At 47.3% G+C, this 57,671-nt stretch carries 47 protein-coding genes, 1 tRNA gene and 2 pseudogenes (2 of these 50 running past the window's edge); 24 read left to right on the top strand and 26 right to left on the bottom strand.

Annotated features, from left to right (window positions below; translation table 11 throughout):
* Positions 1-239: the start of an ABC transporter ATP-binding protein gene (locus EL262_RS06920; protein WP_025838306.1), read on the bottom strand. It extends 469 nt beyond the left edge of the window; only the first 239 of its 708 coding nucleotides appear in the window; the start codon lies at positions 237-239; its stop codon lies beyond the left edge, outside the window.
* Between the two features lie 17 nt (positions 240-256).
* Entirely contained in the window at positions 257-1,186 is a 930-nt protein-coding gene (locus EL262_RS06915; RefSeq protein WP_036853668.1) for an ABC transporter substrate-binding protein, read from the bottom strand.
* Positions 1,187-1,279: 93 nt separating this feature from the next.
* Between EL262_RS06915 and EL262_RS06910 the strand changes: the two genes are divergently transcribed.
* Positions 1,280-2,116, top strand: a complete 837-nt coding sequence (locus EL262_RS06910; RefSeq protein ID WP_025838309.1) for an IS5 family transposase — start codon at positions 1,280-1,282, stop codon at positions 2,114-2,116.
* Positions 2,117-2,306: 190 nt separating this feature from the next.
* On the opposite strand, the gene EL262_RS06905 is transcribed toward EL262_RS06910, so the two are convergent.
* Complete coding sequence (locus tag EL262_RS06905; RefSeq protein WP_052101970.1) at positions 2,307-3,017, bottom strand: CPBP family glutamic-type intramembrane protease; 711 nt, start codon at positions 3,015-3,017, stop codon at positions 2,307-2,309.
* Between the two features lie 103 nt (positions 3,018-3,120).
* Between EL262_RS06905 and EL262_RS06900 the strand changes: the two genes are divergently transcribed.
* From EL262_RS06900 to megL, 7 genes are all read left to right on the top strand, one after another.
* Positions 3,121-3,945, top strand: a complete 825-nt coding sequence (locus EL262_RS06900; RefSeq protein ID WP_025838314.1) for an IS5 family transposase — start codon at positions 3,121-3,123, stop codon at positions 3,943-3,945.
* A gap of 338 nt (positions 3,946-4,283) precedes the next feature.
* Positions 4,284-4,365: transfer RNA gene (locus EL262_RS06895), tRNA-Leu, on the top strand.
* 560 nt (positions 4,366-4,925) lie between these two features.
* Positions 4,926-8,330 carry an isoleucine--tRNA ligase gene (gene ileS, locus EL262_RS06890; RefSeq protein WP_078735659.1) on the top strand — a complete coding sequence of 1,135 codons (3,405 nt, stop codon included), beginning with the start codon at positions 4,926-4,928 and terminating at the stop codon, positions 8,328-8,330.
* Between the two features lie 50 nt (positions 8,331-8,380).
* Positions 8,381-8,761, top strand: a complete 381-nt coding sequence (locus EL262_RS06885) for a TraR/DksA family transcriptional regulator (RefSeq protein ID WP_025838316.1) — start codon at positions 8,381-8,383, stop codon at positions 8,759-8,761.
* Between the two features lie 27 nt (positions 8,762-8,788).
* On the top strand, positions 8,789-9,448 hold the full coding sequence (locus EL262_RS06880) for a lipoprotein signal peptidase (RefSeq protein ID WP_078735660.1): 660 nt from the start codon (positions 8,789-8,791) through the stop codon (positions 9,446-9,448).
* Positions 9,411-10,325 (top strand): DUF4296 domain-containing protein, encoded by a 915-nt coding sequence (locus EL262_RS06875; protein WP_126464391.1) that lies wholly within the window; start codon positions 9,411-9,413, stop codon positions 10,323-10,325. The genes EL262_RS06880 and EL262_RS06875 overlap by 38 nt, the downstream gene beginning before the upstream one ends.
* A gap of 72 nt (positions 10,326-10,397) precedes the next feature.
* Positions 10,398-11,591, top strand: a complete 1,194-nt coding sequence (gene megL, locus EL262_RS06870; protein WP_078735662.1) for a methionine gamma-lyase — start codon at positions 10,398-10,400, stop codon at positions 11,589-11,591.
* 164 nt (positions 11,592-11,755) lie between these two features.
* Here the strand turns inward: megL and EL262_RS06865 are convergent, their stop codons facing one another.
* The 11 genes from EL262_RS06865 to EL262_RS06815 all read right to left on the bottom strand — a co-directional run bounded on the left by EL262_RS06865 (position 11,756) and on the right by EL262_RS06815 (position 22,334).
* On the bottom strand, positions 11,756-13,135 hold the full coding sequence (locus EL262_RS06865) for a hypothetical protein (protein ID WP_126464390.1): 1,380 nt from the start codon (positions 13,133-13,135) through the stop codon (positions 11,756-11,758).
* 21 nt (positions 13,136-13,156) lie between these two features.
* Entirely contained in the window at positions 13,157-14,602 is a 1,446-nt protein-coding gene (locus EL262_RS06860) for a leucine-rich repeat protein (protein WP_078735664.1), read from the bottom strand.
* Between the two features lie 268 nt (positions 14,603-14,870).
* Positions 14,871-15,968, bottom strand: coding sequence for a hypothetical protein (locus EL262_RS06855; RefSeq protein WP_164715438.1), 1,098 nt, complete (start codon positions 15,966-15,968; stop codon positions 14,871-14,873).
* Entirely contained in the window at positions 15,892-16,242 is a 351-nt protein-coding gene (locus EL262_RS10115) for a hypothetical protein (RefSeq protein WP_078735666.1), read from the bottom strand. Before EL262_RS10115 ends, EL262_RS06855 begins: the two co-directional genes overlap by 77 nt.
* Before the next feature lie 58 nt (positions 16,243-16,300).
* Positions 16,301-17,776 carry a phytoene desaturase family protein gene (locus tag EL262_RS06845; protein ID WP_025838325.1) on the bottom strand — a complete coding sequence of 492 codons (1,476 nt, stop codon included), beginning with the start codon at positions 17,774-17,776 and terminating at the stop codon, positions 16,301-16,303.
* A complete protein-coding gene (locus EL262_RS06840; protein ID WP_126464388.1) occupies positions 17,773-18,516 on the bottom strand; it encodes a tetratricopeptide repeat protein in 744 nt (247 codons plus the stop codon). Before EL262_RS06840 ends, EL262_RS06845 begins: the two co-directional genes overlap by 4 nt.
* Before the next feature lie 16 nt (positions 18,517-18,532).
* On the bottom strand, positions 18,533-19,642 hold the full coding sequence (locus EL262_RS06835) for a glycosyltransferase family 2 protein (protein WP_078735669.1): 1,110 nt from the start codon (positions 19,640-19,642) through the stop codon (positions 18,533-18,535).
* Complete coding sequence (locus EL262_RS06830; protein WP_025838332.1) at positions 19,639-20,256, bottom strand: lysophospholipid acyltransferase family protein; 618 nt, start codon at positions 20,254-20,256, stop codon at positions 19,639-19,641. The genes EL262_RS06835 and EL262_RS06830 overlap by 4 nt, the downstream gene beginning before the upstream one ends.
* Before the next feature lie 3 nt (positions 20,257-20,259).
* Complete coding sequence (locus tag EL262_RS06825; RefSeq protein WP_025838334.1) at positions 20,260-20,898, bottom strand: carotenoid biosynthesis protein; 639 nt, start codon at positions 20,896-20,898, stop codon at positions 20,260-20,262.
* Positions 20,899-20,910: 12 nt separating this feature from the next.
* Positions 20,911-21,477, bottom strand: coding sequence for an isopentenyl-diphosphate Delta-isomerase (gene idi, locus EL262_RS06820; protein ID WP_025838336.1), 567 nt, complete (start codon positions 21,475-21,477; stop codon positions 20,911-20,913).
* A complete protein-coding gene (locus EL262_RS06815; protein WP_234983421.1) occupies positions 21,474-22,334 on the bottom strand; it encodes a phytoene/squalene synthase family protein in 861 nt (286 codons plus the stop codon). Before EL262_RS06815 ends, idi begins: the two co-directional genes overlap by 4 nt.
* A gap of 807 nt (positions 22,335-23,141) precedes the next feature.
* Here EL262_RS06815 and EL262_RS06810 point away from each other — a divergent pair.
* From EL262_RS06810 to EL262_RS06795, 4 genes are read left to right on the top strand one after another with little or no spacing between them, the layout of a single operon-like run.
* Positions 23,142-25,502, top strand: a complete 2,361-nt coding sequence (locus tag EL262_RS06810) for a TonB-dependent receptor (RefSeq protein ID WP_078735670.1) — start codon at positions 23,142-23,144, stop codon at positions 25,500-25,502.
* Positions 25,503-25,517: 15 nt separating this feature from the next.
* The gene (locus EL262_RS06805; protein WP_025838338.1) at positions 25,518-26,849 is read left to right on the top strand and encodes a hypothetical protein; all 1,332 of its coding nucleotides are present in this window, start codon (positions 25,518-25,520) and stop codon (positions 26,847-26,849) included.
* 6 nt (positions 26,850-26,855) lie between these two features.
* On the top strand, positions 26,856-28,256 hold the full coding sequence (locus EL262_RS06800; protein WP_025838340.1) for a hypothetical protein: 1,401 nt from the start codon (positions 26,856-26,858) through the stop codon (positions 28,254-28,256).
* Positions 28,257-28,305: 49 nt separating this feature from the next.
* Positions 28,306-29,376, top strand: coding sequence for a DUF4876 domain-containing protein (locus EL262_RS06795; RefSeq protein WP_025838341.1), 1,071 nt, complete (start codon positions 28,306-28,308; stop codon positions 29,374-29,376).
* 66 nt (positions 29,377-29,442) lie between these two features.
* Here the strand turns inward: EL262_RS06795 and EL262_RS06790 are convergent, their stop codons facing one another.
* The 3 genes from EL262_RS06790 to EL262_RS06780 form a co-directional block, all read right to left on the bottom strand.
* Complete coding sequence (locus EL262_RS06790) at positions 29,443-29,649, bottom strand: hypothetical protein (protein WP_025838342.1); 207 nt, start codon at positions 29,647-29,649, stop codon at positions 29,443-29,445.
* Positions 29,642-30,709, bottom strand: a complete 1,068-nt coding sequence (locus EL262_RS06785) for a hypothetical protein (protein WP_025838344.1) — start codon at positions 30,707-30,709, stop codon at positions 29,642-29,644. The genes EL262_RS06790 and EL262_RS06785 overlap by 8 nt, the downstream gene beginning before the upstream one ends.
* A gap of 635 nt (positions 30,710-31,344) precedes the next feature.
* Positions 31,345-32,400, bottom strand: coding sequence for a hypothetical protein (locus tag EL262_RS06780; protein ID WP_078735671.1), 1,056 nt, complete (start codon positions 32,398-32,400; stop codon positions 31,345-31,347).
* 638 nt (positions 32,401-33,038) lie between these two features.
* On the opposite strand from EL262_RS06780, the gene EL262_RS06775 reads away from it, so the two are divergent.
* The 3 genes and pseudogenes from EL262_RS06775 (at position 33,039) to EL262_RS06765 (ending at position 39,077) form a co-directional block, all read left to right on the top strand.
* Positions 33,039-34,085 carry a PDDEXK nuclease domain-containing protein gene (locus tag EL262_RS06775; RefSeq protein ID WP_078735672.1) on the top strand — a complete coding sequence of 349 codons (1,047 nt, stop codon included), beginning with the start codon at positions 33,039-33,041 and terminating at the stop codon, positions 34,083-34,085.
* A gap of 2 nt (positions 34,086-34,087) precedes the next feature.
* Positions 34,088-35,092 carry a restriction endonuclease subunit M gene (locus EL262_RS06770; protein ID WP_078735673.1) on the top strand — a complete coding sequence of 335 codons (1,005 nt, stop codon included), beginning with the start codon at positions 34,088-34,090 and terminating at the stop codon, positions 35,090-35,092.
* A gap of 2 nt (positions 35,093-35,094) precedes the next feature.
* Positions 35,095-39,077, top strand: a pseudogene (locus EL262_RS06765) (Eco57I restriction-modification methylase domain-containing protein).
* Between the two features lie 82 nt (positions 39,078-39,159).
* On the opposite strand, the gene EL262_RS06760 reads toward EL262_RS06765, so the two are convergent.
* Positions 39,160-40,263, bottom strand: coding sequence for an Eco57I restriction-modification methylase domain-containing protein (locus EL262_RS06760; protein ID WP_078735675.1), 1,104 nt, complete (start codon positions 40,261-40,263; stop codon positions 39,160-39,162).
* Here EL262_RS06760 and EL262_RS06755 point away from each other — a divergent pair.
* Positions 40,251-41,054: a tyrosine-type recombinase/integrase gene (locus tag EL262_RS06755; RefSeq protein WP_025837270.1), complete on the top strand. Its 804-nt coding sequence runs from the start codon at positions 40,251-40,253 to the stop codon at positions 41,052-41,054. The two genes, EL262_RS06760 and EL262_RS06755, sit on opposite strands and share 13 nt — an antisense overlap.
* Here EL262_RS06755 and EL262_RS06750 read toward each other — a convergent pair.
* Together EL262_RS06750 and EL262_RS10165 are read right to left on the bottom strand one after the other, a co-directional pair.
* Positions 41,044-41,475, bottom strand: a complete 432-nt coding sequence (locus EL262_RS06750; protein WP_025837272.1) for a plasmid mobilization protein — start codon at positions 41,473-41,475, stop codon at positions 41,044-41,046. The genes EL262_RS06755 and EL262_RS06750 overlap by 11 nt on opposite strands.
* 200 nt (positions 41,476-41,675) lie before the next feature.
* Positions 41,676-41,777 (bottom strand): annotated as a pseudogene (locus EL262_RS10165) (DUF3408 domain-containing protein); the annotation flags it as partial.
* A 677-nt stretch (positions 41,778-42,454) separates the two neighbouring features.
* Here EL262_RS10165 and EL262_RS06740 point away from each other — a divergent pair.
* A complete protein-coding gene (locus EL262_RS06740) occupies positions 42,455-43,219 on the top strand; it encodes a ThiF family adenylyltransferase (protein ID WP_025837274.1) in 765 nt (254 codons plus the stop codon).
* Here EL262_RS06740 and EL262_RS06735 read toward each other — a convergent pair.
* Positions 43,211-44,053, bottom strand: coding sequence for a response regulator transcription factor (locus EL262_RS06735; protein ID WP_244919651.1), 843 nt, complete (start codon positions 44,051-44,053; stop codon positions 43,211-43,213). The two genes, EL262_RS06740 and EL262_RS06735, sit on opposite strands and share 9 nt — an antisense overlap.
* 97 nt (positions 44,054-44,150) lie before the next feature.
* On the opposite strand from EL262_RS06735, the gene EL262_RS06730 reads away from it, so the two are divergent.
* From EL262_RS06730 to EL262_RS06710, 5 genes are all read left to right on the top strand, one after another.
* Complete coding sequence (locus EL262_RS06730) at positions 44,151-44,921, top strand: N-acyl amino acid synthase FeeM domain-containing protein (protein ID WP_078735677.1); 771 nt, start codon at positions 44,151-44,153, stop codon at positions 44,919-44,921.
* Between the two features lie 197 nt (positions 44,922-45,118).
* Positions 45,119-45,364 carry a hypothetical protein gene (locus EL262_RS06725; protein WP_025837280.1) on the top strand — a complete coding sequence of 82 codons (246 nt, stop codon included), beginning with the start codon at positions 45,119-45,121 and terminating at the stop codon, positions 45,362-45,364.
* 126 nt (positions 45,365-45,490) lie between these two features.
* Positions 45,491-46,702 carry a zinc metalloprotease gene (locus tag EL262_RS06720; protein WP_025837283.1) on the top strand — a complete coding sequence of 404 codons (1,212 nt, stop codon included), beginning with the start codon at positions 45,491-45,493 and terminating at the stop codon, positions 46,700-46,702.
* Positions 46,665-47,723 carry a lysophospholipid acyltransferase family protein gene (locus EL262_RS06715; protein WP_025837285.1) on the top strand — a complete coding sequence of 353 codons (1,059 nt, stop codon included), beginning with the start codon at positions 46,665-46,667 and terminating at the stop codon, positions 47,721-47,723. Before EL262_RS06720 ends, EL262_RS06715 begins: the two co-directional genes overlap by 38 nt.
* On the top strand, positions 47,720-50,020 hold the full coding sequence (locus EL262_RS06710; RefSeq protein ID WP_025837287.1) for an outer membrane beta-barrel protein: 2,301 nt from the start codon (positions 47,720-47,722) through the stop codon (positions 50,018-50,020). The genes EL262_RS06715 and EL262_RS06710 overlap by 4 nt, the downstream gene beginning before the upstream one ends.
* 5 nt (positions 50,021-50,025) lie before the next feature.
* Here the strand turns inward: EL262_RS06710 and EL262_RS06705 are convergent, their stop codons facing one another.
* From EL262_RS06705 to EL262_RS06685, 5 genes are all read right to left on the bottom strand, one after another.
* Complete coding sequence (locus EL262_RS06705) at positions 50,026-50,445, bottom strand: plasmid mobilization protein (protein ID WP_025837290.1); 420 nt, start codon at positions 50,443-50,445, stop codon at positions 50,026-50,028.
* Between the two features lie 333 nt (positions 50,446-50,778).
* The gene (locus tag EL262_RS06700) at positions 50,779-51,087 is read right to left on the bottom strand and encodes a helix-turn-helix domain-containing protein (protein ID WP_025837292.1); all 309 of its coding nucleotides are present in this window, start codon (positions 51,085-51,087) and stop codon (positions 50,779-50,781) included.
* Between the two features lie 7 nt (positions 51,088-51,094).
* Positions 51,095-51,364 carry a helix-turn-helix domain-containing protein gene (locus tag EL262_RS06695; RefSeq protein ID WP_025837294.1) on the bottom strand — a complete coding sequence of 90 codons (270 nt, stop codon included), beginning with the start codon at positions 51,362-51,364 and terminating at the stop codon, positions 51,095-51,097.
* 585 nt (positions 51,365-51,949) lie between these two features.
* Positions 51,950-53,239 carry a site-specific integrase gene (locus EL262_RS06690; protein ID WP_025837296.1) on the bottom strand — a complete coding sequence of 430 codons (1,290 nt, stop codon included), beginning with the start codon at positions 53,237-53,239 and terminating at the stop codon, positions 51,950-51,952.
* A 10-nt stretch (positions 53,240-53,249) separates the two neighbouring features.
* A complete protein-coding gene (locus EL262_RS06685) occupies positions 53,250-54,503 on the bottom strand; it encodes a site-specific integrase (protein WP_025837298.1) in 1,254 nt (417 codons plus the stop codon).
* A gap of 441 nt (positions 54,504-54,944) precedes the next feature.
* Between EL262_RS06685 and EL262_RS06680 the strand changes: the two genes are divergently transcribed.
* Positions 54,945-57,095, top strand: a complete 2,151-nt coding sequence (locus tag EL262_RS06680; protein ID WP_036853409.1) for an Ig-like domain-containing domain — start codon at positions 54,945-54,947, stop codon at positions 57,093-57,095.
* Positions 57,096-57,119: 24 nt separating this feature from the next.
* Positions 57,120-57,671: the 5' portion of a phosphatase PAP2 family protein gene (locus EL262_RS06675; RefSeq protein WP_078735678.1), read on the top strand. The gene runs 744 nt beyond the window's last position; only the first 552 of its 1,296 coding nucleotides appear in the window; it begins with the start codon at positions 57,120-57,122; its stop codon lies beyond the right edge, outside the window.

Genomic DNA, 57,671 nt, shown 5'->3' with positions numbered 1-57,671 from the left:
CCTATCGACAGACGGTGAGGATCGGGGATCTGTCCACCGATATGCACACCGCCCTCATAGTCGGTGATGATGCCGGCAAGGACATAGAGGAGGGTCGACTTGCCACAACCCGAAGGACCCGTGATGCCGCACACGATCCCCTGAGGTATCTCGCACGAAATGTCCGAGATGGCGTGTGTCGTCCTCCCTGCGCGCCGGTAGGAGACCGAAAGGTGATCTATGCAGACATCCTTGCTCATCAGTCCGAAAACCTATGTCAGGGAAGTAGTGACGACTCTATGAGGCCTTCGCCGTTGTAACTGTCGGGGACAAGTCCTTTGGCCTTGAGCCAAGCTATGGTCGCTTCCATATCTTTCGGCTCAGGGAGTTGAGCATGAGTGTATTCGGGTAAGACGACTCTCTCGGCTACCTCTTGGGGGAAGCCGGCATCCTCGACAAGGACATGCATCCACGTACTGCGAGGGTGGGTGCGCATATAGTCCACAGCAAGGTTGTAGCCGTGGAGAAGGGTGCGGATGGCTTCGGCCTTGGTCTCTATCGCCTCGGCAGTGAACATCGTCCCCGTGACGGAGAAGCCCATCGACTTTGTCGATATGAGTGCCGTTGCGCCCTTGCTCTTGGATATGAGGGCAAACGGATCGGGGAAGACCGAACCGTCGATCTCGCCTGCGAGGAGCATCTCCATGCGTAGAGGGATCTTGTTGATCTCTATCTTGGTGATGTCGTTCTCCGAGAGGCCTGCCTCGGCAAGGATGCGGTCGGTGGCGTACTCGATGACGGTATTGCGAGAGATGGCTATGCGTTTGCCTTTGAGCCCTTCGAGGGAGTCAAAACCCTTGGCCATGAGCTCAAACACCCCATCGTGCTTCATGACCAAAGCAAGCGGAATGCCACCGGCATGCTGGAGAGCCGCTCCTGTGAAGTCGATCACTGTACCATCGATCTCCCCGGTACGGAAGGCTGCGTCTCTGTCGTTGGCGGAGAAGAACTTGATCATCTCCACATCCAGACCCAGAGAGTCATTGATCCCCATGTGTTCGGCAATGGCAAAAGGGACATAGTCTACGGACGACATCGCACCCAGTCTGAGGCTGAGTGCCTCTTTGTTGCCCCGGGTGCTCTTTCCTCCACAACCCACGAGTGAGAGGAGGATTACGGCTAATGCAATGTTTCTTAGTGCTTTCATACGGAACATATATCTTACTGAGTCTATCTTGACTTTTTGAAAACAAACAAGGAATTATGATTTTTGTGGTGTGAAACATAAAAACCAAAGACCTTGTTTGTAGTACTGGACAAAGATACGATAGTAGGAGAAATTATCCCACATTTACCTAAAAGAAAAAGAGGGTTTAAACCAAAATCGCCTATTAGTGAGATAATTAACTGTATTTTATACAAATTGAAAACAGGTATTCAATGGGCACTTTTACCAATGGAACAATTATTTTCAGAGGTAGTTCCGAGCTATAAAACCGTGTTTGGACATTACCGGAAATGGTGTGAAGAAGGTGCTTGGCAGACTTGTTGGGTAGAAATTTTGAAGAAAAACAAATCGAAAATAGATTGTTCAAGTTGCGACTTTGACGGTAGCCAAACACCCGCAAAAAAAGGCGGCGAAGAAGTCGGTTATCAAGCTCGTAAAAAAGCAAAAACAACTAATAGTTTGTTCTTGTCCGACAGGCAAGGTTTGATGTTAGCAATGTCTCAGCCTATATCCGGAGAACATCACGACTTGTATAACATAAAGACTCATTTTCAAGAAATTACATCTATTTTGAAAAAGGCTGAAATCTCCACAGAGGGTTTATTTGTGAATTTTGATGCAGGTTTTGACAGTGAAAATCTTCGGAAAATAACCGCCTCAGAAGGTATCATAGCCAATATTTGTGAAAACAAAAGAAACCAAAAATCACCCTCTGAAGCGGAACATTATTTCGATAAAAAACTCTACAGAGAGCGTTACACCATTGAAAGAAGCAACGCTTGGATGGATAGTTTTCGTTCGGTTTTAAATCGTTTTGATACTACCGTAAGTAGTTGGATAGGTTTTAATTACCTTGCCTTTATCGTCTTAGGACTCAGAAAATTTAAACAAAAGAGAAAATCGAGATGAGTTCGTTGAATATATTTCTCTTACTCCAAGTAAAGAAAGAAATTATTACGTGTATATTACTCTTCCAAAAGGACTAAAAACATCTTATGGTAAAGATATAATATTCAATAAGGAAATGACAGGTAGAGCAGACATCATAACAGAAGATATGAGGTTAATAGAACGGTTTTTCTATCAAATACGAAAACTATTAGGTTATCAGCTTTAAGCTCAAAATCAGCGCTATTGCATTATTGATACTATGAGTTAAAATGCTATATATAATTCCAAAATTCATCCGTATATATCCGAAAAAAAAACCTCCTATGATTTGCGGTAAGACAATTAAAGGGATTAAAAGTAAACCTTTTCCTTCCAATGAATAATTTAGAAAGTGTACAAGTCCAAAGCTAAATGCACTCAAATAGAAAATGTATTTAAAATTTTTTTCGTAAAAATTCAGTATGTTTTTATAATATTTTTGGATTACCAAGAAAGCCACCAACCCTACCCCGATAGGAATCATAATTCGGATGAATAACATATCATTGAAATTCATATTTCTTATCCCTAAAATTATATTCAAAATATAAAAAGATAATACGATAATGGGAATAAATATCCAGCGATTAAAAATTAAAATTCCTCTGAAAGCAATTTCTTCAAGTATAGGACCCCAAAAAGCTCCTATAAGAAGTATGTACAAAAAAGAATGGTTTTCAAAAAATGAGTGAGCAGCTTCATTTTTGGGTAAGGAAACGAAAATCCTTACTCCTAAATTCAAAACTACTTTCATTGCTATAAAAAATAATAACGAAAATAATAACAGCCCTATACAATAGCTTATCTTTTTAATAATACCCCAATTTTTTTTCTCTCCGTAATAAACAGGATTAGAAATATATCTGAAAAACTCAATCATTATATAAATTTGTTATACGCAAAAATATAAAGTCTATCTTAACTTTTTGAAAACAAACAAGGAACTATGATTTTTGTGGTGTGAAATATAAAAACCTAAGACCTTGTTTGTAGTACTGGGCAAAGATACGATAATAGAAGAAATTATCCTACATTTACCTAAAAGAAAAAGAGGATTTAGACCAAAATCGCCTATTAATGAGATAATTAACTGTATTTTATACAAATTGAAAACAGGTGTTCAATGGGCACTTTTACCAATGGAACAATTGTTTTCAGAGGTAGTTCCGAGCTATAAAACCGTGTTTGGGCATTACCGGAAATGGTGTAAAGAAGGTGCTTGGCAGACTTGTTGGGTGAAAAACAAATCGAAAATAGATTGTTCAAGTTGCGATTTTGACGGTAGCCAAACACCCGCAAAAAAAGGCGGCGAAGAAGTCGGTTATCAAGCTCGTAAAAAAGCAAAAACAACCAACAGTTTGTACCTGTCCGACAGGCAAGGTTTGATGTTAGCAATGTCTCAGCCTATATCCGGAGAACATCACGACTTATATAATATAAAGACTCATTTTCAAGAAATTACATCCGTTTTGAAAAAAGCTGAAATCTCCACAAAAGGTTTATTTGTGAATTTTGATGCAGGTTTTGACAGTGAAAATCTTCGGAAAATAACCGCCTCAGAAGGTATCATAGCCAATATTTGTGAAAACAAAAGAAACCAAAAATCCCCCTCTGAAACGGAACATTATTTCGATAAAAAACTCTACAGAGAGCGTTACACCATTGAAAGAAGCAACGCTTGGATGGATAGTTTTCGTTCGGTTTTAAATCGTTTTGATACTACCGTAAGTAGTTGGATAGGTTTTAATTACCTTGCCTTTATCGTCTTAGGACTCAGAAAATTTAAACAAAAGAGAAAGTCGAGATGAGTTCAATGAGACAAATTTACGAAAAAAGACACCACCCACCCAATAAACCTCGACAGACCATTGCCGAGGCATTGTTTTTCGGGCCGGCAAGTCTCGAAAAACAGTCCTTGGATGCTCGAAAACGAGTCTAACGACTTTCGTCATCGAACTTAACGACCTTCGTCATCAAGTTTAACGACTTTTTTTCGGAGCTCATATCAGCGGTCTTTGAGAATGCCATTACCGAGGTGGAAGATAAATGTCATGATAAAAAACTTAATCAAAACATCGTGTATTAAAAAAATATATCTATCTTTGCAAGCGAATAAGGGTGGTGACACCTGCTTATTCGACATCAAGCGGCTGTGGCGTAATTGGTAGCCGCGCCAGACTTAGGATCTGGTGGAGTGATCCGTGGGGGTTCGAGTCCCTTCAGCCGCACAGCGTAGAGGTCTTGGAGCAGATGCTTCGAGACCTCTTTTTTTCTGTTATACTGACTTCTCTATTTTCAGATTCTCGGATTTGCTCTCCTCTAATCATTTGAGAGAGTCTCTCTTGGGGGTGTCTTTTTTTTTCTCAACCGAGTTGAAGAGCGACAATCGACCATGATATTCTTTGTGTCTGAAGCACTGTTGCTCTGAGTTTTCATCCCTCTCCTATATGTAAGGATGCACTTTTTCGAGGATAATACTATCTCATGTCTCGCAGTAATCAGTCATCCCTTTGGGGTGTTGACTTGTTTGGGTAAAGCGAGGCGTGGGGTCGTTCGGGCACGATGTGTGTGGTGTCATCGGAAACCTTGCTTTCGTGCTCTCGAAATGTTGCCAAAAAGGAGCTGTGACGGATGGGTGCAGTGTCCTCTGTCTATCAAACTCGTAAAGAGTGCTTACACACATTTAAAATATTGGGGGAAAAGTTGTATTTTTGCGGAAAGCCTGAAATGGGTAGATTTTTGTCGTATTTCGGGCGGAGCGCAGTAATTATAAACCACTCATACTAAGATGGCAGACAAATACAAAGAGTACAACCACTTGAATCTCTCGGAGGTCAACAAGGAGATGTTGAAAATCTGGGACGAGGAACAAGTCTTCGGGCAGTCGCTAAAGATACGTGAAGATGCACCTAAGTTCATATTTTATGAAGGACCTCCTTCGGCAAACGGTATGCCGGGTATTCATCACGTGATTGCTCGGACACTCAAGGATATATTCTGCCGTTACAAGACGATGAAGGGCTTCATGGTCGACCGTAAAGCAGGGTGGGATACCCACGGTCTGCCGGTAGAGCTGGGTGTGGAGAAGAAGCTCGGCATCACCAAGGCCGACATCGGCACGAAGATCACCGTGGCGGAGTACAACGCTGCGTGCAAGGAGGAGGTGATGAAGTACACCAACGAGTGGCAGAGCTTGACCAACAAGATGGGCTACTGGGTCGATATGGATCACCCCTACATCACTTATGACAACAGATACATCGAGACCCTTTGGTACTTGCTCAAGCAGTTGTACAAGAAGGGGCTTCTATACAAGGGGTACACGATACAGCCATATTCGCCTGCTGCGGGTACGGGGCTTAGTTCGCACGAGCTGAATCAGCCGGGCTGTTATCGAGACGTCAAGGATACGACTTGTACGGCACAGTTCGAGGTCGTCAGCCCGAAGGAAGAGATGAAAGGACATGGCGATGTCTTCTTCCTCGCTTGGACGACAACACCTTGGACATTGCCTTCGAATACTGCGCTCTGCGTAGGCCCGAACATCTCTTATGTGGCCATACGTACCTTCAACCCCTACACCAATCTCCCCATGACAGCCGTCATGGCTAAGGATCTCATGCCTTCGTACTTCCCTGCTGCGGGTGCGGAACTTCCACTGTCGGATTACAAGGCCGGTGACAAGGTCATCCCATACGAGATCATTGCCGAATACAAGGGTACCGATCTTGTAGGTATGGAGTACAAGCAGCTCATCCCTTGGGTCAATCCGGGCGAGGGGGCGTTCAGAGTGATCTCGGGCGACTTCGTCACCACAGAGGATGGTACGGGTATCGTACACATCGCTCCTACCTTCGGTGCGGATGACGACAAGGTGGCTAAGGCCAATGGTGTGCCTCCTCTCATGATGAAGGACAAGGAGGGCAAGGATCGTCCGATGGTAGACCTTTCGGGCAAGTATTACAGGATCGAAGATCTTGATGAGGCATGGGCAAAGAAGTTTGTCAACATCCCTCTCTACGACATATATGCGGGTCGATACGTCAAGAATGCGTATGATGACACCCTTACAGAGGCTGATGCAAGCCTCGATGTGGACATCAGCGTGATGCTCAAACAGCAAAATCAGGTCTTCCGCATCGAGAAGCAGGTACACAACTATCCTCATTGCTGGCGTACGGACAAGCCTATCTTGTACTATCCGTTGGACAGCTGGTTCATCCGTTCGACCGCTGTGCGTGAGCGCATGATGGAGCTCAACGAAACCATCTGTTGGAAGCCCCAGTCAACAGGTACAGGACGCTTCGGCAAGTGGCTCGAAAACCTCCAGGACTGGAACCTCTCCCGATCTCGCTACTGGGGGACGCCTCTCCCTATCTGGCGTACCGAGGATGGTAGTGAGGAGATATGTATCGGTTCGGTCAAGGAGCTCTACGAGGAGATCGAGAAGTCTGTCGCTGCGGGCGTGATGACTGTCAACCCGATCAAAAACTTTGTGGTGGGTGAGTACACCGATGCCAACTATGACCGTATAGACTTGCACCGCCCTTATGTGGATGAGATCGTCCTTGTGAGTCCGTCGGGTAAGCCTATGAACCGTGAGACGGACCTCATCGATGTGTGGTTCGACTCGGGTGCGATGCCTTATGCTCAGGTACATTATCCGTTTGAACATGGCGCAGAGATAGAGACCGGAAAGATATTCCCTGCGGACTTCATCGCAGAGGGTGTCGACCAGACCCGTGGATGGTTCTTCACGCTCCATGCGTTGGGTACTATGCTCTTCGACAGCGTGGCGTTCCGCACGGTGATCTCCAATGGCCTCGTCCTCGACAAGAATGGCAACAAGATGTCCAAGCGTCTCGGCAACGGTGTCGATCCGTTCGAGACGATAGAGAAGAATGGTTCGGATCCTCTTCGCTGGTACATGATCACAAATGCTTCGCCTTGGGACAACCTCAAGTTTGACCCGGAGGGCGTGGAGGAGGTCTCTCGTAAGTTCTTCGGCACATTGTACAACACATACTCCTTCTTCGCTCTTTATGCGAACATCGACGGCTTCGATCACTCCGTGCCTATGCTGGCCAACGAAGATCGTCCCGAGCTCGACAGATGGATCCTCTCCATGCTCAACAGTCTCATCAGAGAGGTCGACAAGGATCTCGACGACTATGAGCCTACACGTGCTGCGAGAGCGATCTCGGACTTCGTCAACGATCACTTGAGCAACTGGTACGTGAGACTCAGCCGTAAGAGATTCTGGGGCGGAGGCATGAGCGAAGATAAGTTGTCGGCTTATCAGACCCTTCATACCTGTCTCACAGTGGTGTCTCGACTGATCGCTCCATTTGCGCCGTTCTATGCCGATCGTCTGTACAGAGATCTTGGTCGCATCGACGAGAAGCACGACAAGTCGGTGCACCTTGCGGACTTCCCGGTCTGTGACGAGAGCATCATCAACAAAAAACTCGAAGAGGAGATGCGCTATGCACAGACCATCTCTTCGATGGTGCTTGCCCTCAGACGTAAGGTGAACATCAAGGTGCGTCAGCCTCTGACAAAGATCCTCGTCCTTACTTCGGATGCTCAGCAGATGAAGGCGATAGACAATGTCAAGGATATCATCATCAATGAGGTGAACATCAAGCAGCTCACTTTTGCAGACAATGCTTCGGGCATCGTCGTCAAGCGTGTGAAGCCCAACTTCAAAGCTCTCGGCCCTAAGTTTGGCAAGGCGATGAAGAGTGCTGCGGCTTATCTCACAGAGCTTGCACAGGAGGACATCCTTGCTTTCGAACGCAATGGTGTCATCACTTATGAAGGTCAGGAGATCTCTGTCGCCGATGTAGAGATCATCTCTGAAGATATCCCGGGCTGGCTCGTGCAGAATGAGGGCTCACTCACCGTGGCACTTGATGTCACCATCACTGACGAACTTCGCAACGAGGGTATCGCTCGTGAGTTGGTCAACAGAATACAGAACATCCGTAAGGCAAAGAAATTCAATGTCTCGGATAAGGTAAATGTCCGGATACTCTCGCATCCTGAGGTCGATGATGCGGTGACAGAGTTCAAGGACTATATATCCAATCAGGTGCAAGCCGTCAGCATCGCCATCGTCTCCGATATTGACAATGCGGAGGTGCTGGATATGGACGGTTTGGATGTGAAGGTGACGGTGGAGAAGGCTTGATATCCACCGCACCCCTTCGACCAAGTAGCAACAACAAAAACTACTATATTATCATGGAAAAAAACAGGTACACAGATGAGGAACTTGAAGAGTTCAGAGAGATCATCCTCAAGAAACTAAATAAGGCCAAGACGGACTACGACTTGCTCAGAGCCTCGATAGACAACTCTGACAGCAACGATGTGTCTGACACTTCGCCCACGTTCAAGACTCTTAACGAGAGTGCCAATCTCCTCTCCAAGCAAGAGTCCAGCCTCTTGGCTGAGCGTCAGCAGAAGTTTATCAAGAACCTCCAGGCTGCTCTCGTTCGTATAGAGAACAAGACTTATGGCATCTGCCGTGAGACAGGTAAGCTCATACCGAAGGAGCGTCTGCGTGCTGTACCTCATGCCACACTAAGTATTGAAGCAAAAGAGGGAGGGGCGAAGTAATCCCCCTCCTGCACTGACAAACATTATATGGATCAAACATCTACTATCCGCCGACGGGGAATGCTCGCAGGCGTCTTCATCGTCCTCTTACTTCTGATCGACCAGTGGCTCAAATATGTGGTGAAGACGAACATGATGCTGGGCGAGAGCATCCGGGTGACAGACTGGTTCTACATATACTTCATCGAAAATCCGGGCATGGCGTTCGGTTGGGAAGTCTTCAATAAGGCTTTCCTCTCCATCTTTCGCATCATTGCTTCGGGCTTTATCCTCTGGATGATCGCCAAGATCAGCAAGGGCGACTACGGTGTAGGCTTTCTGCTCTGTATCTCGGCCATCTTCGCCGGAGCGATAGGCAATATCATCGACTCGATCTTTTACGGCGTCATCTTCGACCACAGTATGGGGCAGGTGGCGACCCTCTTCCCCGAGTCGGGAGGCTATGCCGGCTGGTTGCACGGTAAGGTAGTGGATATGTTTTACTTCCCTCTCATCGAGGGGCGTTTCCCCGAATGGTTGCCTATATGGGGTGGGGATGAATTTATTTTCTTCCGCCCTGTATTCAACTTTGCGGATGCCTGCATCTCCGTAGGGGTCTTCGTGCTCATCCTTTTCTATACAAAATCCTTCGGGCGACTGCTCAACAGCATTGAGAAGAAGCCCTCTTCCGATCCTCAAGATGCGTAAACACCTCGTCTTCATACTTCTTGCGCTCACGATATTCATAGGAGGGTGTAATCTCAGACCTTCCAATGTCTTGTCACGCAACAAGATGATAGATGTCACGACGGATGTGCTCTTGGTGCAGGCTTATGTCCAGGATCGTTACCTCCCCGACAGTACCGTGAAGTTGCTCTACGAGGGTGTCTTTGCGCAGCACGATATCACGAGAGCCGACTACGACTCTTCCCTCGTGTGGTATGGGATGAACACCGAGAAGTTCGCCTCCGTGTATGAGGAGATCCAACGCCGAGCCATCAAGCAGCGCGATCTCTTGGACTCTCTTTACAACGACTCGATACAAGAGGTGCGCATCCGTTATATCCAAGCCGAAGACCTTTGGGATCACAGCCAACACCGTATCCTCATCCCTCGTGATGAGAACTATTTTGTGTACAAGAGGTTCGTCACAGCCTCCGACACCATTGCCGGTAAGGATACCATCAAGTGGAGCATGGACTTCCTGCCTCAGTTGTACAAAGGCGAGGAACTCATCCTCTCCATGTACATCCACGAGGATGGTAAGAAGCACGCCTACTACCGCAACGCAGACACGATCCGACAACCACTGCGTTCGCACGAACTATCATTTGTCCTGCCCGACAGCCTTCCCTCCACATACAAGATGCACTTCCGCCTCTCCTACTTCAGAGGAGACAGCATCAGACGTGTATTCCCTCTTCTTTTGGATAGGATAAGGCTCTATCGCAGCCAATATGTCGTACCGACCGAAACACCCTCTGATACCATCCCCACACCGTCCACGGACTCTCTCGACCTCTCCGATCCCGTAGATGCAGATCTCGAAGTGAGGCAAGAGTATCCCGACTCCATCACCGAGTAGAGAGAGTTGGGGGCAAGATCAAGGGGCTGACTATAAAATCAATTCACTATTTCAAAAACACAGCAAACTACAATGACAGCCAACAACAAAAAGCACGGACCGGACACCCTTGCCATCCATGGTGCTTCGCACGACAAGAATCCATTCGGAGCACTCGCTTCGCCCATCTATCAGACCTCCACATTCGCATTCGACACTGCCGAACAAGGAGGTGCACGCTTTGCCCTCGAAGAGGCCGGTTACATCTACTCACGCCTCGGCAATCCTACCTGTACCAAAGTCGAAGAGAAGGTCGCCCTCCTCGAAGGAGCCGAAGCTGCCATCTCTTGTGCGTCCGGTATCGGAGCCATCACTTCTGCCGTCTGGGTACTCGTCGAGCAAGGCGACCACATCATTGCACACAAGACCCTCTATGGCTGTACGTTTGCCTACTTTACGCACGGTCTGTCACGTTATGGAGTGACCGTGGACTTTGTCGACATGACCAAGCCCGAAGAGGTCGCAAAGGCCATGCGTCCGAATACGAAGATCGTTTACTTCGAAAGCCCCTCGAACCCCAACATGGAGATGATCGACATCGAAGCCGTCGCTGAGATCGCTCACCGCCAGGAAGGTGTCACCGTCATGATGGACAACACCTACTGCACACCATACCTCTGCCGTCCGCTCGAACACGGAGCCGATGTCGTCGTCCACTCTGCGACGAAGTACCTCAACGGTCATGGGGACGTCATCGCAGGCTTTGTTGTCGGTTCGGCCGAGTACATCACCCAAGTACGTCTCATCGGAGTCAAGGATCTCACCGGTGCATCTCTGAGCCCATTCGATGCCTATCTCATCGAACGAGGGCTCAAGACCCTCGCCATCCGCATGGAGAAGCACTGTGCCAACGCCATGGAGGTTGCAAAGTTCCTCGAAAGCCACCCACGTGTCAAGTCCATCAGTTATCCCGGTCTCGACTCTTTCCCATACAGAGACTTGGCAAAGAAGTACATGAAGCTTCCCGGAGGTATGATTTGTTTTGAACTCGACGGAGGTTTCGAAGCCGGTAAGAAGTTTATCAACGACTGTAAGCTCTGTACCATCGCTGTCAGTCTCGGTGATGCAGAGTCGCTCATCCAGCATCCTGCGAGCATGACTCACTCTCCATATACTCCCGAAGAGAGAGCCATGGCAGGCATTTCCGACGGCATGATCCGCCTCTCTGTCGGGCTCGAATGTCCCGAAGACATCATCGAAGACCTACGCCAAGCCTTGGAGGCATAACGAAAACTCATCCTGAGACAATACATAAGCAGAGGGAGTGTCAAAATCGAAATTTTGACACTCCCTCGCTTTTTTACCTATATGGATGTCCGGTAATACTGAATCTGTCCTTGCCTCACTCATTTTTTTTCTAAAGGAGATGAGGATTTGTGGAAGATAGGGGCTTACAGATCTATCTCCACGCGGCTTGAGTAGATGCGTTTGGGGTCTCCATAGAGGGCGATGCTTTCGGCTATTGCTCCACGTGTCGCTCGCACCCTTCGGTCGTGGACCGTCTTGCCGTTGAGGCGGACGACGACCGGTTTGTCTCGCTCTATGCGGTCGATGAATAGGGCTATCTTACCCGATATGTTGCCCTTCAACATCTGAGTCTTGATGTCGTAGGTGTTGCCCTCCTTGTGTACCTCAAACATCATTTTGTCCGTCCGATCCGAAGTCTTCAAGCCTCTGAAGTCGATGAAATACACCCCATCTGAGAAGCGTCCGTGGATGTCATCGTAGTCGGGAGCGATGTTGGCATAGAGGTAAGAGATCCGATCGGGGTTCGCCTTGCGCCTTTGCTCCATCATCCAAGGAAAGCCCTCGAAGTAGTTGATGCTGTGCCCACGCCCTTTCTGTATCCTTACGAGATGCGGATATTCGTTCGGGTAAGCGGCATGGAGCTCTTTCATCCTGTCATCCCAGTGATAAGCATACGTATTTCGGGCGTATCCGAAGTCATTCTCTCCGACCTCCATCCGGAAGGGTAGGTGGCGTAGATTGACCTCTGCCCCATTGAGCTCTTCGGCAGCTGCGAGCACGCCTATGCTGCTGAAGTAGTCGGGCATGAACATCCCCATGCGGAGGATGCCGTAGCCCCCCTCGGAGATGCCGATGACATGGATGCGTTCCGGGTCGATGTTGCCACTCAGCATACCCAGCTTGATCACCTTCTTGAATATATGTACTTGTGGGGCAAAGTACCAACGCCCCTTACGGTCATCCGACATCCGGGGGACGACGAAGTACGACGGGTCTTCGGGGTATCGGGTGCGACAGAATGCTTGATGGATGCGCCACTCATCTTCGTTGATGGTCGAAGTCCAAGGGCCGGGCTCGTTCGGATAGCGTCCACCGCCATGGAGGTGAATGATCAGCGGATAGCCTGTCGCAGGCTTCTTCGCTCTGGGGACACAGAGCACTTTCATCTGTTCGTCCTGAGGGAGAGAGAGCTGTATGAGTCGCTCAGACCCTTCAAATCCTATTTCGCCCAAAGCCTTCTCATTTGCTTTGTGCCAAAGGCTCCAAAAGACCTCTTTGACCTCTTCGGACTCATGCTCCTCGATGACCTCTCTGTGCATCTGAGCAGGAGCGAAGTCCGGCTTCTCTGCGTCACTCTGAGCCACAAAGTAGCTCAATACCTTGTCTTGACTCAAAAACTGATCTTTGCTGATCGGAGGCTCTTCGACCGGTACTATCGGACTGCTGCCCTCATCTCCACAAGCAGAGATGAGAGCAGCGGTCAGGATAGTCCCCAAGAGCCGTATAGGGCTGTGGGATGGCATTGTGATGTATCTATGATTTTATCAGTATTCGACGAAGTATTTTGAGTGCTCGGGCTTGAATCCAGTCCATGCCTTGATGTACTCCGATACAGATCCCTTTGGGACATGGATCTTGAGCTTGTCCCAGTTCACGCGATCGAATGGGGAGGCTTCGTAGGTGGGAGGTACGGCATGGCCAAATTTGAGTTCGGTCAACGCCGAGCAAGATGCAAAAGCATCCTCTCCCAGCGTACGCACCTTCCCCTTGAGGAAGATCTTCTTCATCTTGAGACAAGTGTTGAAGCAAGAGGTAGGGATGAGGATGACCTTCTCGGGGATTTCGATCTCTTCGAGGGCTACACAAGCGTGAAAAGTACTCTCTTCCATGCTTTCAAGCGTAGCAGGCAGAGTCACTTTTTTGAGTTTCTGAGCAAATGCGAAAGCACCGCTACCGAGACGCTTGACGGAGCCTGGAGCGAGGACTACCTCCTCGATGTTGCTATAGCCAAGCCATCCCTTGCCGATGAAGTCCAGCTTCTTTGGCATGAGCACCTTCTTGATTGTTTTATTGTCCTTGAGGAAGTTGTCATTGTAGTCGACATCGAGGACAGCATCGGTGAGATTGAGCTCGACGAGCTTAGGCATCTTGGCTTTCATGAAGTCGAAGTCCCCCTGCTTGAGGGTCGTCCCCTTGACGGTGAGGTACTTGATCTCTGCTGCTTCTTCGGGCTTGAGGGTCTCCGAGAGAGGTGTCGTCTTGTCGTAAGTCATCTCACCCAGCTTTTTTGCTGTGTTGGCATCGCCTTTGAGGGGGATGAAGGCATAGCGGAAGCGTACATCACCGAGTCTGCGTCCGGAGTCTTTGGTGCCTGCGATGTCGATGAACTGGAGCTTGACATACTCATTGCCATTTGCGAGGCGGACGATGTAGACGAAGTTCCTTGAAGTCATTATCGGAGGCATCTGATTCATCTTGATGTCGAGCCACTTCGTGGCGATGAAGAGGGGGTTGAAGCTTGTGGTGTACGATGGTGGGGGCATCACTGTACCTTTCTTGTCGGTCTGAAGGAGCATGACATTCTCGATCTCTTTGTCTTTGAGCCAGTTGGCAGCATCTGCCACATACTCTTCGGCACTCTTGACACCGTCGAAGTCTGTCGTCTCCACGAGGTAGACTTCACCCTTGCCTGCGCCACTCTCGCCACCATTGGTACGGCCGTTGCCACCGAGGAACGCAATATCCCATGCAGAAGACGTCTTGGCAGCCTCATTCTTGAGGTCCAACTGTTTGTTTTCCTTGAACGAGAAGTAGGAGAAGTATGTGCTGAACTTGTCGGCATTCTCCTTGAGTACTTGCTGGATCTGTACTTCTATGACACCTCCTTTTGGGGATTTGTTTTCAGGAGTCTTGCTTGAGTCTCCACAAGAAGAGACGATCACACCCATGAGCATGATGGCCAAGAGTGATTTCTTCATGTTCGATTTCATTGTTTGTTCTATGGTTTTAGTGATTATGTAAAACTGTACCGCAAAAGTACGGTCTTTCACTTTCTACTGAAATACCGCAAGCTTGGTATTTCTGACCACCCATATACCTACCTTGTAGCATAAAATACGTCACTCTTCGTCTCATCCTGATGGCTTGTGCATGGACTGCTCAGCCCTGAGTATGTCGAAACCCCACATCGGCGATCCGAAAGTTTTCGGATTGCCGATGTGGGGTTCGGTATGTACTGGTCTCGATCCGTATCTATGTTCAGAAACGGTTGTCCCGGTCGAAGAGCATCAACCTGACCAAGCCATCCTCGGAGAAGTACACGGTCATCTCGATGTGCACATCGTCACTGAGAGCTACCACAAGTCTCTCGTCATAGAAGTCGTCCTTGGGATAGAGCGTGACTCTCTCTTCGGCAAACCATCGCCTGAGGTAGGTCGCTACCCTCTCTTTGTCCCATTCGGGGACACCGATACAGATCCCTCCGAAGCCGAAGCCCTTGCGGTCTGTCAAGAACCTGTGAAGGGTAGGTGGGAGTGCCATGTCTGTCTTGTAAACTGCCCAGGTGACCGAGAAGTTGTCGTATTTGTAGGACAAGAACTGTGTGATCCCATGCTCAAGGTAAGTGTAATCGTACTCGCCGGAGAGGATCTTGCTCTCAAAGGCAGGTGCTCCCCACTTCTTGATACAAGTCTCAGGGTCTGACAAGTCTCCGAATTCCGCCATCAGACCCTCCGGAAAAGACCCTCCATGTGCCTCCACGAGAGCCTCAAAGGCCGATGCCTTTTCGCTTCTCTCTTCAACTGTCCGGTAAAGGAGATCCCCCTCCTTGCCGTGTAGTACCGGCTTGTCGAAGAAGTGCATTGCGGCATAGTCGATGAGGAATGCTTCCTCGTGAGGGATGAGGGTGACCTCGGTCAAAGTGGAGATCCGCTCATCATAATAGATATAGACGTCATAGGAGAGGCCCTCCTTATGCGTGATCTTGAGATCGTACAGAGACATCGTTTCCCCATTGCCTACTCCGAAGAGGGCATAATCATCCTCTTTGAGGGGGTAGATACCCTCCCACTTCTTTTTGTATTCCTGCTCCGCCACTTGATACTCCTCATCGGTCATGTCCGACGGACCATACACCGTCATTGCCTCCCCGAAAAACTCCAAAAAGCGAGGGCTCATCACCTTATCATAGTCGATCTTATCGATCACCACCTCGTGGTCGTCGTTGACGATGAGTCGTTCGATCCACTTGGCACCGGCCTCGATCTGTTCGGGCGTGATCTCATTCGTCTGTTGTTTCTTTCCCTCGCAAGACAGCAACATCAACAGTGTCACCGTCATCGTAATAAGTCTCTTCATCATACAATACTGTTAATGAGGTGATAAGTGATGTGATGACACGAGACCCACCCCAAAAAAAGCCCCCCATATCATCATTGTCGTTTTGCTCCTCAAATTTACACAAATTAGGAAATCTACCGCCCCTCCTGATACAATATCCGATGTCGTGGAGGGATCGTCCTATCTTTCGGAGTCTTTCGGCATAGGTGCCGAAGTGGGTGTCGAAGCCACAGGATGATGATTTCGGAAAAGTCCCGGGATCCTCCAAATCGAGTCTAACGACTTTCGTCATCGATCTTAACGACTTTCGTCATCGAGTCTAACGACTTTTTTTGATCGGTCGGAGACTTTTATTTAGAGCAGTCCTCGATGCGACGGCACGCCAGCTCGGCACTGATGACAGCCATGGGCAGGCCTGCACCGGGGATGGTCGATGCGCCCACGTAGAAGAGGTTGGCGAACTCCTCGTCGAAGTTGGCGGGACGGAAGCCTCCGATCTGTGTCATCTTGTGGGAGAGCCCCAGCCCGCTGCCTTGGTAGAGGTTGAACTCTCGCTCCCACTCTCGGGGGGTGTACACCGTGCGAGAGAGGATCATCGGGAGGATGTCCGTACCGATACGGTCGGAGAAGTCTCGGAGGATACTGTCCACGATCTCGTCTCTGTCGCTCCAGTCCTCCTTGTATCGGAGGTTGGGTACGGGACAGACGAAGAAGAGGCTCTCGCAGCCCTCAGGGGCGCAGGTGTCGTTGTGCTTGGAGATCACGTTGACGTAGTAGTACGGCTTCTGAAGGGTATCGGGATCCTTGAGGATGTTGTGGGCATACTCTTCGTAGTTGCCACCGAGGTAGTAGTTGTGCTGGTCGAGGGTGGGGAGCTTGCCCTTGATGCCGATGTAGAAGGTAAGGTAGCCCATCGTCCATTCTTTCTGAGCCAACTTCTTCTCACTGTATGCCTTCCTGCCGAGCACCCTTCCCCTGAATAGGGCGGCATCGGCATTGCACAAGAAAATGTCGGACTCATGGCGATGCCCCTCCTTGTCGATCACCGCTACAAGTCGATCGCCCTCAAAGGCATAGTCTGTGATCTCCGTACCGTACTCGAAGGTCGCACCGCTCTTCTTCAGCTCCGATACCAGTCCCCGGACGATCTCGTACATACCTCCCTTGACATTGTAGTATCCATCGTGGCAGAACTCAGTGTACGACAGCAGACTGTATATCGCCATCGTGTCGAATGGGGTGCGCCCGAGGAAGAACGCGACAAGTGAGATGATCTGTCGTGCCTCTTTGGAGGAGAAGTGCTCGTTGACGTGCTTCCAGAAGGTCTTGAGGAGGACGGGGATGTGGCGGGGATTGACTTGCATCAGGGTGGTGATGTAGTCGAAGAGGTTGTCGAAGTTGTTGCGGATGACGATGTCGAACGTGTCCTCAAAGAGGGCTCGCGACTTCTCCAGATAACGGGTCATCTTAGCTTCGAAATCGGGCTCTATCCCCTCAAACTGTGCCGACAGACGTTTTATGTCCTTGTAGAGGTGGTAGGTCTTCTCCTCCCCTCTGAAGTTGACGGAGTACAGCGGATCCAGCTCGACAAACTCAAAGGGCAGTGCCACACCACATCTGTCCATAAAGTCCTTGAAGACATAAGACATACTGAAGAAGCTGGGGCCGGTGTCGAAGGTGAAGCCGTCCTTTTGGATCTGATTGAGACGTCCGCCGGGCTTGGCGTTTTTCTCTATGAAGGAGACTTCGTAGCCTTTCTTGGAGAGGAGCAAGCCTGCGGAGAGTCCGCCTAAACCGGTCCCTATGATCGTTACTTTCTTTTTCATTTGAGGTTGTGTTTTTGTTTGAATTTGGGATATAGCTCGTCCCTGACCCACTTGAAGTCGGGGGCAGAGGTAAGTATCTTTTTGTAGTACTCGTCGGCACGTTTGATGTCGTCTATGCTCTCGAAGGTGGTGGCGATCTGTATCTGAAGAGAGAGGAGGTTCCAGTCCTTAGCCCTGCCCTCGGCCTTGAGAGTCGAGAGGAGCAGTCGTTCGGCGGCGAGGTAGTGGCGAAGGGCTTCTTGCTTGGAGCCCCCGAAGAGGGGTGGGCGGAAGAAGTCGATGTTGCCGAGCTGTATGTGACCGAGAGGGTTGTCGGGGTCAAGTTCGACAGACTTCCGTGCTGCGGCGATGCTCTTCTGTCCGAGGAAGGGGGCTTTGAGTTTGTTCAGCCCGACTTGAAAACCCCAATGTGCCGACATATATGCATAGAGGAGTGCAGGCTCGATCTGCTGTTGGGCAAGACGGTTCATCCGCTCCTCCATCCGCTTCATGTAGGCTTTGGCGAGAGCGTTCTTTCCGGCGCCGAGGCACCAGCCGATATAGCCGTATTCAAAGTTGAGGAGGTCGAGCTCTTGGGTCGAGGTCTTGTCTTTGGTGTCGTGCATCTTGTCGATGATACGTCTCCAAAGTCCCATGTCGCCCGATACATAAGCCTTGTAGATGCTGTCCTGATCCGACGCACGGAGGGATAGGGGCAGTGCCACGAGGTACATCAGGAGGAGGGAGAATAGACTTTTCATACGATGGCAGGGGATTTTAGAGGGTGCGACCTTTCCACTCGAAGGAGCGTTTGCGCTTGTTGAGCCAAGAGCGGAGGATGAAAGCACCGAGCATGAGCTGTTGAGGAATGATGAGCAGGACATTGAGCAGTGGGGACTGTCGAGCGGTCAGCGACACGAACAACCGTGACAGCACCACGGCTGCGACATAGCCCCATAGATAGACGGAGGGCAACGCATGCGCCACGGCTACGACACCGAAGGTCGTCAGCAACCAATACAACCCGGCGGAGAGGTAGGAGTTACCGCTCCCGAAGAAGTAGGTGACGTTCTTTGCAAAGCCGTTGATGGCACTTCTGAGGTCATTGTACATACGACAATAGATGCCTGCTTCGCCCGTGAGACAGGACACTTTGCGCTTTTGTCTTTTGAAGTATCGGGAGATCTCGATGTCTTCGGCCTTGCTATGGCGGTACGCTTCGTGTGGTCTGAGGGTGTCGTAGGTCGCACGGTGGAAGAGCATACATTGCCCATTGGCTGCCGAAAGGGAACTAAACCCCGACAGCCTCACGAGGGGTAAGGGTAGCAAGGTCAGCAGGATGATGTGCATATTCGGCACGGTCATCTGCTCTGCGAGAGTCTTCATCTCCTGAGTAGGGAAGAGGGAGAGGAGATCGACCTTCTTTCGCTTCATGTAAGAGAGTGCCCGATCGACAAATGCAGGCTGTACACGCACATCGGCATCGAGAAAGAGTAGGTAGTCGCCCTTGGCTTCTTGTGCCAGATGGTGGCATCCGTGGCTCTTGCCGACCCAGCCCTCGGGCAAGGAGGACGAGCGTATCAAGCGCAGACGAGGGTCTTCGAGAGCGTGCTTGAGCACGATCTCTGCTGTGTCGTCCTCCGACTGGTCATCGAAGACAATGATCTCTCCGATACTCTTATCGGGCATCTGCTTCAAGTCTGAGAGGATGTTGCCGATGTTTGTCGCTTCATTTCGGGCAGGTATGAGTATCGACACGCTCCCTTCGTCGGCATCTGTGACAAGGGGATGCTTGGGCAAGGACTCCCGAAAGAGGAAGTTTGCCAGCGACACCAAGAGCCTCAGCACCGCAAAGCCCACGACAACGTATGCGATATATTCGATCATCCCTCTATGTTTGTTTGTGTCCTAAGGCAGTCGGCATAGAAGTCGTTGTAGCCTCTCTCCAATCCTGCACGGCTCAGTGTCCCCCCAAAGTCTCGTATATACATCGTCACGGAGGGCTTTTTGTCTGCGAGATAATCGATCATGTTGGCGGAGAGGACGATGTGCAACTTGCTCTGACGCCCATCGACGAGACGCTCGATGCCTTTCTCAAAGACAAACTCCTTCCTGTACAAAGACTGCAAACGCCCTTGTGGATAGATGAGCACCATATTGCGCTCGTCGTCGAGCAGCTGCGATGTGTATGCCAATGTCTTGAGTACCTCCCGACTGCCTTTGTTTACCGAGAAGCCCCCGGTGCGGTTGAAGAAGCGATAGCGAAGGAGCTGGTCTTCTCTCATCATAAAATGAAACTTCCGCTTGAAGACCTTGTTCCTCAGGTGCATAGCCCAGAACCCATCCCACCACCCCACGTGGTTTGCGATGAGGAGTATCGGCAGTCCTCTGTCCTCGAAGTCTCCGACGATGCGTACCTTGCCGAAGTGTCGCCTCAGCAGGTATTCGGTATAATGTCTGAAGAAAGGGTAGACGATCGGGTGATGCTTGGCCTTGAGCATGGGTCAGGACATTAGGATGACGGCGAAGAATAGGACTTGGATGACAAAGAGGAAGCCTGCCATACGGTTGCGTATGGGGATCTTCATCAGGTGTCTGATGGTATGGAAGAGTAGTGCCAATATACCCCATACGACATAGTTCTGCATCGGGATCACATCCCCCTCCCACGACCACATATCCATACGGGGAGCGACCTGCTCCATCACGATGTCATAACCGATCATGAGTGCCGAAGGCAGGGCTACGGCATAGAGAGGCTTCCGGGGCAACGCATCGACCATCGCACCACTCATGTAGACAAGCAGTATCCAGTTGAGACCGATGAGCAGTGGTGTCTCGGCGAACTTCGTCCCGAGCTCGTTTCCGTACTCATAACCGCCAAAGACATACCCTGTGGCGACACCCCAAACCTCGACTCCGTAGCTCGCCAAAGCCACAATGAGGGCAAAGAGCAGGAGCTTCGGACGCTCGGTGCTGCGGTCATAGATCGCCAAGAAGAGCATCGAGAAGAGGAGTACCAGGGGCGTCAGTCCTGCATACATAGCTCTCATCTCGGGTCGTCCGAGTTGAAATGCTCCGACGATATAGAAGAGGGCGATCACCCCCATGACGATACGGTCTGTCGTACTGTATTTCTGCATCTGTTGTGGGTTTTAATGTTTTTCGGAAGACGAGGCTCTCACTTTGTCCAAGTGTGGCAAGGTCTTTTCAAATATGATCCTGAACCACGGCGTGTATCGTTCGGGCTGAGAAGTGATCTCTGCGACCAAAGCCTCGTGTCGGAGGTGCTTCCACGCCATCACTTCTTCGGCATTCGGCATCGGCTCTGCATCCGTGAGGTAAGCAAACACCCTGTCGTACTCGTGCTCCGTAAGTCCGTTGTCGAGCTCGACCTTGTAGGTGAAGTCGAAGAGATGCACCAGTCTCTCACGATCTATCTTCATCCCCATCTCCTCCATCATCCGTCGTTCGGCAGCCGACTCGTAGCTCTCACCGAGATAAGGGTGGGTGCAGCACGCATTTGTCCACAGACCACCGGCATGGTACTTCTCTTGGGCACGTTGGTGCAGGAGCCATTCGCCTTTGGTGTTGAAGATAAGGATAGATACTGCTCTGTGCATCAGCCCCTTCTGGTGTGCTTCCATCTTCTCCATCGTGCCGAGGTCGGTGTCTGCCGAGTCCACCAGCACCACTTGATCTTTAGTATCGTACAGGCTCATAGGATGTGCATTTTGTTTTTGACCAGTGCCGAGAGTAGGAGCATGGCTTTCTGAAAGTCAGGGACACGGATCCTCGTCTTGAGGAGCTTGTCTGCCGAAGTCCTCTTGATCTTTGCCAACAGCTCTCTATAATACTTGTATGCCGTATGTACGGCAAGGCGAGCCCCCTTGGGCAACTTCTGTATCCCTCTGTATGCCTCATCAAAGTCGGCTTCGATCTCCCGGACCAGCTCCCCCTTCATCGTCTCATCGAAAGTCTCTGCCGAGAGGTGGGGGAAGTAGTTGCGTCCCAAGACGAAACAATCCTCCTTGAGGTCTCTGAGGAAGTTGACCTTTTGGAATGCCGATCCCAACCTCATAGCCGGGCCTTCGAGTTCGGCAAAGAGGTGCTCATCCCCCTTGCAAAAGACCTTCAGACACATCAGCCCCACCACATCTGCGGAGCCATAGATGTACTTCGCCGTCTCCTCCGCCGTCAGATACTCCTTCTTCTCCAGGTCTGCCCTCATGCTCGACAAGAAGGCCTGTATGTACTCATCGGGGATGCCGTACTGCTTCACCGTCAGCTGAAATGAGTGCAAGATCGGATTGGGGCTGATGCCGTACTCGTAGGCGAGATAGTATGAGCGTTCGAAGAGATCCAACAGTTCGGCCTGCTTATGCTCGTGGAACGAGTCCACGATCTCATCGGCGATCCGTACGAAGCCATAGATGCTGTGGATGGCGGGGCGTATATCCTCCGAAAAGAGGTTCGATGCCGAATAAAACGAAGTGCTGTACCTCTTTGTCAGCGCACGGCTCATATCGAACGAGCACGAACGGTACTTCACATAGTTGGAGACGTTGTCAGTATTCATAATATTGTTTTAGTTTCTTTTAGGCACAAAGAGATAGGTCGTCACAGCCACCAACACATCCCGACTCGAAGTCGCTCTCACCGTCCCGTCTCGAACCCTCCCTTTGAGATGATGAGGTGCTCACAAAATGTATCGCCCCACTATGTTTTCTATCCGCTTTCATGACTGACCATCCATGACCGACCCGATCTCTCTCATACGAAGCCCAAGGTATATTCCCAACCCTTTGAGACATCCGCATCATCTCGTGGGCGTCATGAATACTCATTTCAATGAAGATAAGAAAAATCTGCTTAATCCGTACAAACAACCTCCGCCGGCTCTTGAAAAACAACAAACACTCCTCGAGCCTTGAGGATATGCCCTCTCCGAAGCGGTTTCATCGCCTCGTAGGATCCTCCAAATCGAGTCTAACGACTTTCGTCATCGATCTTAACGACTTTCGTCATCGAGTCTAACGACTTTTTTTGACCGGTCGGATTGCCTGAGTGAGAAGGGGGGCCGACTCGGGGTGGGGCGTTTGAGCGGGATTCAATCTCTGGTCTCGCACCACTACTCGGGTTGGCTCTGTGCAGACAAAAAAAATTACCCATATTTGGGTATTTTCTTCTTTATTTGAAAGAAGAAATATTTCTTTTAACTAAATTTGTGCCCGGAAAAATAGAAAACGAAAGCGATGTCCCCCTTTCTCACTGAGGAGGGAGGGCGTCTGCTTTCGGTTAAACTCAATGACGAAACTTCATCAATCCACATAAAATCTCAGGTAAGAGTTTTTTGAATACTATTAATTACTGATAAAACCGACCAATGAATCGACAAGGATTTATTTCACAAGCGTTGCTGACGCTGTTTGTGCTCTTGCTCATGATTCCGAAGGCTGCCTATGCCTCATCGGATACGCCTCTGAAGGTGCATGTGCTCAGTACGCAGTCAAAGGAGACTATCCCCGGTGCACTCGTCAAGATGGGAAGGCTCACTTTCGTCGCAGATGCCGATGGGGTGGCTACCCTCCATAATGTCTCCGGCAGTCAGGTCACCCTCTCTGTAAAGGCTCTGGGCTACAAGGAGATCAAGAGTGCGATATACAATATCCCCAAAGGAAAGAGGGAACTCATCGTCCGGATGACCCCCATGATCCATGAGCTCTCGGGCGTCACGGTCAAAGGGCAGTACAATAACCATACAAACAAGTTGCAACAGACGGCTCAGATAGATGCGAAGCTATTGGAGCGCAGTTCGTCTGTCTCTCTTGCTCAGCTCTTGGAGAACCTCCCCGGAGTGAGCATGATCAGCACGGGGAGTACGATCGCCAAGCCGGTGATCCAAGGGATGCATAGCAGTCGTATCCTGCTGATCAATAACGGTGTACGTCTCGAAAGTCAGACTTGGGGCGATGACCATGCTCCGGAGATCGACCACACCGGCTCCAATGTCATCGAGGTCATCAAAGGTGCGGAGTCCATCCGTTATGGTTACGGTGCTGTGGGAGGGGTAGTCCTCTTCAATCAGACACCTCTGCCTTATGGACATGACAAGCTCTTCGTCTCGGGCAAGGCGAACCTGAGCTACGGTACCAATGCTCGCAGCGGATATGGATCGATGACGGCAGACTTCGGGTACAAAAACCTCGGGCTGCGCATCCATGGGTTGGTGCAGAAGGCCGGGGACTATCGCAGTGCCGATTACCGTCTCAACAACACCGGCTACACCACAATCAGTCACTCCGCACTGATGGGATACAAGTCTCGCAACATCACTGCGACGGTGTACACGAGTCTCTTCTACCAGCGCACGGGTCTGTATTACAACAGCAAGATATCGGACGTCAATCAGCTCTTGTCTCGCTTTGAGGCCGGACGTCCCGATGAGAGCAGCATCCACCCCTTCTCCTACAAGGTCGAGCCTCCTCTCCAGCAGACCCAGCACTTCACCCTCAAAGGAGACCTCAAGTGGTACATCAACAGAGACCATGATGTCCTCTTCAAGGTGACTTATCAGGACAATATCCGACAGGAGTATGAGAATAGGAAGGATCCTCGATTGAGTTGGATCCCCGTACAAGATCTTCAGCTCACTTCTTACAGTGCCGATGCGCTGTGGAATGGTAAGTGGTCGAAGTGGAATATGTCTACACAGGCCGGAGCCACCGTTTCTTATCAGTACAACTACAATGTCCCCGGGACAAAGCAACCGGCTTTCATCCCCAACTATGCTGCCGGTACGGTGGGTTACTTCGCTCTACACAAGGCGACTTTCGGTCCTCTCGAACTGTCTGCCGGTATGCGTTACGACATACGTGCGATGTCTGTGGATGGGTATGCGGGGCTGTCGTCCTTCAAGTACTACAAGGACTTCAAGATGTTTTACAACTTCACATCCAGCATCGCCGGTCATTACCAAGTGTCCGACAACATGGAATTGCGTGCCAACATAGGCTGGGCATGGAGACCACCCGATGTCAACGAGCTATATGCTTCGGGACTCAACCACGGTATCTACTGGGTCGTGGGTAACAAAGACCTTACTGCCGAACGTGGCTACAAGGCCATCCTCGGAGGTAAGTATTCGGGCTCATGGTGGTCGATAGAGCCCGGGGTGTTTTACCAAAGGGTCAACAACTATATCTATGACGACATAGGTCAGGGGAAGGACAGGTTTCACAACCACCCGAGCGGTAAGTATCCGAAGTTCGTCTACGGACAAGACGATGCCCGTCTCATGGGTGGAGACCTCACCTTGACCGTATCTCCCATCAAGGGGCTGTCCGTATCGTCCAAAGGTGAGTGGATCTATGCTCGCAATCTCACACAGGATGCATGGTTGCCTTTCATGCCTTCGGACAGGTATGGCCTTGAGGTGGCACATGGTGTGGACCTCGGAGCGAAGAAGGCTTGGCACCTTTCTTATTCGTTGGAAGGACAGTTCGTCACAAAGCAGAAGAGGTTCGACCCGGAGAAAGACCTCGTGGGTGACACCCCTCCGGCATACACCTTGCTTCATGGCAGCATGGAGCTACAATATGACTTCTCTAAGGACAAAAACATCAAGTTCGTCCTCCTCGGCAAGAATATGCTCAACGCCCTCTACAAGGAGTATACCGATAGATTCAGATACTACGCCCATGCCCGAGGATCGGAGTTCACGTTGAGTACCATCATCACCTTCTAAATCAATAACAAAGACATGAACCGATTTTTCCTATATATCTTAGCGGTGTTCGTCTTCGCATCGTGTACCGACAAGCAGGGTGAAGAGCTCTTTAAGTCCATCATCAAGGCTCCCCCATCATCCATCGAGCGTGATGTCAAGGGACACGAACAAATAGCATCCGTCCAGGCCATACTCAGATACACTCGTCCGATGAAGAAGCCTATCCGCATAAATGCCACCAGCTCCGTGAAGGCTTATGCGGCCTACGAGATCTCCCAAAAATACTCAGCCATACCTCTGTATCAAGAGATCAAGATCGTCAAGAACAATCAGGGCGAGTTCGAGATCGAATCCGACAGGAAAGCCTTCGATGTCATCAAGGGTAAAGATGTCTATTATGCGCTTGAACTGAAGTACTTCGACCTCAACAATCAGTTGATCAACTATCAGTTCTCCACCTACGATGAAAAAGATGCGGATGCTTCGACATTGGAGCAGCATCAGACCTTCTTCTCCGTGCAGAACTATTCGCTCAGCAAGCAGCCTCTCGTCTATCCTATGAGTCTGGACAGCGTCTACTATGAGGACTATCTCTTCGAACTGAATTCAAACAAGAAGAAGATCAAAGCCGGACTCGTCACGCCTTATGTGGCTTATGCTCCTACAGCAGAGGAGGGTCAGCCTATAAGGTATGATCTCGCATTGGCTTACAAGGCCGTGGAGGCGGCACAGACCAAAGCGGCCACAGAGCCATATACCGATCCTGCGACAGGCAAGGAGTACCGTCTCTTCAAGACAAAGGGTATAGAGAGCCTCAAGTCCGTCGCCGGAGAGATCTTCCGGTATGACTATCGAGACACCGATCCCGTCGACAGCGAGATAGGAGCACGTATCCTCAACGACGACCTCTATCGCAACAGGTTTGGACAAAATGTAGGTTTGTTGCGCCAAAAGAGAAGTCTCGCTCAGGGTGCAAAGTTGGATGCTTTGGGCTTCAAGGGGCTTTTGGGCTTCAAGAAGTCCGACATCGCATTTCAGATGCGTGTATGTATCTGCCACATCATCTCTGCAAAGAGAGACTCGGGAGGAAATAGCGGACACGGTAGCGGCAACAAGGGCAAATATGCCACTTACGGCTACAATGTCCATAAGTACAACGAGTTCCCAAGCTCTTGGAACACCTTCGACATCGATTATCCTCTGCCTTTCAGGGTCATCGCAGACTTGGATGGAGACAGGACAAAGTTCTTGAAAGACGTCCGGAGGTACTACCCTCAGACAAAAGAAGCCGACATCAACAATATGTTTGGAGACGAAGAGTCCGTCAACACATTCTTCCAAAGATTACCATTCACCAGATTCTAAATAGTGATGAAAGATAAAATTTACTCGACCATAAAAGTATTGGCCGTAGGGGCGTGTGTGTGCGCCCTCATGTCCTCCTGCAGAGACTTCATCTACGGCAGCATCAAAGTGCCCGAGAAAGACAACCCCATCCTCAACCTCAAGGTGCCACGCACCAAGGCGGACATCTACTTCAAGACACCGCCCATCGTGACCACTCCCAACCTCAAGAATCCCGATCCCGAGGGAGCGTTTGCCGACTGGGCGACTTGTCTTATCATGGTCAAGGAGGGACACTCACACGGCTACGGTATGCTTCATGGCAACTATGTCTATGACAAAGCTCCATGGCAACAGGAGCAGTTCGCCGTCGTACGCAACACCCCCACAGGCCCCGTGATCGAGGTGGACACGAAGTCGACGATCACTTTCCAGGAAGCACAGAGAGGCTTCAAGGGACCCGACTACTTCCGTATCATCGGGGACACACACAGATTGTGGGGATTGTGTTTTTACTTCTACGACAAGAGCGGTAAGCTCATCAACGACAAGATCTACGATCAGTCTCAGAAGTATCAGATATTCTTCACCGTCAGCGATGTCGACGACAAAGGCGAGCCTTATACCATCATGGACTACCGTTGGCGTGGTGGCGAAGGTGCTTACAAGAGAGACTGGCTCAACGAAGACTACACCCCCGAGCCTGGCAAGCCGAACTGGCCCATCCAGGACTCTATCCCCAGCGAGTACTTCTCCCAACGCTCCAATACCTTCATCGCAAGGCAGGAGGACACCCCCAAGGTCTTCCAGTACGTCTATCGTGACACATGGACGCACGAAGACATGGGCGATGGTGCACGCGACTACTACAACATCAAGCTCCTGCCACCCCTCACCAAGAAGGACTTGTACAATGCAAGATTTGCCGATGTCGACAGAGTCGGCCTCAAGGGACACTTGAAGTTCGACTTCGATCCTCCCGGCATCGATGCGTGGTCAGGTTACAATGGCAAACGCTGGCCCGAAACACTCAAAAACGGCAAGCCTCACTATCGTTCGACCCACCTCCTCCCCAAGCTCTACGTGGCGGTGAGAGTGATGAAGAAGAAGGATGGCAACAAGGTCGTCTTCCCTATCCCCGAGGACATACAGACAGGGCGCAAGTCGACCCTCATGTGTTCCGAATACACAGGACCTGCGAATGAGGCTGATTGGGAAGAGATCCTTCGATTCAATATCCCTGTCAAGGTCTTCACCTACGGTTTTGACACCGACCCCACCGATCCCGACCCCTACGAGCCTTACTACTGGCACCTTGGCAAGGAGATGAGACTCTCGCCTGTCGAAGCCTTCGAAGCGACCCGGGACGTCATCATCCACGGAGACGACGGTGTCGGAGGTAATGGCTTCGGTTCTTGGTTCTTGTAAGTAAGATATTCGTCAAATATATAACACCTAAAAATAAAACAGAACAAAAATGAAAAAGTCTATCAATCAACTTCTTGCCTTGACCCTCCTTGTGGGGTTGGCTTTGACCGGTTGCATACGCAAAACCAATGACGACGTCTCTGACTCAGAGAAGCAGCTCGATCACCTCGTGATCCTTGAGGTCTTCCATACCGGCTCTTACTTCAAGACCGGCGAAGTGAAAAAGAAAGACGGCACAGTCGTAGATTATGCCTATACAGACGCAAGAAACAAATACATCAAGATCTACAATCCCACAGACAAAGAGATGTACCTCGACAAGCTCGCACTTGTCACATCATACTTCGGGTCTACAGATCCCCTCATTTTTGTAGAGGCGAGCGAAGACTTCAGAGAGTCTTTCATGGCCGTGTCCAGCGTCATCTACTTCCCCGGTAATGGGACACAATACCCCATCAAGCCGGGAGAAGTCAAGCTCCTCACCGCATGGGCAGGCGACTACACCAAGCCCATCCTCGATGCCGATGGCGACGAGGCTTCAAAAGCCAATCCCGAGTCTTTCGACTTTACCGGAGTGACAAGCTTCCAGTGGGTCACAGCCGAACAAATGGAGTCGCATGCCGATCTGTCCGATTATCCGGCTAATCCGGCCGTACCTTATATGGTACCCGCTTATCCCGTCGACGGAGAGAAAGCTTTCACCTTCTCACAGTCTCAGACCATTGCTCTTGTGAAGTTCGATCGAGACGAGCTTTCGAACGATAAGATCAACTCTCACATCAAGAACTTCAAGCTCACTGTCGGCACTCATGGCGGTGGATCGGCAAACGTCGACAGGACTGCACTTGTGATCCCCAATAGTGCCATCATCGATGCGGTCACCATCGCGCCCACCGAAAGATTTCTGACCACACCGGTAGGCAAGAAGATCGATGCCGGCGCATTCGCTACCATTCGTTATGTGGAGACCAATGCCATCGTCGCAAAGAGATTAGGATTTCTCGGAAATGCGATGAGACGCAAGCACGATGGTAAGAAGTATGTCGATGACAACAACTCTACTTCCGACTTTGAGATCGTCAAGGCCGGCACAATGACTCCGGATCCACTCAAGCCCTGATAACACGATTCCGGATAAATCAAAGGGAGCTGTGACAATAGCGCATTTTGTCACAGCTCCCTCTTTTTATGAGGTCCTCAAGGAGAGGATGACAAAGATCTGACCGCCATAGGTCATGACTCTGTCGGTATTGTCGATTGTGGACACTTTCCTCCAAGCAAGAATGTGTGCTCTTTTTGTCGAAGAGCATGGGGCAGACAGTGCAATGGTCTCCGTCCTCATCGATGAGTTATGGGTAGGGAGGACTACCCATGACTCTTCGAGGTCAGTCATCTTTGTTTTCAAAGAGGTTTAGAGCCATGATTTTTCGTCCACCTTCAACATCATCAAATGTGCATGCTCTCAAGACATATTTTAGTTTCTTAGTCTCGTTTTTGAAGTAGAAAACATAATGGTCTTCGCTCCAATATGTTGTTTCTATCTTGAATCCTTCCTTTTTTAGGAGCGCAAGCATCTCCCTCGTCGGGATATCTATCTTGTGTATCTCATCTCTGTAGAAGCCCAGTGCGGGATCTGTGTAGATGAAGATAATCTCATTGATGTAGCCGGATTCCTGAGGGCTGAGTTCTTCATCCCAGTTGAAGAAGTACCCCCTTATGATTTGAGGCGCATGATTGGCATGTGTACGGTACATTGCATGTCTTATTTGATTCGCATATTTACCATCCGTTACTTTTTTCTCTTCCAGAAGCGTACTTTTGTATCTGCTCTCGAAGTTGCGCACTTGAGTGATCTTGAAGGCTTGGTTATTCAAAAAGTCATACCAATATCCGTTGAGATCTTTGATCGTTGGCATGGACTTCCTTTGCTTATCAAACTGTTTGAAATGGAACCATTTCCCGGGATCGAGATCCTTTATTCTGCAACTGAAGAGAGCATCTTCGTCCTCTCTCGCGAGGTCGGAGGCGGCGATCTTACTCAAGATGTGATCATCGTTGAACCCCTCCTTTTTGAGGAGATTTTTCATGTCTCTCGCCCCTATATAGGTCGGCAGTTTTACCTCGGCTTTCAGAAGTGTTTTGTCTGCCGTACGCACCTCATACACGATCTCCTGGACGTCTGTCTCTTGGAAGAATCCGTATTCAAAAACATACGTGTCATAATTCCCCTCATCCGAGTGTGTTACTTTGCTCAAGCGTCCCCCACGAGCCTTCTCTATCTTTTCGACCCTCTCCATATCTACCTTGTGAGCGAGGACAGGCATAAATGCCTTTCCCTCTGCGGGTGGGGTGTAAGGGTCATCAGGCTCGGCGCCGTTGTCTTTCTTACAAGCAGGCAGAGCCAATGCAAAAGCGAGTGCCCAGATCAGAGGTTGAATGAATTTTGTTTTCATAATCGTAGAGTTTTTATGTTATTCAAAATCGTGAAGCCCCTCAAAATAATCTCGACCTTTTTCCCTCCTGACAAAAAGGCATGGGCTTCCATCGTTGGTACTCAACCCTGTCGTTCACAATGTAGTCCTTTTTTCGTGGAGGGGCAAGAAAAAAAAGGATAGAAATGAGTTTTTGGGGCTGATAATCACCTTTTTTCTTGGTGTTCGCATACTCCACTCTTTTCGGACACTACCGTCAGTGTTGTCCATTGTACCTATGAGTGTGACTCTCTTTGTCGGCTTTCGGTGTGATAGTCAGAGAAAAATTGTGAGCTGACTTATCGACTGATAACCTCGTTCGATGGTCAAAATCAAGTTTAACGACTTTCGTCATCGATCTTAACGACCTTCGCTATCGATCTTAACGACTTTTTTCGGGTTTGTGCTTTTTCGGAAGAATACCCGCAGCGACTTGTGTTCGTCCGTAATGAGTCAAGGGTGATCCGGTAGTCGTGATGATTGAGTTCGCTCGCGGATCGGACGCCTACCATAAAGGAAAAAGACACCGCTCGACGTGAAAGTCGAGGGTGTCCTTTGTCTCTTTGTCTATTACGTATGGGCATGGAGGAATACCCAATCATTAAGTTTACTAACTTTTATTCTCCGATGAGGTTCATGGCGAATATTTCTCGTCCATCTTCGACATCGTCAAATCCTCTTGATCTCAGCACATAGCTCAGCGTTTTGCTTGAATCATTTCGTTTGAAGAAGAGCATATTTCTGTCATTCTTGTCAAACTCAAATCCTCCTTTCTTAAGGAGGGCAAGTAGCTCTCTTGTTGGTATCGACAGATCGTGTCTCGGGTCTTTATAATGACCCAACGCAGGGTCGGTATAGATGAAGATGATCTCATTGATGTAGCCGGCCTCGTCAGCACTCTTTTCATCATCCCAGTCGAAGAAGTACCCTCTTAGGATCTGCGACCCGTATTTCTCGTTCGGACGGAACTTTGCAAAGATGATCTGACCCTCATATTTCCCGTATGATTTTTTCTTCTCTTCCAGTAGTTGGCCATTATTGTCTTCAATCTCAAAATTCCGTACCTGGGCTAATTTGAATGCTTGATTCTTCATGAAATCGTACCAGCCCTCGTTGAGATTTTTGATGGTTGGCATCGCCTTTCTTTGTTTCTCGTATTGTTCAAAATTAAACCATTTGCCGGGGTCATCGCCTTGTGTCTTGCAGACGAAAAGGTCGTCCTCGCTCTCTCTCGTGAGGTCCGATTTCAGCATTTTTGCCAAGATGTGATCATCATTGAAACCCTTCTTTTTGAGTAGATTGTTCATCTCTTCCACCCCTGAGTTGGAGCTCACTTTCACCTTAGCCATCAGCAAGGTCTTGTCTTGTGTCTGCACCTCATATTTTATTTCCTCGACCTCTTTGCCTTCGTATTTGAAGGTATAGGTGTCGTAGTCTCTATCTTTCGATAGATCTGCAGGTACCATTTTGTCTAAGTGTCCCCCCCGGGCTTTTTCTGTTTCTTTTACCTTCTCCATGTCCACTTTATGCACAAGGACAGGCATAAATACCTTTCCCTCTGCGGGTGGGGTGTAAGGATCGTCAGGCTCTGTGCCGTTGTCTTTGTCACAAGCTGGCAGAGCCAATGCAAAAGCAAGTGCCCAGATCAGAGGTTGAATGAATTTCGTTTTCATGATTGTAAAGTTTTTATGTTATTCAAAATTGTGAAGCCCATCAAAATAACCTCAACCTTTTTCCCTCCTGACAAAAAGGCATGGGCTTCCATCGTTGGTACTCAACCCTGTCGTTCACAACGTAATCCTTTTTTCGTAGAGGGGCAAGAAAAAAGATAGACAATGAGTTTTTTAGGCTGACGATCACCTTTTTTCGGTGTTTGCCGAAAAGTTCCTGGATATTCAAAAACAAGTCAGACTACCTTTTTCGGAGGTTTTCTGAACTTTTCTTAGTGGACGCAAGATGATAGGACGGTACTTCGTATCGAAAAACTTTCGTGAACAATAGCCTCTGTCATCCCTTATCGAGACATCCGGAGAGCTCCTGTGTCTCCGGATAAAATCGGATTGTAGAGAGCTAATGGTTTGATATTAAGTAGATAGTGACGTATCTACTCGGCTGAGGGGAACGGATAGAAAATGAGCAAGGTGCTTCTTGTTTCTTGATTTTGCAATTTTATAAGTATCCCTCACTTCTTACTCGCAAAGGTACTGATTATCCGATGAAAAACGGCTGAAATCAAAGAAAATCGTTGCATCTGTTCAATAATTCTCTAAATCTTTCGTTATTAACTTCTTGATGTTGTACCTTTGTAGATATGAGCTTAGAACGAAGAACAAACACAGAGGAATTATTCCTTAAAATTGCACGACTCATAGAAGAAAGTCGGGCACGAATCGCCACGTCAATTAACCTCACAGAGGTATATACCAAGTATCGTATTGGGCAATACATCTTTGAAGAGGAGTTGCGGGGCGAAGAAAGAGCTCAATACGGTAAGCAGGTACTACAATCCCTTTCTGCTAAATTAACTAAACATTTTGGCATAGGGTGGAGCTATTCAAACTTGCGACAAATCAGACAATTTTATTTAGCCTATAGCAATTTGACAGCCACTGGTTGTCAAATTGAAGATAGTACACCCAACTTCTCCCTATCTTGGTCTCATTATTTGCTTTTGATGCGAGTAGACAATCTCGATGCCCGACGGTTCTACGAAATAGAATGCACGCAACAGCAATGGTCGAAACGTCAACTGTCAAGACAGATTGGGAGTAGCCTGTACGAAAGATTAGCTTTAAGCCGAGACAAAGAAGGCGTTATGCGCCTCGCACAAGAAGGACAAATCATAAGTAAGCCTGAAGATATCATCAAAGACCCGATTACTTTGGAATTCTTGGGTCTGAAGTCTAATGTGGTTTATTCAGAGAGCAAACTTGAACACGCTATCATCGGTAAAATGCAGCAGTTCTTGCTCGAACTTGGAAAAGGCTTCCTTTTTGAGGCAAGGCAAAAGCGTTTCACGTTTGAAGAGAAGCACTTTTATGTAGACCTGGTATTTTACAATAGGCTATTGCGGTGCTATGTACTGATTGATTTGAAGATAGGCGAGCTCTCTCACCAAGATTTAGGGCAGATGCAAATGTATGTCAATTACTATGACCGCTATGTCAGACAAGAATTTGAAAGCCCTACAATAGGCATCCTGCTATGCGAGAACAAAAATGATGCATTGGTAGAGCTCACGCTCCCAAAGGATGCTAACATCTATGCTTCCGCTTATCAACTATACCTCCCAGACAAAGCTCTATTGCAGGAGAAAGTAAAAGAGTGGGTTGCAGAATTTGAGAACACAAGCAAGTGAATATGAGGTCCAATATAGATATTAGCGAAAACGATTTGCGGAATCAATCGGAGGAGCTGCTCACGGAGCTACTTCGAGATCACACCACAGGAAATAATATCTTCTGGGCTACAGATAACTATGAGCCTCTAGGAGCGGAATATGGATATTATTCTCCCATTACTGTCGCTTGTATTACAGGCGAACGAGGGTCAATCATACAACCACGGGTGCTCAAATCTCGAGCAGAGCAGATAGGGCGTACCAAAGATAAGGCAGAGGTATTTACCCCATCGTGGATTTGTAATGCCCAGAACAATCTGATTGATGAGGCTTGGTTTGGACGTAAAGATGTTTTCAACCAAGAAAACAATGAGACGAAAACATGGACAGCCACCACTGAACCTATTGTGTTCCCCGAGGGAAAAACATGGAAAGACTATGTCCGCTCGACTCGTATGGAAATAACCTGTGGAGAAGCTCCTTATATCGTAAGTCGTTATGATGCTACGACAGGAGAGTTTATTCCTATACCACAACGCATCGGCATGCTCGACAGAAAGCTGCGAGTCGTTTCGGAAAATACAAATAGCTCTGGGGAGTGGCTCAAGATGGCGCAAGAGGCTTATAAAAACATTTATGCCTATGAGTGGCAGGGGGACAATCTCTTGCTTGCAAGAGAAGCCTTACTGATGACTTTCATTGAGTATTACACCGCAAAATTTGGTAAGCAACCCGAGCTTCGCTCCATAAAATATATTGCCTACATTATTGCGTGGAATGTCTTTCAGATGGACGGCCTTCGTGGAGTTATTCCGAATAGTTGTAAACATAACGAAGTTGTTATAGAGCAGAACCTATTCGAAGAGGTCGAGCGTACTGTCCTTTGCCCAGGATGTCAGAATGAAACATTCAAAGGGCACAATGGCGCTCACTGTCTCATTCGTGAGTGGGGTTGCAAAGATCCCAAGACAGGCAAAAACAATCGCAAGATTCGATTTATAGATCTTATTAAACACAACATATAACCATGGCAACCTTTGATTCTTCGCTCAAGCCTCGCCTCATTTATGTGTTTGCTATCTCAGATAGTCAACACGAAGGCAGCCTCAAGATAGGCGAAACAACATTAGGAGATGTTGGTTCGGCATCTACAGAGCCCAATAGTCCTGCCCTTAATGATGCCGCACGAGCCCGTATAGATCAGTATACCAAAACGGCTGGCATCAGTTATGAACTGCTCCACACAGAGCTTACCATATATATCCAAAGGGGGAGTATCTGCTCCTTCAACGACAAAGAGGTGCATAAGGTTCTGGAGCGTTCCGGGGTTAAGCGTAAAGAGTTTAAGGGTGCTACCGAATGGTATGCATGCGATTTGGAAACTGTCAAGCGAGCTATTGCTGCTATCAAAGAGGGTAAAGAAAGCCTGAAGGCGAGCGAAGTTACTGCTGCCGATAATCCTATTATCTTACGCCCCGAGCAAAAGGACGCTGTCGAGCGTACGCTCAAGCAGTTCCGTCGAGGCAATCAAATGCTATGGAATGCTAAGATGCGTTTTGGTAAGACGCTCTGTGCCCTGCGTGTTGCCCGAGAGATGGAGGCGCAGCGTACCATCATCATCACACACCGCCCTGTGGTAGATGCGAGTTGGTTCGAAGATTTTGGTAAGACTTTTTACGACCGTCCCGAATGGCATTATGGTTCACACAATAAGGGCGAGAGCTTTGCTTCGCTTCAGAGATTAGCGACACAAGGCAAGAGGTATGTTTACTTTGCCTCGATGCAGGACATGCGTGGTTCGCGAGAGGTGGGGGGAAGTTTGACAAAAACAATGAGATCTTCTCCACCGCTTGGGACTTGGTCATTGTGGACGAAGCCCACGAAGGAACGCAAACAGAACTTGGCAAGGCGGTGCTTGAGCTCCTTATTGGTAAAGAGACAAAGACGCTACGCCTATCGGGGACACCCTTCAACCTGCTCGACGATCACAAGGAGGGCGAGGTCTTTACATGGGACTATGTCATGGAGCAACAAGCCAAGATCGATTGGGAAATCAATCATTTGGGCGATACCAATCCCTATGCCTCCCTACCTGCGATACATATCTACACCTACGACCTTGGTCGTCTGATGAGCGAGTATAGTGATGAAGAGAAAGCCTTCAACTTCCGAGAGTTCTTTCGCACTAAAGAGGACGGTAGCTTTGTTCACGAGGGAGATATAGATCGCTTCCTCGCTCTGCTCACTACGGATGCCGAGGATTCGCTCTATCCTTATTCCAATGAGGCGTTTCGACAGATATTCCGTCACACCCTTTGGATTTTGCCTGGCGTCAAGGCGGCCAAGGCACTGAGTCGCAAGCTGAGTGAGCACCCTGTTTTTGGGCTCTTCCGAGTGGTCAATGTGGCTGGCGATGGCGATGACGAGGAGGAAAGCCGTGATGCTCTAGAGCTGGTCAACAAGGCTATCGGGAAAGACCCTGACGAGACCTATACCATTACCCTCTCGTGCGGACGATTGACTACGGGGGTGAGCGTCAAGCCTTGGACAGGCGTGTTTATGATGGCAGGCGCTTACTGCACCTCTGCAGCAGGCTATATGCAAACGATCTTCCGTGTGCAAACGCCCTATACCCATAATGGGCGTATGAAGACCGACTGCTACGCCTTCGACTTTGCTCCCGACCGTACCCTGCGTGTCCTTGCTGAGGCAGCAAAAGTGTCACACAAGGCAGGCAAGCAAAGCGAGGGAGACCGCAAAATCTTGGGCGACTTCCTCAACTTCTGCCCCATCATTGCTATTGAAGGAAGCCAGATGAAGCAATACAAGGTAGAGACCATGCTTGCTCAGCTTAAACGAGCGCAGATTGAGAAGGTTGTGCAGGATGGCTTTGAAAACGGAGCTCTCTATAACGATGAGCTACTCAAACTGACCGAGGTAGACCTCAAGGAGTTTGACGCTCTCAAAGGTATCATTGGCAAAACGAAAGCCATGCCCAAGGTAGGCGATATCGATATCAATCGCCAAGGGCTGACCAATGAGCAATACGAGGAGAAAGAACGCCTCGAGAAGAAGAAAAAGAAAGACCTTACCCCCGAGGAGCAACACCGATTGGAGGAACTCAAAGCCAAGGGCGATCAGCGTCGAGAGGCTATCTCTATCCTCAGAGGTATCTCTATTCGTATGCCGCTCATGCTCTATGGGGCGGAAATGAAAGACGAAGACAAGGAGCTAACCATCGACAACTTTGCCAACCTCGTAGATGAGCAGTCTTGGCAGGAGTTTATGCCTCGGGGCGTGACCAAGCAAGTGTTTCGCAAGTTTAAGCGATACTACGACCCTGACATCTTCCGTGAGGCAGGCAAACGTATTCGTGAGATGGCTCGCATGGCGGATAAGTTTACCATCGAGGAGCGCATAGCACGCCTAGCGAGTATCTTCGCTACCTTCCGCAATCCCGATAAGGAAACCGTACTTACGCCTTGGCGTGTGGTCAATATGCACCTTGGCGATAGCCTTGGGGGCTATTGCTTCATGAACGAAGACTTTACCACGCCCCTCGATTTGCCACGGTATATCGAGCACAAGGGAGTTACGGCGGAGGTGTTTCGCCCTCGGAGCGTCATCCTAGAGATTAACTCCAAGAGTGGTCTCTATCCGCTCTATGCTGCCTATAACATTTACCGCACTCGAATAGAGGAGGCTCGGGAGCGATATGGAGAGGTCAATCGTGCCACGGCACTCATGCTTTGGGATAGAACGCTCGAGGAGAATATCTTCGTAGTCTGCAAGACGCCTATGGCACGCTACATCACGATGCGCACCCTGCGTGGCTTCCGCGATGTAGCGGTGCATGCCGAGTACTACCCCGACCTCATTGAGAACATTACAAGCCAGCCCGACAGTGTGGTAAATATGCTACGCTCGGGCAAACGCTTTTGGAAAATCAACAATGACGAAAACATGAAGATAGACGCTATTATAGGCAACCCACCGTATCAGGTGATGGATGGTGGAGCAGGAGCTAATGATGCAGCAGCTCCCATATACCATAGATTTGCAGATATTGCTTTCAGTATAGGAAAATTCGTGAGTCTCATTATTCCTTCAAAATGGATGGTAGGAGGAAGAACTGAATTACGAACGTTTCTCGAAGCCATGAAAAGCGATAGCAGACTTTCTTATATAAAGGATTATAGAAACGACCGATTTATTTTTCCAACTGCTCATAATGATGGAGGTATTTGCTATTTCAGGTGGGATCAGAACAAGAAAGCCAAGGGAATAGAATATACCTATGTTACGATGGAAGGTCAAGAAGTCCAAGATATTGTACATCTTCAAAATGACTTTTGCGACTTTGTAGTCAGAGATGTTAGAGTATTACCCATCTTAAAGAAAGTTTGTCGCCAAGACGTTGTACGCTTTTCTACCATACTTTCGAAAACACGTCCTTTTGGTCTCAGAAAGGATTTGTTCAACACCCCCGACAAATATCCCAATTTGCAGTTATCCTTTGAGCCTTTCGAAGGATCTATCAAAGTGTTTGGTGTTAAGGGGAAAAAAGGTGGAGCTAAACGTCTCGTTGGTTATATAAAGCCTACTGACATCTCAGATAAGTACAATGCATTGAAGTCTCACAAGTTGTTTTTCACTACTACTTACTCGTCTGACGCCGTAATTCCACCAGAGCATATTAAATCGTACCCCAATGAGATATGCACTGAGACATTCTTGTTAATTGGTCCTTTTGACAAGGAGGAATACATGAACAATTGTTCAACTTATATATATACGAACTTCTTCCGCTTTCTCTTATTCTTGGGACATGGCACAATGCAGGTTAATCAGAATGTTTTCAGCTTAATTCCACTGCAAGACTTTACCGAGGAGGCGGACATCGACTGGACGCAGAGTGTGACAGCCATCGACCGCCAGCTCTATCGTAAATACAGCTTAGACGAGGGCGAGATTGCCTTCATCGAGGAGAAGATCCGAGCAATGGAGTAATGCCCACGGCTCCCGAATTGTGAAAACGCCCGTATATGCCAGCACAAAGTGACATATACGGGCGTTCCATTTACAGGATTAGCTAATTCCTTTCTTGAAGAGCATGTTTGATAATCGCCTGCATCTCTTCATCTATCCCAAATATGTTATAGAGCTGAGCATTTACGTCTTGAGTGTAATCAATCAGACCATTATCATCGGTATAGTCCAACAAATCGGGAACAAGTTTCCCTAAAGATGTTAGTGCTTCATCTGTGAGGAGGAAAGCGTATCGGATGAAGTCCGTTTGGCAATAGACATAGAAGTTTCTAGCCTCGCTCTCTGTCTCAAAGGTTTTGAGAGCGACTCGAGAGCGACCAAAAGCAGACCTATTGTCGAGGACGGCAATTTGGTTGCTACGCTTTTGTCCTCCAGCATTCGCACTAGATACCACCACTTTCCAGCGAGACAGCTGCTCCCCGCCTGTTTTGATAACATTTTTATTGGTTACATACCAAGTAGCACGTCCTGCCTTACCTGCTTTATCGTTGGTAAAGAGTTTTATCTCGTCGTTGCTAAGATTCTCTCCCTCTTTATAGGGGCGCACCAATGTGGGGTTGTTTTCCACAAAATCGCTCTCTATAGAAAAGAGGCTACGGGGCAATACCGAGTTGAAAATGTAATTAAATCTGTCCCGAACGAAGGTCTGTATCTTTTGGCTAATCTTTTCTGCCATCGGGTCGAGAGCCATCAAAACCTCACCAGGGTTGGACATCTGTACTTCTATCGTTTCCCCTGCCTTAGTATAAGCATAGATAAAGCCTCCCTTGCTCTTCGCCCTATCCTTAAAGACAATAGAAAGTCCATCGGCTATACCAACGTCTTGAAAAATATCCGTAGAGTCAGGGTAGAAGTGCAGACGGGCGAGGCGGGCATCGTTGATCTGCTTGTATCCAAAATCAGCCAAGCCCTTGCCCGAGCGATGAATCCACCGACCAGCAGGATAGATAAGCGAAGAAAAGCGAGGTGCAAGGTTATCGGCAAGCAGTTGGAAATGTTGAAATATATTTATAACAGCCTTTTGCCCATTTTCTGTTTCCTTTTTCGCCACAGTAAGCTGATACGGTGGGTTGCCTATAATAGCGTAAATCGGCGAGCTTTTTGCGATATTACTTAGATACAAAATCAAGTAATATGGTAAAATCATTTAGGCAACAACTGAGGGAAGAAGGCTTATCGGACAATACGATTACTGCCTACCTCTACGCGGTGGAGGATTTTGAAAAGAAGTATTCCAGCTTCAATCGGGAAACCCTTTTGCTTTACAAGGCGGAACAGATAGAGCAATTTAAGCCCAAGACAGTCAATCTACGCATTCAAGCACTCAACAAATTCTTAGTATTCATCGGGAAGCCTCACCTTCGGCTGAAATCACTCAAGATACAACAAAGGACCTATCTCGAGAATGTGATAAGCAATGCGGATTATCAATATCTCAAGGCAAAGCTCAAAGCTGAGGAGGAGGGAGTGTGGTATTTTCTCGTTCGCTTCTTAGGTGCAACGGGAGCTAGAGTGAGCGAATTAGTACAATTCAAGACTGAGCATATAAGGGAGGGCTACTTAGACCTATACACCAAGGGAGGGAAGGTTCGTCGGATTTTCATCCCTCATGATCTCCGCATAGAGGCGGAGACGTGGTTGAAGCGATCCAGCATAGCGTGTGGGCATTTATTCCTAGACAAGCAAGGCAGGCAGCTAACCCCAAGAGCTATTCGGCATAAATTACAACGCTTCGCCCATCAATGGGGCATCAATCCCAAAGTAATGCACCCACACTCCTTCCGTCATCGGTATGCCAAGAATTTTTTAGAAGCGTTCAACGATATAGCTCTACTGGCTGACCTGATGGGGCATGAAAGCATCGAAACTACGCGTATCTATTTACGCCGTACCGCCAGTGAACAGCAGGCGATTGTGGATAAGGTCATTACTTGGTAGTCTGTTTAACTCGACTATCAAATGCCATTGTCAGCTGTATCGCTTGTACCTGTAGTCTAATGATAGCAGCGGAGTATCTTTCGAGCCGGTGTATCATTCTTTGGGCTGTTTTAACCGTGTGGTAGCTGTTGAGTGTCTTGACGGCTTCGTTGTAACTCACACCGATGATTCTCAATTTAGTGAGGATGTTGCTCAGCTCTCTTAGGTCCGGCTCCGAGGATTTATCCTCTGTGATGACCTTAAAGGATTGATTCAAGAGCCGTCCTCTGACGTAGTGGCTCTTGGTTTTCGCTCCCGACTTACGGTATAACTCGATGAGCTTCTGCTGGTCTTCGGGCTTTGGTATTCTGATGTGCCATCTGTCCCATCGTGGGCAGGTGGCACATCTGCCGTCTGACTTGTCTGTATCCCTTCTTTTCATTGGTTTCGTTGTTCTTTAATCACGACTTCGGCGTGATTGATACCCCTATCGGGGCAAGGGTCTTTGTGCGACAAATGACAATTTGTGGTACAAAGACACACCTTGCTACCGAAAAAAACTCGGTATATCCCTTATCTGAACACTTGCACCCATTGAGTGCAGGTGTTCAGATGGGCTTTGAGTGCTAAGCACGCAAGGCATCAGAGTTTCCTCCATACTTCTACATCGTCTTTGTACTGCTCGAGATGCTCTCTGAGTACTCGCTCCACATAGCCCGAGATTGTCGCCCCTCGTTCGCTTATTCTGCTAATTGCTAAAATTGGACATCCTATTCTCATCGTCCTCATCACAATCAAAGGCAAGCTTAGGTCTCTTGGGCTTAGTTTCATAGTCTCTAAGACGTTTAAGCTCGCCTAAAAGGATTTGTCTTTTTCTTCCTAGCATACTATCTCTTTGTTAGAATGGGGTTATAGTGCCTTTCAAGCATTGCTTGATTATCACTTTGCTTACCCCTGCAAAAAGAACAAAAGGGAACGGATAAGAAACTAAACTCGCTCCTAAAACTGCCTTTTTTGCCTTTTATCGTGATGAAAATCAATGCGCTGAAACGAAAGAGATGTTGTTAATCAGGTAGATAGGGTTTTCTTGTTCCCCCTTACTCCTAACTCCCATATTTCCGCATAGAAGGATGTTTGTGAGCACTAACCTATTGATTACGAGCTATTGGCTGGCTGTCAATTAGTCCAAGGGGAACGATTTGGAAACGAGCGAACTGCACTTTATCTCTACGTCCTGCTACAACTCAAAGAACGCTTAACTGCTCGTTGCAAAGGTATCTTATTCCTATCATCTAACCAAAAAAACTCTGATTTTATTTGTAGAAAAAGTATGCTCCCCAATAAAAATTACCCGTTTGGGTATTGTGAGTGTTCAAATAAGGTCTGAACTTTGTAATCGTAACTATTAAGTAGAGATTTCTATGAAAAGATATGAACGAAATCGGATATATCTGTCCGAAAATGACCAAAAGAAGATAAAAGATTATCGAGTTTTGCTCGGAGGTGCGGGTATCGGAAGTAACATTGCAGAAACATTATTGCGTTTAGGCTTTGAGCATCTTACTATTGTTGATGGTGATGTCGTGGAGGAGAGTAATCTCAATCGACAGAATTATCTATTTAGTGATATTGGACGTCCCAAAGTAGAGGCTCTTAAGGAGCGTCTATTAGGGATTAACCCATTGGCTAAGATAGTGGCGATCCCTAAATATATTGACGAAAACAACATAGAAGATATTATCAATGAACATGATGTCGCAATCAATGCTTTAGATTTCAAGAGTGACATCCCATTCATTTTTGACAACCTATGTACAGAAAAAGGGATGTATGTGTTACACCCCTACAATATTGGTTGGGCAAGTGCTGTAATGGTTATTGCTCCCAATGGACAAAAACTTGATAGTTTACTTTCCGAAAACGAAAGTATAATAGGTTTTGAAAAGAAAGCAGTAAAACATCTGACGGACTACTTCAATTATTGGGTCCGTCCAAAAATTTGGATAGAAGAGATAGTTCAGAAATATGAACAAGAAGAGAGCCTGTTGCCACCTCCACAATTAAGTATCGCATCTTCGTTAGCAGGAGGTTTGTGTACTGCCATTATACTGAGATTGGTACGAGGAGAGTTTGTCAAGACTTTCCCGAAGTTCTATTACTACTCCGATTGCGATGACTTAAATTAACTTACGGTGAGTTGCTATCGAGATTGCTTCTGTAATGTTGCTTACTTCGAGCTTAGCAAATAGGCTTTTACGATAGCCTTTCACAGAATCTTCAGATCTATTGATCTGTTGCGCAATTTCACTAACTGATAAGCCTTGGTTCGATAAACGAATCACGGCTTTTTCATTTAAAGAAAGCTCTATCGGTTCTATTTGCTTCCATCTTCCTAATTGAGGCTTAAAAATCCATCTGTTTTCAGGATTACACGAGGAAATATACGCAACTCCAACTTTGGTGGAGGGGGCTAATGAGACAACGCATAGAGCAAGCCAGATATTTCCTCTCGCATCAAGTTTAAGCGGTGTGATTTGATGATTGATTAGCATACTTTCTCGAGGTTCCTTTGCGTATAGATGAAAGTTGTAGGATATACTATACTTCGCTCTGTCTTGCACAGCTATATCACGAAAGAACTCAAACCCAGCACGATTTACTTGCTGTAGAAAAAGGAGATCCGGCTCGGGAACATGTTTCAGATAAAAGTTGTATCCTTCCTCAAGGACATCTTCTACAGCTTCATCACATAAGAATAACGGATTGTCGCATACGTAAAGGAAGTTCATGCGATAGTAATCTATAATGTAGAGTGATTTATAGGCTCCTCGTGCAAATGCCTTAACAGAATCAATATATGGTTGCAGGGTATGATACTCCGACTCCTCTATTTGTGGTCGGACATCACTCGGTAATTGGAACTGAATACTGTCATTTTCTTTCATATACCAGCTTTTATTGCTCTGTGATACAAATATACCAATATATAAGGATTTATTACCCGAAAGGGTGAAAAACATGATAGTTGAACCTTATTGAACTAAAATCACCCGTTCGGGTATTGCGTCCCAAATGCTTCATCACGAGCTTTGCATCAAAATAATATATAATCAATATATGGATAGATTTATAACGCATCAAGGCGACATCTCGCTATGGCAAATCGATAAAAAAGGAATTGCATCTTTAGCGAAGTTTGTGGTTGAAGAAAACTTTATGCACCACGAAGGAAAAATGCTTTCATCTTGTGAGAGTAGTGAAGAGTATCATCATGTACTACAAGAAGAACAGGCATTCTATGAGTATTCCTCCATTATCGTAGCTAAAAATACTCAAGGAGATATCATTGGTGCCATTCGTATAGCTTGTTGGGATAAAAATCCGCACACCATACCATTGGTAAAACTTTTTGGAGATCATCTCATAGATCTGGAGCAATTACGCCATGATCACAAGCACTTGTGGCATATAGGTCGTTTTGCAATCAACCGAAATTATACAGATAACGGGAGGCTTTTCAAACTCTTGATGCTATATGCTATTAGCCCAATATTTCGATACAATAGAGGTGTCTTATTGGCTGAAATTGATCAAAAACTATTGCGTACATTAGGGGCTTTGCATATTCAAGCGACCCCCCTATCCAAGGGAATAAGTTATCTCGGATCTACCACAATTCCTATCACTATCTACAAAGAAGGATTAGATGAGTTTATGCTCAAGTATGCTTATCTAGCTTTTGATATTCAGTTCAGAGAAACCCAAAGAGAATTACCCGAATGGGTGAAAATCAAGCCGAGAACACAGAATTACCCGAATGGGTATTGTCAAGATAATCAAGGTTATAGAACATTTGCAAATGTAAAACCTATCAATAAGCGCTGTTGATAATTATAAAGTGTGATACAACTCAAATAAGAAGGGCGTGCCCTTCGGATTTGCATCGATAATTTCTTGTCGATCGCAAAAATCAACTCACGAACAAAGTTGGCTTACTTTGGTATCAAAACAGTCCAGACCTTACTGTAAAGGCACAAAAATCCTTGAGTGAAGAATAGGAGTTATAACTTAAATAATCAATCAAAATGAGTAAAACAGATTTTGAAAGAATCAAGTTTGAAGAACTAGAAGACCGTTTCGAAATGGAAGCTGCAGGGGGATCTTGCGAAAGGAAGTGCTCTGGTGGCGATGGCGGTGATGGTGGTGATGGTGGTGGTAACGGCGGCAATGGCGGCAATGGCGGCACAATCGAAGTCAAGCCAGACATCAAAGTCAAGCCAGAGATCAATTCTGGAGGTGGTACGGGGAGCAATCCATCACTGGCACTATAAAAGATAAGTTAGATCTACTAAACCCCTAACTAAGTTTATGCAATCCTGGAGAGGAGGGACACTACTCCTCTCCAGAGATTGACTATAGAATGAAGGATTGTAGACTTCTTTATAGATTTTTGTAAAATGGAATCTGCAAAAAACGAAAGGGAAATTAGTGTTTCTCAGCAAAAAAAAGGTGTTTGGAATGTATCATACAAAGGAAGATATTTTCAGGTTAATGATATTACGAAACATCTAATTATTTGTATTATTAAGGGGCTTTCAAACGAAGATACTCTGCATAGTGTATCAAAAAAATTTAGCGATATACGATTAGAACACTCTGATATAGATTTGGTTAGAAAAAAGATGGAATCAATAGAGGAGAGTCATATTTGCCACAAAAGTGCATACATAAAATTCAAGAAAACATTAGTTCGGCTAGAAGAGAAGAGGTGTACGACTCTATTAAAAAGATTGTCATCGCTTTTTGACACAAAGGTTGTTGTTGTTGTGATGGCAACATTTTTTTCTCTTTTATTATTGCGACATAGGGATTTATTTTGCGTAAATCGCCATGAATTATTCGCTACAATAAAAAGTAATCCGTTTTTGGTGCTTCTCTATATTGTAATAAGTATTGGAATCATATTTATACATGAGATGGGGCATGCTGTAGCTTCTGAACGCTACAAGGTTTCCCCAAAAGAAATTGGTTTTGGATTTTATCTTTATTTCCCAGTATTTTTCACTGATGTCTCTAGATCATGGATGGCAACAAGACGCCAACGAATTGTGATTGATGTTGCAGGATTTTATTTTCAAATAATATCAATGACAATTCTTTTGCTGTTTTCTTTTCTGTATACAATGCCAAACCATATACTTTTTGCTATAATACTTGACAATTTAATTGTTATTATATATAATATGAATCCATTATTTCGATTTGATGGATATTGGATTTTTAGCGACATTTTCGGCATAACTAACTTGAGAAATAAAAGTTACTTTGCTATAGCGGAAATAGTATTGTGGATTGGGGCTAAGTTTCGACAATGTAATCAGAGAGAATTTTCATACCCAATTCTTGTATATCTCTATTCTTGTATTAGCCTTCTTTTTGTTTTTACGATGGTTTCCACCTTTGTCATATTTGCCTTTAGACGTTTAGTGACATTAATATCAATGCTAATGCAGAATTCTATTCCTTCTGATAATAGTATTTGGATATTCCTTATCTCTACAATACTATTATTTGTGGGAGTTTATTTTTCATCAATTTCGGTAATACAAACAACTAATACAATAAAAAAGTATGTCTTACAACTACGCAAAGAAAGTAGCATCGATTAACTCAATTATCGAGAAAAGATTAAAGGACGGAGAGAATACCCTTCAGAGAGCTATGATAATTGCGTCTCTAAAGCGTTTCTATCCCGAATTAAAAGAAGAACAGTATGATAGTTTTCTTCGTTCTGTTTTGATAAATCAAGAATTGGCATGGCAAGAACAGTCAGATGTAAGCATACTGACCTATTGCACAATATCAGACAACCTTGATCACTTACATACCCCCGCAATTTATTGTTCTTTTCATTTGTCTTCATACAGATTGAGTCTATTGTATTTGCTAACTCTAAAGAAACCTATTACATTATTGGCATCGCAAAAAGTAATTGATTCTCAGAAAGAAATAATTAGTAAATATTCAAGTCTTGCGTCAGGAAATTCTCCAGTGAAACTTATAAATGCAAATTCTCCTCATTCATTATTATCCATGGCAAAAGATCTCAAAGATGGAAGGAGTTTATTTGTATTTATAGATGGGAATACAGGAGTTGGAATTGCTACAGAAGAAACAAAGTTAACATCTGTTAGAATATTAGAATCGGAAATTCTTGCTCGTTCTGGAGTTGCCCATTTGGCTCTTATTACCAATACTCCCATTGTGCCAATCATCACTTTTAGAAATGAAGGAGAATATCCTTCAATTAAGGTGTTTCCTAAACTATTGCCATCTGAGCGATATACAGATCGGAGTATTGAGGCAGATTTGCTAACACGAAAAATATATTCTATTGCAGATCCTTTACTTAAGAAATATCCAGAACAATGGGAGCCGTGGCTGTATCTGTATAATTTTGTTTCAAAGAATCATTCCAAATCCAACAATGTGAAAATATTCAAATTCAACAAAAACAGGTATTTGTTTTGGAATAATAAAAACAAGTCATATTTAATTGACAATGTCGACTACTCTGTAATCGAATTAGACTCTAATACGACAGAAGAATTACAGAAAGATGTGATTTGCATAGAAAACATTCAAGATAGCATACTAAGAAATTTAATTAATAATCAGATCATCATATGAAAAGAAGTTTCATTGTATTCCTATTCATTCTCTCTTCGATAGTATCTCTATCTGCTCAGTCTGTAGTTGAGACAAGAGGTTCCATTGTCGACAAGGCTGGAGATCCTCTGATCGGAGCTGTCATCTTTTTTAGGAATGTGGCTGATAGCCTTGCTACATTCCCTGCGGTTACTGATAGAAATGGGTGCTTCAAGCAACTTTTAGCACCATCTCGGTACTCCTATTCGATCTCTTATTTGGGAGAAGAGTATAACCCGAAGTCCAATCTGTTGACCATAAAGGATCAGCCCATAGACATAGGCACTATTAAGATCTCTGTGAGGGCTGTTCAATTAGGGGAAGTCGTAGTAAGGGTAAATCGTCCCTTCGTCTCATATAAAGGGGTAAACCCTGTGTATAATCTAAATGCCAATCCAAGTATGAAGGGTAGCAACCTATTGGATGGTATCAAACATCTACCTGGCATCTATCAGAGAGAGGGGGCAGGACTGAGCGCTTATGGCATTTATGATGTGACTATTGCTCTGAATGGTCGTGTGTTATTGCTCCCAAAAGAAGAAGTTCTCTCCTATCTTACCACCTTTAACACGAGCGATGTCGAGAGCGTGGAGGTAATACGTAATCCTGGACCAGAATATGGAAACAACTTAGATATTGTACTCAATATCATAACCAAAAAGAAATCTTGGCAAGACGAGTCCAATATCTTTGTCTCCTCGGATATTACTTCTCAGAGAGGAGATCTTTTCTCAGAAGCATTAAGAGGAAGATTTAACCTAAACAAAGGGATCTCTCGCAACTATCTCTCTGCTTCGATCTCTAATCTCAATCGCAAGGAAACCTTAGAGACTACTTTTGGTGTTGATACCACAACGATCACTCCTCGTAGACTTTATGGCATAGAAGCTGGCTCGGATCTTCAGTTGTCCAAGAGTTCTCTATTAGGTGGTCGAATAGGCTTATCTAAGATTACGGAGGCTCTGAGAAACAATCACACGTCACAGGTAAATCTTGACAGGAATGTCGTAACGGGGACTCTATATCATCACTTTAACAGAGACAATTGGGCTTGGGATGTTAATGGGGATATGCTGTTTAGTAAGAGTGATATCTTGTATCAATCACTCCAAGAGGCAGCTTCCTCTGAGCATGATAATAGAACTCAATCTTATCGTGCCACATCAAACTTCTTCTATCGATTCTCTCCTTCTTTCAAGATACAGACAGGCATTATCAGTAGTCACACTTTGCTTAATGAGAGAGCTCAAAAAGGAGAGCTGGATCTGAGATATAGAGAGCATCAAAACTCCGTCTATGCCACACTCTATTATCAGCATAAGAGCATAAACGGACGAATGGGGGTACAGCTTAATAACGACATTCGAGCCTTATCGGGAGTCTTTTCTCAGGACAAAGCACAGAGATGGAGCTGGTGGAATTGGCAACCTTACTTTAGTGTGGATTATAGCATCGCTCGGCATCATTTACTCTCGTTAGTCTTATCGTCCTATTACAATCGCCCACAGTTTAGAGACCTACTACCATATACTTCAGGATCTTCGGGCTTCTTGAAGCGAAAAGGCAATCCCGATCTGAAGAACAGTTTTAGATACAACCTATCGCTCACTTACTCCTTTATGAGGGCTGCCAGTCTTGAATTCAGCTATTCGGACGAACGCCTTCCTATTGTCGAGATGATAAGTCGGCAAGGAAGTAACTACTACCTCTCTCGCAATAATTTGGATAGGAGTCAATACATCAGAGTCGTTGCAGGACTGCCTATTCCTATTATTAACAATCAGGATCTAGGGATAAATTGGCTTGCTTCCACCTACTTTGCATTTCATCGACAATTTGACAGAGGGGTGGTCAACGATAGCCACATAGATAGAACGTTCAATGCTTATTATCTGATGCACAGTCAGAGTCTAAGCCTCCCGAAGAATTGGAACATCTTAGCACAAGCAACCTATTATAGTCCTCTGTTTATGGGAGTATACCAGACTACCAAACCGCAATGGTGGATTGATCTGACCGTGAGCAAACGGATTGCCAACTGGAAATTTTCCCTCTCAGGGCGAGACCTTCTGAATAGCAATATAGCCGAAGGACAAGTCGTAGGACTACCCATGGAGATGCACTTCAAGAAGAATTGGCACCAGCCTTCTGTCACTCTTTCTATCTCCTTATTTATTGGGAATGATAAGCTAAAAGGGACCCGAAAGATGAACACATCAGAAAGTGCCGACAGAATTGTATCAACGGCTGATGAAAGCATTTCTTTGCAGAAAAAATAAAGATATCATCCAAATCTATCAGCATACTCTTCAGTCAGTTTGATCGCTTGCAGTTGGAGTTTGATGAGGAGAGCGGAGTACTTTTCTAGTTTGCGGAGCATCCGCTGTGCAGTGGCGATGGAATGGTAGCTATTAAGCGTTTTGGTTGCTTCGTTGTAGAGAATGCCAATCTTATAAGTTAGGGTTACTATACTAGAGAGTTCACGCAGATATTTCTCCGCTGACTTATCCTCTGTTATCACTTTGAATGTCTCTCCGAGGAGTCTTGCCCTAACAAAGTCACTCTTTGATTTTGCACCCGACCTTTGGTAAAGGTCAATGACCTTCTGTTGGTCTTTAGGATTGGGTAATCTGATGTGCCATCTGTCCCATTTGGGACAAGTGGCACATCTGCCGTCTGGCTTGTCCGTTTTCTTTTCTTTCATTGTTCTTTAATCACGACTTTGGAGTGATTTAATCCCCTTTCGGGTCAAGGGGCTTTGTGCGACAAATGTTAATTTGTGGTACAAAGACACACCTTGCCAATATCAAGATTGGGGTATGCTTGGGTCGCTGATTGCTCAGCATTCAGTAAGTCTGTTAGTTCTTGAGTTCAGAGTTTGCTGTGTAATTCCAAAACGCAGTTCAGAGGTCATTATATGGTTTCAAAATTGAGTTCAGAGGTAGTTGTATGAGTTACTCTGGGACTTGGTCTAAATAGACTAACTGACCAATTGACCAACTGACCTAAGTCTATTCTGACCTGAGTTGGTCTAATCCTACTTCCTGACTGTTAGAATGGGGTTATAATGCCTTTCGAGCATCGCTTGGATGTCGCTCTGCTTATACAATATCTTGCCTCCTATCTTGTAAAAAGCTAAGACGCCATTGCTTCGGTACTCTTGGAGTGTTCGACTGCTAAGTTTAAGCAATTCGCAGACTTCCTCGCCAGTGAGGAAGACCTCTCCGCCTAACATTGGGCGAGCCGAGGCACAATAACGCTCCAATTTGGCTAATACTCCCTCCATCATTTGAGTAAACACCAGTATCTGAGGGTCTTCTCTTGTAATCATTTCATTCTCTGCCATAATGGGTTCATTCAGTTTTTGAGTTCAATGCTTCTGTGATGTCACTCTCTTTGTAGTAGCACTTATGCCCAATCATTGAGAAGGGGATTTTGCCTGTATCTCTGAGCGTCTGCAAGGTTCGCTTGCTGATGCTCAGTCTACGGCAGACGGCTTCGTTGTCGAGCCACGCTTCTGTTTGGGGCGGATTACCAATGAACTGCTCCACTCGGTGGATAAAGTCGGCAAAGGAGGAACGGAGCATCTCCCACGCTTTGCCCTCTACGATGATAATTCTCATTGCTTCGGTTGGTTTTAGGTTGCGTTCTTGATTTAGTGCAAGCAAGGGCTATCGCTCTCGCCTGCTTTGTTATTTGAGGGCAAAATTAGGCGGAGAAATGCAGTCCTCAATGGGCTGTAGATGAAGGCAGAAAGTCAAGGAAATGACAAGAAACGAAGCCTCTCCAATAGGCTTGTATTGCGGTAATGAGATGAGGTGTTGGCTCGTTCCTATGGGCGAGAATTATAAGTTTGAGATGTCGATTTGTCGATAAATCGATAAATCGATAAATCGAACGTTCGATTTATCAAGAGTTTTATAATCTGTTTGAGCGATAGCCAGCACGATTGTTTGAGCTACCTCTCAACCGATAGTCAGAGCGATAGATAGCTTTAAGCCTTGCTTGCGTCCAAAGAGCCTGAGTCTGTCGTGTTCGTTCGGGCTTTTCTCTCGAGGGCGGTCTTGCCGAGCAAGGTGGGAGGGAATGAATACTACCGCTATAATACAAGAAGTCCTGCGGTAGAGATTCTTCCCTCCCTCCGCAGGACTTGACCTTGATAGGCAAACAGACCGCCCTTGTACCTTTGCCCGATATGAATACGACCCTTAGGCGGTGGACGGCTCGGCTTGGTTGGATATTGACTTCTTTCTTGGTGGACAAACTCGCAAGGCTTTGCGTAGCGTCTGTGTCTGCTCGCTTCCCATTAAGGGGAGCATCTCCTTGGCGATTTTCTGCTTGCTGACTTTGGCATATAGCTCCGTAGTGGAGATAAAGCGATGCCCTAACATTTTACTCACTGTCTCAATCGGTAAGCCGTTCTCCAAACAAATGGTCGTGGCAAAGGTATGTCGTGCCATGTGCGAACTTACTTCTGTCGATGTTGAGCAACCAGCCTTAACGAGCAGCTCACGAATTTTACGATTGAAATAGCAGTTTACTGGGAACTCTCGAAAGTATAGCCCCTCAGTGCGTCCTTGCCCTACAAAGGCGAGTATCTCCTCCGCAATAGGCAGGAGTGGTACAATGCAACAATTCTGCGTCTTGGTGCGGTAGAGCGAGATGTATCTGCGTCCATCGCTAAGGGTATAGATGTCCTCCATACGCAGTTTCTTGATGTCTGAGAAAGCCAAACCAGTGAAGCATCCCAAAAGGAATATCAGTCGGTGGTGGTTATCCATAGAGCGGTGCGGACGATAAGCCAATAGTTTCTGTAAGTCGTCTCCGCTAAGGCTATTTCGCTCGTAGGTGGGTGTTTCGATGTCTATGAGTTCAAATGGGTCTTCTCGCATATAGTCCTCCATAATAGCCCTACGGACAACTTGATGCAAATGCCTAAGACGATTAGCAACACTGCTTGCTTTATTACCTAAATCACGAAGCATATAGAGGCGATAGTCCTCTATCAAAGCCTTATCCACTTCGTAGGGTAAGCATCGCCTCTTTCCCTTGCTGTCAAGGAAACGAGCAAAGCTCTTGCAACTATCCCCAAAGGCTCTAATCGTAGCCTTGCTAAGCGTCTTACCGCTCTGTGCCTCCTTCTCTTGGAGTAGCGAGCTATAAAGCTCCACGAGCGTTTGTTGGGGCTTGTTCTGACGCAGATGCTGCTCTTTGAGGTACTCGGCTGTGATGTAATGCTCCTCTCGGAGAATACGCTCATAGAGTGCATTCAATCCCTGCTCAGTTGCATTCAGTGTGTTATTGATGCCTTGTGCTGTGGGAGCGGAGCTTTTTACTTGCCCCCTCTTGGCTTGCCAATCTTCGGGGGCAGTATATTGCTTGGTAGAGAATGAGGAGGTTTTACCATTGCAGGAGATACGACAGCGGATAAGACACAGCCCCTCCTCGTTAGTCTTGCTTCGGTCTATATAAAACAGAACTGAGAATGTACTTTTCATTGTGGTAGGCTTAGTTGGTTAAACGATAGTGGGCTATTTCGGGAAGAATACGCTCTACATCTCTAAACACACGCTCGGGAGAAGTCTCGGCATAGACTTGTGTAGTCTTGATTTGACTATGCCCTAACATCTTCGACACACTCTCGATAGATACCCCTTCAGATAGGGTCATCTGCGAGGCAAAAGTGTGGCGAGCCATATGGAAGGTTAATCGTTTAGAGATTTTGCAGAGCTTGGCAATCTTCTTGAGGTGGATATTGACGGTATCTGCCCCAGGAATGGGTAGAAGATAACCCTTGGGCGGTTCGTGCCGAAAAGCTCGGTTGTGAATACCTTTGTATTGCTCAATGAGGGCAGATGCCTCGGGCAAGAGTGGTATGTGGCACATATTGCCAGTCTTGACTCGTGGTTTGCGTATCCAAGTCATACCACCTTCTTCGATAAGATGCTCTGCTGTGAGGTGGTAAATATCCGTGTAAGACAAGCCCGTATAGCAAGAGAAGACGAACATATCCCTTGATACCAGCTCATAATCGCCCAGTTGCGTTTCGTCTAAGGCTACGATACGCAGGAGTTCCTCCTTGGTAATGTAGCGTGGCGAGCCAACATCCCAACGGATAGAATAGCCTAAGAAAGGGTAAGAGTCGATGATGTGCCGTTTGTGTAGGTCTTTCAGTAGCGATGCCAGCATAGAGAGGTAGCCAGCCGTGGTATTGAGTTTGTATCCCAGCTCACGAGAGAAATAACCCTCGAAATCCTCTATAAAGGCTCTGTCGGCTTTGGGTGCAGGCACATCGCCCATTCGATGGCGGTGTTTGATAAAGGCTTCGAGATGGTTGCGGAATTGCAAAAGGCACTTATACCTTCGCTCACTGCGGTCTATGCCCACACGCTCACGAAAGCGTGCGAGGTATTCCTCCAAATGATAGAGTAAACCTTGGCTACCGCTGTTTAGCCCAAACACAAGGGCTTTGACCGCCTCTGCCGTTACCGCTTCGCCTTGCTTACGCTGTAAGCCCTCAAAGGCTCGATGGACGGAAACTTGCAAGCGGTCGAGCTCAGTATTCACGGACACGGCTTCGGCACTCTTGCCTACAAGCCTATTCTTACGGCTATCCCATAGCTTGGGCGAGCAACTTGTCTTGCAACTAAACTGTACCATTGTTCGCCCCACACTTAGGCGAGCCATAATGGGGCTTTTGCCGTCTTTGCTCTGCGTACTTCGCTTGAGGTAGAAGAGCAACTTCAATGTCTTTTCTTTCATCGTTGTTTTTGTTTACAAAGTTAGACCTCTAAGAGATAGTTGTCGCTGCGCAAAACGCTGAAAACGAATGAGAAAGCATCGTTTTAGTTGCCACTTTTTTCCTCTTCTTGCCAAAGCCTCAAAAGGGGAACGATTTGGTAACTAAACTCGCTCCTTTTACCGCCCTTTTTCGCCTTTTATCCTCGGTGCAAGGTGGTGCAGATATACTCAATCTTATCTGTTAATCAGATAGATAGCATTTCTCTGCTATTCCTTGCTCCCAACTCTCATATTTCCGCACAAAACTGCAAGTGTCAGGGAATTTATGCCCCGTATTCCAACGATTTTTCATAAGTTTGTGTGTTATGTCCGAGACAAGGATATGGCATTTGGTGATGAAACAAAGCAACCCTTCGGCCGTCAAGGGCTCGGGAGGGGACAAACGATATAGTGAATAGGAATATGAAGATAATGCGGACGGGCTCACCGTTATTCATCTTGTTGGGGACTTTTATCCTCGCTCTTGTGCTCATCTTCGGCTGTGCGAATAGGATGACACCCGGAGGAGGCCCTTATGATGAGACTCCGCCTAAGCTGTTGAAGGCTGTGCCGGAAATCCGTGCAACGAACATCAAGAGTCAGAAGATCAATCTCTACTTCGACGAGTACATCAAGGTCAAGGATGTCTCCAAGAAGGTCATCATCTCTCCACCACAGTTACAGATGCCACGTATCTCCGCCATCGGAAAGCGTGTCGTGGTGGAGCTGCAGGATACCCTCTTGCCCAATACGACTTACACCATCGACTTCACCGATGCGGTGGTAGACAACAATGAGGAGAACCCTCTCGAAAACTTCTCCTTCGCCTTCAGTACAGGCAGTGTCATTGACACGATGGAGATCTCCGGACATGTCATGGATGCTCGTACCCACGAGCCTGTCCAAGGTGTATTGATAGGTATTCACCCTGATACGGCAGGTGTGAGGGCGTTCAAGGATACGGTCTTCCTCCGTATGTCAAGGTCTTCGGATCGTTCTTTCTTTGTCTTGCGCAACATCAAGCACGGAAGATACAAGGTCTTTGCCCTCAAGGAGAGTGATGGCAACTATCGCTATGACAATCCCACGGATGGGATAGCCTTCCTTGACTCTGCGGTCTTGACGACTTCCGTCCCTGCCATGCGCAACGACACGATCCGTAAGGACTCTCTCACCATAGATACAATCATCCCCGTACAATACACGAGATATCTCCCCGACGACTTGGTGTTGAGGTTCTATACGGCCAAGACGGAGCGTCGTTTCTTGAAGAAGAGGGAGCGTAAGGATTCGATGATGATCGAGCTGGAGTTCAATGACGTGGTGACGATACCGCCTACCGTGCGCCCCCTCGGGCCGGACTCACTCTTCGCTCGTCCCGATAGTGTAGCTGCTCGCTCAGCCGTGGCGGACATCCACGACGGCAACAAGGTCTCTGTCTATCTCCTCGACAAGGTGTGGCAGAAGGCGGACTCGTTCCTCGTTACGTACAATTCGATCGACAGTCTCAACCTCCCCATCCTGGTCACAGACAGTCTCTCTCTCCGTCCGCCCAAGATCAAGCAAGACAAGAAGGAGAAAGAGAAGAAAGAGGATAAAAAGAAATCTCAAACGGACAAAAAGAAGTCCAATCCAACGAATACGGAGTCTCTCTCATCCCCCAATGACTCCATAGCTCCCACTGACTTTCTCGGCATGACTGCCGGCGATCTTCCTCCCGGAGCCGATGTCGGTGATCAGGCAGAGGGTGCCTCTGTGGCAGAGAAGGAGCCGTCTCCTCTCAAAGTGACCTTCAACCGTGCAGGTAACGGCGGTGTAGTGGACTCTATGACGTTCAAGACGACCTTACCCATAGACTCTACCGCCCTCAAAGGGATCTCCCTCTTCCACCGTAAGGATTCGATCCTCACCAAGGTGCCTTGGATACGGGTGATGATGAAGCCGGGGAGTGTGACCCAAGGTATATTGGAGGCTAAGTTGGACTACAAGAAAGACTACGAAGTGCACTTCGATTCACTCCTCTTTGTCGATATCGCAGGCAATCACTTGGATGCGACACAGATAGATAAGTTTACGGTGAAGCCTTCGGGAGACTTCTCCCAGTTGGAGATAGCAGTCACCGGAGTGTCGGGGGCAAAGGTCTTCGAATTGCTCGACGAGAAAGACAAGGTCATCAGAGTGCTCCCCGTCACCGGGAACAACGTTATATTCAGAGATCTCTTACCGGCGAAGTACGGTGTGCGTATGTATCTCGACCGCAATGCCAATGGCGTGTGGGATGTGGGAGACTACGATAAGGGTGAGCAGCCCGAAGAGGTCTTCTATCTCCCCAAGCTCATCGAAGTGCTCAAGAACTGGAAGATGAAGGAGAATTGGGTGCCGAGGGCGACACCTCTGCGCGAGCAAAAGCCAAAAGAATTGATACAGACAAAGTTTGAAGAAAAGAAACGTCGTGACCTCAACAAACAGCGTGAGGAGGAGATGCGCCGTCGTCGCAGTGGAAGCGGCGGTGGCTTCGGTGGCGGTCTTGAAGGGGCTTTGGGTGGTCTCCGTCAGGGAGTCAATCAATTTTAGGATCGGGGGGAGCTTGCGACAGTGATGAGATCTGTACTTGCCATCGCACTTTGCTTTTTGTCCGTCCTTCATCTCCGAGCCCAAGGTCTCGGGGAACAGATGGATGTGACGCACAGGAAGGACAGCCTCTTGGGGACTTTGCCCCGAGCGACTTATGTCCCTTACGTGCAGGCCGAACCCCTCTCAGCCATCATCATCCCGGCTCAGGTCACTCTCGGTATGGGCTTCATGATGTGGGAAGAGGATCGTAGTGTGAGGAGCTTGAGGCATCATTATATCGGAGGGTTCAAGACAAGGCTCGACGACTATACACAGCTCGTGCCTTTGGCTGTGACTTGGGGCTTGTTGGGTATGGGCAAGGCCGGACGCTCTCAGACGGTCTGGGAGTCCTTTGTGGCACAAGCCTCATCGTTTGCGATACTCACTGCAATCATACAGGGAGGCAAGTACTCTATCGGTCGTCTGCGCCCCGATGCTTCGGCGCACAACTCTCTTCCTTCGGGGCATACAGGTACAGCCTTTGCTTGCGCTGCCATCCTGGATGCCGAGTATGGACAGCAATATCCGTGGCTGGCA

The organism is Porphyromonas cangingivalis, assembly GCF_900638305.1.
Taxonomy (GTDB): Bacteria; Bacteroidota; Bacteroidia; order Bacteroidales; family Porphyromonadaceae; genus Porphyromonas_A; species Porphyromonas_A cangingivalis.
The sequence above is the reverse complement of the archived record's forward strand: the minus strand, read 5'-3'. Positions and strand labels throughout refer to the sequence as shown.

What these genes read in the sequence shown, in the direction of transcription:
- EL262_RS06915 (WP_036853668.1), bottom strand. Translation starts at nt 1,186, where the DNA reads ATGAAAGCACTAAGAAACATTGCATTAGCCGTAATCCTCCTCTCACTC.
- EL262_RS06905 (WP_052101970.1), bottom strand. Translation starts at nt 3,017, where the DNA reads ATGATTGAGTTTTTCAGATATATTTCTAATCCTGTTTATTACGGAGAG.
- ileS (WP_078735659.1), top strand. Translation starts at nt 4,926, where the DNA reads ATGGCAGACAAATACAAAGAGTACAACCACTTGAATCTCTCGGAGGTC.
- EL262_RS06880 (WP_078735660.1), top strand. Translation starts at nt 8,789, where the DNA reads ATGGATCAAACATCTACTATCCGCCGACGGGGAATGCTCGCAGGCGTC.
- megL (WP_078735662.1), top strand. Translation starts at nt 10,398, where the DNA reads ATGACAGCCAACAACAAAAAGCACGGACCGGACACCCTTGCCATCCAT.
- EL262_RS06865 (WP_126464390.1), bottom strand. Translation starts at nt 13,135, where the DNA reads ATGCCATCCCACAGCCCTATACGGCTCTTGGGGACTATCCTGACCGCT.
- EL262_RS06860 (WP_078735664.1), bottom strand. Translation starts at nt 14,602, where the DNA reads ATGAAATCGAACATGAAGAAATCACTCTTGGCCATCATGCTCATGGGT.
- EL262_RS06855 (WP_164715438.1), bottom strand. Translation starts at nt 15,968, where the DNA reads ATGAAGAGACTTATTACGATGACGGTGACACTGTTGATGTTGCTGTCT.
- EL262_RS10115 (WP_078735666.1), bottom strand. Translation starts at nt 16,242, where the DNA reads ATGACGAAAGTCGTTAGACTCGATTTGGAGGATCCCGGGACTTTTCCG.
- EL262_RS06845 (WP_025838325.1), bottom strand. Translation starts at nt 17,776, where the DNA reads ATGAAAAAGAAAGTAACGATCATAGGGACCGGTTTAGGCGGACTCTCC.
- EL262_RS06840 (WP_126464388.1), bottom strand. Translation starts at nt 18,516, where the DNA reads ATGAAAAGTCTATTCTCCCTCCTCCTGATGTACCTCGTGGCACTGCCC.
- EL262_RS06835 (WP_078735669.1), bottom strand. Translation starts at nt 19,642, where the DNA reads ATGATCGAATATATCGCATACGTTGTCGTGGGCTTTGCGGTGCTGAGG.
- EL262_RS06830 (WP_025838332.1), bottom strand. Translation starts at nt 20,256, where the DNA reads ATGCTCAAGGCCAAGCATCACCCGATCGTCTACCCTTTCTTCAGACAT.
- EL262_RS06825 (WP_025838334.1), bottom strand. Translation starts at nt 20,898, where the DNA reads ATGCAGAAATACAGTACGACAGACCGTATCGTCATGGGGGTGATCGCC.
- idi (WP_025838336.1), bottom strand. Translation starts at nt 21,477, where the DNA reads ATGAGCCTGTACGATACTAAAGATCAAGTGGTGCTGGTGGACTCGGCA.
- EL262_RS06815 (WP_234983421.1), bottom strand. Translation starts at nt 22,334, where the DNA reads ATGAATACTGACAACGTCTCCAACTATGTGAAGTACCGTTCGTGCTCG.
- EL262_RS06810 (WP_078735670.1), top strand. Translation starts at nt 23,142, where the DNA reads ATGAATCGACAAGGATTTATTTCACAAGCGTTGCTGACGCTGTTTGTG.
- EL262_RS06805 (WP_025838338.1), top strand. Translation starts at nt 25,518, where the DNA reads ATGAACCGATTTTTCCTATATATCTTAGCGGTGTTCGTCTTCGCATCG.
- EL262_RS06800 (WP_025838340.1), top strand. Translation starts at nt 26,856, where the DNA reads ATGAAAGATAAAATTTACTCGACCATAAAAGTATTGGCCGTAGGGGCG.
- EL262_RS06795 (WP_025838341.1), top strand. Translation starts at nt 28,306, where the DNA reads ATGAAAAAGTCTATCAATCAACTTCTTGCCTTGACCCTCCTTGTGGGG.
- EL262_RS06790 (WP_025838342.1), bottom strand. Translation starts at nt 29,649, where the DNA reads ATGACTGACCTCGAAGAGTCATGGGTAGTCCTCCCTACCCATAACTCA.
- EL262_RS06785 (WP_025838344.1), bottom strand. Translation starts at nt 30,709, where the DNA reads ATGAAAACAAAATTCATTCAACCTCTGATCTGGGCACTCGCTTTTGCA.
- EL262_RS06780 (WP_078735671.1), bottom strand. Translation starts at nt 32,400, where the DNA reads ATGAAAACGAAATTCATTCAACCTCTGATCTGGGCACTTGCTTTTGCA.
- EL262_RS06775 (WP_078735672.1), top strand. Translation starts at nt 33,039, where the DNA reads ATGAGCTTAGAACGAAGAACAAACACAGAGGAATTATTCCTTAAAATT.
- EL262_RS06770 (WP_078735673.1), top strand. Translation starts at nt 34,088, where the DNA reads ATGAGGTCCAATATAGATATTAGCGAAAACGATTTGCGGAATCAATCG.
- EL262_RS06755 (WP_025837270.1), top strand. Translation starts at nt 40,251, where the DNA reads ATGGTAAAATCATTTAGGCAACAACTGAGGGAAGAAGGCTTATCGGAC.
- EL262_RS06760 (WP_078735675.1), bottom strand. Translation starts at nt 40,263, where the DNA reads ATGATTTTACCATATTACTTGATTTTGTATCTAAGTAATATCGCAAAA.
- EL262_RS06750 (WP_025837272.1), bottom strand. Translation starts at nt 41,475, where the DNA reads ATGAAAAGAAGGGATACAGACAAGTCAGACGGCAGATGTGCCACCTGC.
- EL262_RS06740 (WP_025837274.1), top strand. Translation starts at nt 42,455, where the DNA reads ATGAAAAGATATGAACGAAATCGGATATATCTGTCCGAAAATGACCAA.
- EL262_RS06735 (WP_244919651.1), bottom strand. Translation starts at nt 44,053, where the DNA reads ATGTTTTTCACCCTTTCGGGTAATAAATCCTTATATATTGGTATATTT.
- EL262_RS06730 (WP_078735677.1), top strand. Translation starts at nt 44,151, where the DNA reads ATGGATAGATTTATAACGCATCAAGGCGACATCTCGCTATGGCAAATC.
- EL262_RS06725 (WP_025837280.1), top strand. Translation starts at nt 45,119, where the DNA reads ATGAGTAAAACAGATTTTGAAAGAATCAAGTTTGAAGAACTAGAAGAC.
- EL262_RS06720 (WP_025837283.1), top strand. Translation starts at nt 45,491, where the DNA reads ATGGAATCTGCAAAAAACGAAAGGGAAATTAGTGTTTCTCAGCAAAAA.
- EL262_RS06715 (WP_025837285.1), top strand. Translation starts at nt 46,665, where the DNA reads ATGTCTTACAACTACGCAAAGAAAGTAGCATCGATTAACTCAATTATC.
- EL262_RS06710 (WP_025837287.1), top strand. Translation starts at nt 47,720, where the DNA reads ATGAAAAGAAGTTTCATTGTATTCCTATTCATTCTCTCTTCGATAGTA.
- EL262_RS06705 (WP_025837290.1), bottom strand. Translation starts at nt 50,445, where the DNA reads ATGAAAGAAAAGAAAACGGACAAGCCAGACGGCAGATGTGCCACTTGT.
- EL262_RS06700 (WP_025837292.1), bottom strand. Translation starts at nt 51,087, where the DNA reads ATGGCAGAGAATGAAATGATTACAAGAGAAGACCCTCAGATACTGGTG.
- EL262_RS06695 (WP_025837294.1), bottom strand. Translation starts at nt 51,364, where the DNA reads ATGAGAATTATCATCGTAGAGGGCAAAGCGTGGGAGATGCTCCGTTCC.
- EL262_RS06690 (WP_025837296.1), bottom strand. Translation starts at nt 53,239, where the DNA reads ATGAAAAGTACATTCTCAGTTCTGTTTTATATAGACCGAAGCAAGACT.
- EL262_RS06685 (WP_025837298.1), bottom strand. Translation starts at nt 54,503, where the DNA reads ATGAAAGAAAAGACATTGAAGTTGCTCTTCTACCTCAAGCGAAGTACG.
- EL262_RS06680 (WP_036853409.1), top strand. Translation starts at nt 54,945, where the DNA reads ATGAAGATAATGCGGACGGGCTCACCGTTATTCATCTTGTTGGGGACT.